Here is a 55,466-nt window from a genome sequence, read left to right on the forward strand (position 1 = left end):
TTTCGGTTGGAAATGGACGCAGGACCAGTTCTACGTCGGGGCCTGGGCCGACGAAGTGGTCGTCTTCCAGGGCATCCAGCAGGAGGTGGGCCCCGTTCAGTTCTTCAAGGTGGCCCAGCACACCGGCAAGGCCCTGTCCCGGCTCTCGCCGCCCGACCAGGCCCTGGTCAAGGACGGCATCGAGGTCGGCGACGTGGCCGAGGGCCTCACCAAGATCAACACGATGAAGTTCGCGGAACCCACCCCCACCGCGAGCGCGTCGCCATCTCCCACTCCCACAAGGACGAAACCTCAATAGATGAGCGAAGTGGCCGCAGCCCCCGTGCCCATGCCCGCCAAGCGACGCATGGCCCAGCTCGTCATGCTCGCGTTCGCGGTCGTGATCACGATGGGCGCCTACGCCAACGTCGGGCTGGCGATGGACGGGGCGATCCCCTCGGGCATGCTGACGTACGGCTTGAGCCTGGGCGGCCTGATGCTGGCCGCCTACCTCGTGCTCGCCAAGTTCGCGCCGTGGGCCGACCCGCTGATCCTGCCGCTGGTCACGCTGGTCAACGGTCTCGGCCTGGTGATGATCTTCAGGCTGTCGGAGACCGACTCCACGCTGCCGTCGGCCACGCTCGCCTCGCCCAACACCCAGCTGCTGTGGACGCTCATCGGCATCGTGCTGTTCAGCGTCACCCTGATCTTCCTGCGTGACCAGCGCGCCCTGCAGCGGCTCACCTATACCGCCGGCGCGCTGGGGCTGCTGCTGCTGGTCTCGCCGCTGATCCCGTTCCTCGGCCAGGAGATCAACGGCGCCCGCATCTGGATCGGCATCTCCGGGCTGGGTCAGATCCAGCCCGCCGAGTTCGCCAAGCTGGCGCTGGTCGTCTTCTTCGCCGGCTACCTCGTGGCCAAGCGCGACGTGCTCGCCCTGGCCGGGCGGCGGCTGCTCTTCATCGACCTGCCGCGCGCCCGCGACCTCGGCCCGGTGCTCATCACCTGGGGCGTCAGCCTGGGCATCCTGGTCCTGCAGAAGGACCTGGGCTCCTCGCTGCTGCTGTTCGGCACGTTCATCGCGATGCTCTACATCGCCACCCAGCGCATCTCCTGGGTGATCATCGGCATCCTGCTCTTCCTGGGCGGCGCGATCCTGGCCGGCATGGTCTTCGACCACGTCCAGCAGCGCTTCGAGGTCTACCTCGACCCCGCCAACGAGGAGCTCTACAGGGCGGTCGGCGGCAGCGAGCAGCTCATGCAGGGCCTGTTCGCCATGGGATCCGGCGGCATCCTCGGCACCGGGCTCGGCCAGGGCCACCCCGAGCTGATCCCGCTGGCCTTCTCCGACTTCATCTTCCCCGCCACCGGCGAGGAGCTGGGCCTGACGGGCCTGATGGCGATCCTCGTGATCTACGCGCTGATCGTGCAGCGCGGTCTGCGCACCTCGCTCGCCGCCCGCGACCCGTTCACCAAGCTGCTGTCCGCCGGCCTGTCGTTCCTGCTGGCCTGGCAGATCTTCATCATCGTCGGCGGTGTCACCAACCTCATCCCCCTGACCGGCCTGGTCACCCCCTTCATGTCCCAGGGTGGCTCGGCGCTGCTGTCCAACTGGATCCTCATCGCGCTGCTCGTGCGCATGTCCGACGCGGCGCGCAGGCCGCCGCCCCAGGCGATCCAGAACGAAGGAATGACGCAGGTGTTCCAGCGATGAACCGGACTATCAAGCGCGCCGCCGTGGCCTGCCTGGCCATGTTCGGCCTCCTGATGATCAACGTGAACGTCCTCCAGGGCGTCCGCGCGCAGAGTCTGAGCGACGACGCCCGCAACACCCGCAACTTCTACGAGCGGTACGCCGTGCAGCGCGGGCGCATCACCGCGGGCGGCAAGGTCATCGTGGCCCAGTCGAAGGAGACCAAGGGCGACTTCCGCTTCCTCAGGCAGTATCCCGAGGGCCGCCTGTACGCGCACGTGACCGGCTTCTTCTCGCCCGAGAGCGAGTCGGCCATCGAGCGCAGCGAGAACGACCTGCTCGACGGCTCCAGCGCCGACCTGCTGCTGCAGCGCGGCATCGACCTATTCACCGGCGAGCCGACCAGGGGCGCCAACGTCGACCTGACGATCAACCCCGAGGCGCAGAAGGCCGCCTACGACGCGCTGCGCGAGAGCGGCAAGCGCGGCGCCGTGGTGGCGATCGAGCCGAAGACCGGCGGCATCCTCGCCATGGTCTCGCTACCCACCTACGACCCGGCCGAGCTGTCGGGCACCAACAAGTCCGAGGTGTTCGGCCGCTACGACGAGCTGGCCAAGGACAAGAGCCAGCCGCTGCTCAACCGCACCATCGAGAACACCTACCCGCCGGGCTCGACGTTCAAGGTGGTGACCGCCGCCGCCTTCCTGGAGGACGACTCCAGCCGCGGCGCCGACACCACCGTGGACGCCCCGCAGGTGCTCGACCTGCCCAACACCACCGCCGACCTGCCCAACTACGGCGGCGCGGCGTGCGGCTCGGGCCAGGTCACGCTCCGCTTCGCGCTGGAGAGGTCCTGCAACACGCCGTTCGGCAAGATCGGCATCGACCTCGGCCACGAGGCGATGGGCGAGCAGCTGGAGAAGTTCGGCGCGGGCAAGCCGCTGGCCGTCCCGATGTCGGTGGCCAAGAGCGACTTCGGCCCCAAGGAGGACGCGGCGGCCGTCGCCCAGGCCTCCATCGGCCAGCGCAGCAACCAGATGACGCCGCTCCAGATGGCGATGATCGCGGCCGGCATCGCCAACGAGGGCGTGGTCATGAAGCCGTACCTCGTCAACAAGATCACCGACCCCAACGGCGACACGATCGACGAGGCCGACCCCGAGGAGTTCAGCGAGGCGGTCAGCTCCGAGACGGCGGGCGAGCTCACCGACATGATGATCAGCGTCGTGGCCAACGGCACCGCGAACCGCGCGCAGATTCCCGGCGTCCAAGTAGCTGGGAAGACCGGAACCGCCGAGACCGCTCAGGGCCAGCAGCCGCACGCCTGGTTCATCTCGTTCGCCCCCGCGGACGACCCGAAGATCGCGATCGCGGTGATGGTCGAGTCCGGCGCCGTGCGCGGCGGCGGGGAGGCGACGGGTGGCGGAACGGCCGCGCCCATCGCGAAAGCGGTGATGGAGGCGGTGCTGAAGTAATGGACGGTAACGTGCTGAATCATGCGGCTCGGTAACCGCTATCTCCTGATCTCCCGCATCGCCGCCGGCGGCATGGGGGAGGTTTGGCGTGCCCGCGACGAGCTGCTCGGGCGCGAGGTGGCCGTCAAGGTGCTCCACAGCCACATCCACGCCGACCCCGCGTTCCGCGGCCGGTTCCGCAACGAGGCGCGCATCACCGCCGGCCTCGCCGACCCCGGCATCGCGCAGATCTTCGACTACGGCGAGCAGGCCGACCGGGCCTATCTGGTGATGGAGCTGGTGCACGGCGAGCCGCTGTCGACCATCCTGGTCCGCAACGGCCCGCTCGGCGCCGAGGTCACCCTCGACGTGCTCCACCAGACGGCCAAGGCGCTGCACGCCGCCCACTCCTCCGGCGTGATCCACCGCGACATCAAGCCGGGCAACCTGCTGGTGACGCACGAGGGCACGATCAAGGTGACCGACTTCGGCATCGCCAGGGCCATGGAGGCGGCTCCGGTGACGCAGACCGGCACCGTGCTCGGCACCGCCCAGTACGTCAGCCCGGAGCAGGCCCAGGGTCTGCCGCTCACGCCATCGACAGACCTCTACTCCCTGGGCGTGGTGGCCTACGAATGCCTGTCGGGCCGGGCCCCGTTCCACGGCGACAGCGCGGTGGCGATCGCGCTGCGCCACCTCGGCGAGCAGCCGCCGGCGCTGGGCGTCGACGTGCCCGCCCCGGTGCGCGAGCTCGTGGCGGCGCTGCTGGCCAAAGATCCCGCGCAACGGCCCGGCTCCGCGCGGGAGCTGGCCGATCGCGCGTACGTGCTGCGCGAGTCGCTGTCGGCCGGCGGCGCCGACCTCGGCTCGCTGACCGACCCCTCGGGCTTCCCGATCCGTCCCCGCCAGGAAGACCGGACGGCGGACGGGCCCGCGGCCATGGGCGCCGAGCCGGTCACGGAGCTGCAGGAGACGCCGCCGCGGCGCCGGTTCGGGCGGGTGCTGACGACGGCGGCGGCGGCCGGGACCGTCGTGGCCGTGGGTTTCAGCGCGTGGGCGCTCACCCCCGCCCCTCAGACTCCGCCGCTCGTCGTTCCGGAGACGACGACGCCTCCGCTGCCTGCTTCCGACAAGCCCCGGCAGAAGCCCTCACGGACCAAAACCGAGACCCGTCGGCCTCCTGTGGTTACGGTCAAGTCGTCGAGGCCGGTAGCCTCGCCGTCGGCTACGGTAAGCAAGTCGGCTACGCCGACGACGCAGCCGACGCCGAGCCCGACCCCGACCAGGACCCGTACCCCGACCCCCACGCCGACCCCGACCCCCACCACGACGCCGACGACCCCGACACCTTCCGCCTCGCCGGACCCGGGTGACTCGAACCCGCCGAAGGAGGAGACGTGACGCGCCAACGGGTCGATGATGGACACCGGCGGCCGCCCCCCGAGCAGGCCGGCACCAAGATGAACGGTAAGGGACAGTGCAGGAAATGACTCAGCCTCGGCTTCTCGGAGGTCGCTACGAGCTCGACGGTGTCGTCGGGCGCGGCGGCATGGCCGAGGTGTATCGCGCCAGAGACATCCGGCTGGACCGGATCGTCGCGATCAAGACCCTTCGGTCGGACCTGGCCCGTGATCATACCTTCCAGGCCCGTTTCCGCCGTGAGGCCCAGTCTGCGGCGTCGCTGAACCACCCGGCCGTGGTCGCGGTCTACGACACCGGCGAGGACGTCACCGACGGCGCCCCCGTGCCCTACATCGTGATGGAGTACGTCGACGGCAGGACGCTGCGCGACCTGCTCCGCGCCGACCGGCGGCTGATCCCGGAACGCGCGACCGAGCTGGTCGACGGCATCCTGCGCGCGCTCGACTACAGCCACCGCGGCGGCATCGTGCACCGCGACATCAAGCCGGCCAACGTGATGATCACCACGGCCGGCGACGTCAAGGTGATGGACTTCGGCATCGCCCGCGCGATGGCCGACTCGGCCGCGACGATGACGCAGACGGCCCAGGTCATCGGCACCGCCCAGTACCTCTCGCCGGAGCAGGCACGCGGTGAGCGCGTCGACGCCCGCAGCGACATCTACTCAACCGGTTGCGTGCTCTACGAGCTGCTCACCGGCCAGCCGCCGTTCACCGGCGACTCCCCCGTCGCGATCGCCTACCAGCACGTCCGCGAGGAGCCGATCCCGCCGTCGCAGATCGACCCGGAGATCCCCCAGTGGGCCGACGCGATCGTGCTCAAGGCCATGGCCAAGGATCCGGCGCACCGCTACCAGAGCGCGGCCGAGATGCGGGCCGACATCCAGCGCGCCATGTCCGGCATGCCGGTCGACGCCCAGACGATGGCGATGAACGGCTACGGTCAGGGCACCCGCATGATGACGGCCACCCAGGCCGCCACCGGCCCGGCCACCCAGCACTCCAGCGCCGTCCCGCCCTACGAGTACGACGAGGGCGGCGGCCGGGGCGGGCGCCGCCGGGCGAACAACGGCGGCGGCAACGCGGTCAAGACCGCCCTGTGGATCATCATCCCGCTGCTGGTCATCGGTGCCTTCATCACCTTGGGCTACGTCATGTTCAGCGGCGGCGGCAGCCCGACGGCCCCGACCACGGTCAAGGTGCCGGGGCTGGAGGCGAAGACGCGTGAATACGCCGAGAGCCAGCTGAAGCAGCTCGGCCTCACGGCGGAGGTCACCGAGGAGTTCAGCGCCGAGTACGACAAGGACACGGTCATCGAGACCGATCCGGCCGAGGGCACCGAGGTGGAGAAGGGCGCCACGGTCAAGGTCGTGGTCTCCAAGGGCGCGGAGAAGGTGAAGGTCCCCGCCGACCTCATCGGCATGACCACCGAAGAGGCCAACGCCAGGCTGACCGAGCTGGGGCTCAGCAGCACGATCAAGACGCGCGCGTCCAGCCAGCCGGAGGGCAAGGTCTTCCGCACCGATCCCAAGGCCGGCGCCTCGGTCGCCAAGGGCGACACGGTGACCCTCTTCATCCCGAAGGAGGCCGTGGCCGTACCGAGCGTCCAGGGCATGACCGAGGAGGAGGCCCGCCGCACCCTGGAGGAAGCGGGCTTCAAGGTCAAGGTCGTCACCCAGCCGAGCGACCAGGCCCAGGGCACGGTCATCCAGCAGAACCCGGGTGAGGGCGCCAAGCTCCAGCCCAACATGACGGTCACGATCGTCGTGTCGCAGGGCCCGGCGGCCCCCACCCCGACCGAGCAGCCGTCGGACGACTTCCCGACCGACGACTTCCCGACGGACGACGTCCCGACCGACGACGGCGACGACGGCTTCCCGAGCCAGGACGAGCCCCCAGGCGACGTAGGCGACGGCCTAGGCTAAGAAAAGGGCCGCCATCCCACAAAGGATGGCGGCCCTTCACATTAAAAACCCCTCCGCCCCACCAAAAAAGGACCGACTCCAGTGCCCGACCTCCGTACAGGGAAGGTCTTGCGAGGAGCGCCGGTGTCTGGACTGAGGAGAGAGGGAGCGCAGCGACCGAACGACGAGGGAAGACACCGGATCTGAGCGACGAGCCGGCGATCCGAAGGATCGCCAATCAAACACAGCCAAATAGAAGCGCGCCCCCGCCGCTCGGGGGCAACGGCGGGGACGCTCATCTGTCTGTCGCTCTGAGGCTCCGGTTCGTTACAGCGTTTTCTCCAGCCAGTTTCCGAGCAGCCGGTGGCCGTGCTCGGAGAGCACCGACTCGGGGTGGAACTGGACGCCCTCGATGGGCGCGGCGCGGTGGCGCAGGCCCATGATGACGCCGTCGCCGGTGCGGGCGGTGACTTCGAGCTCCTCGGGGACGGTCTCGGGGAGCACGGCCAGCGAGTGGTAGCGGGTCATGCGGACGGGCGAGGGCAACGTCGCGAACACTCCCTTGCCGTCGTGGCTGATCGCGCTGGTGCCGCCGTGCACGAGGTCGGGGGCGCGGGCGACGGTGGCGCCGTAGGCGTGCGCGATGGCCTGGTGGCCGAGGCAGACGCCGAGCAGCGGCTGCCCGCGCCGGGCGGCGTGGCGGACGAGCGGGACGCTGACCCCGGCGGCTTCCGGTGTGCCGGGGCCGGGGCTGATCAGGACGCCGTCATAGCCCTCGGCGTCGTCCACCCGCACCTCGTCGCGGGGCCGCACGTCGCAGCTCGCGCCCAGCACCTTCAGGTATTGGACGATGGTGTGCACGAAACTGTCGTGGTTGTCCACGACCAGCACGCGGGTCATCGGCGCACCGTCACCTCGTCGAGCGTCACAGTGGGTTCCAGGAGCGGGAACACTGAGAACCAGAGTACGGCCATCGCCGTGGCGACCAGCAGGGCGGCCCACAACAGCCGCCGTCCTGGACCGCCGGGGAGCCTGCGCCACAGCCAGCCGTACATCGTCATGCCTTCCTGGGCTCGGTGTCCTTCAGCACCCCGTACACGATCAGCCGTTGCGCCGCCGAGTATTCGGGGTGGCAGGTCGTCAGCGTGATGTACGCCCGGATGGGCCGCAGGCCCGGCATGCCGGGCACCGGGGCGAGCACGTCCACCTCGCCGGGCTCGACGATGTCCTGCGAGGTGACCCGGTAGGTGTAGCGGGCCTCGCGGGCCTCGACCACGAGCTCGTCGCCGCGTTCGAGCTCGTCGACGCGGTTGAACGGGGCCGCGTACGTGGTGCGGTGGCCGGAGACGACGAAGTTGCCGACCTGGCCGGGCATGGCGGTGCCGGGGTAGTGGCCAGGGCCCTTCTTCAGGTGCTCGGCCCGTACGCCCTCGACCACCGCGTAGCGGAAGTCGTCGCCCAGCCTGGGGATGCGCAGCAGCGCCACGGCGTCGCCCAGCTCGACGGCGGGCGGCCGGGCGGCGTTCTCGGCGGCCAGCGCGCGCTGCAGCAACAGCTGCTGGCTCGCCGTGTAGGCGCCGGTGCCCCAGAGCAGATAGGCGCAGAAGAGCGCCAGAACCAGGCCGGCGGTGATGCTCAGCTCCCCCGTGGTCCGCAGCACGATCCGCACCCGACCAGGGTAAGCGGGACGACTCCGGCCGCCGGGGATCGCCATCCCGTGCGCGTGGCGACTATCCTGGGGCTCGCTACCACTACCCTTTACGCAGAGCCTGCGGACGATCCGGAAGCCCAGGCCCTCAGCAGGAGTCATCCAGTGCCCAAGCCCAAGACGCGCAAGAAGGCGGTTTACACCCCGCCGCAGAAGACCCAGCAGATCAAGGTCAGCCCTCGCTGGCTGGCGCCGACGATGGTCGCCGCGTGGATCATCGGCATCCTGTGGATCGCCACCTACTACGTGGCCCCGCGGGCGCCCTTCATCGGCGATCTGCAGAACTGGAACCTGCTGATCGGGTTTGTTTTCATCATCTTCGGTGTGGTTCTTTCCACCCGCTGGCGCTAGTTCTTTTCCACAGCTTTTCCACAGCTGGGGACGTCAGCCCAGGAACGCCATGGTGATCATGGGAATTCTGACGACCACGAGCACGGCGAGCAGCACGACGAACCCCGCGACCGCAGCCGCCTGCCACACGGCGCGGTTCTCCCGGGGCGCGTAGGCCAGCGCCGCCGACAGCGCTGCCCCGGTGACCAGGCCGCCGATGTGGCCGGTCCAGCTGATGCCGGGGACGATGAAGGTGATGGCCAGGTTGATCGCGATCAGCACGGCGATGCCGCGCACGTCCAGGTTCAGCCTGCGCCCCACCACGAACACCGCGCCGAACAGGCCGAAGATGGCTCCCGAGGCGCCGACGGTGAGGATGCGCGGGTTGTCCATCCACAGCCCGAGGACCGACCCGCCGAGCGCGCTCACCAGATAGAGCGCGACGAAGCGGACGTGTCCGAACGCCCGCTCCAGGTAGGGCCCGATCACGTAGAGGGCCCAGCTGTTGAACAGGATGTGGAACATCCCGCCGTGCACGAACGCGGCGGTGATCAGCCGGTAGTACTCGTCGCCCAGGGCCACGAAGAGGGAGTTCATGCCCAGGAGGCGCTGGATGTCCGGCACGAAGTACTGCGCGACGAAGACGAGCACGTTGGCCGCCAGGATGGTCCACGTCACGTAGGGAGCGCGGACCACCGCGCCGCCGAACGTCGACTTCGCCTGCCGGATCCCCCGGTTGCCCTCGGCCACGCACTCGGGACATTGGAACCCCACTGCCGCGTCGCGCATGCAGTCGGGGCAGATGGGCCGGTCGCACCGCTGGCAGCGGACCCACGTCTCCCTGTCGGGGTGCCGGTAGCACGTGGGGACCGTCTCCGCGGGCTGCTCGGGCTGCGAGGGCGGGAGGGGCGGCTGGCTGGTCATGCCCGCAGCCTAAAGCCTGCGGGCCACTCCCGCGTCCGCTGCTCGGACGGGGTGACGCCGCCTCCCGCGTGCCGCGCCGGCGCGGCCCGGCTTCCGGGAAGGGGGGCCTGGCAGAGCGCAGTAACCCGGAAGGCCGGACAGGCGGCCGCGCGTCAGGCCGGGACGCGGTCGATGGTGACCGACTCCAGGACGACTTCCTCGACCGGCTTGTCGTTGCGCCCGGTCTTGGTCTTGGAGATGGCGTCGACGACGTCCTGCCCCTCGACGACCTCTCCGAAGATCGTGTGGCGGCCGTTGAGGTGCGGCGTGGGCACGGTGGTGATGAAGAACTGCGACCCGTTGGTGCCCTTCCCCATCTTCTTGCCCGCGTTGGCCATGGCCAGCAGGTAGGGACGGTTGAAGTAGAGCTCGGGGTGGATCTCGTCGTCGAACTCGTAGCCCGGCCCGCCGAAGCCCTCACCGAGCGGGTCGCCGCCCTGGATCATGAAGTTGGGGATGACACGGTGGAAGATCGTGCCGTCGTAGTAGCGGTCGTTGCTCTTCTCGCCGGAGCCCGGGTGGGTCCACTCGCGGGAGCCTTCGGCCAGCTCCACGAAGTTTCGCACCGTCTTGGGGGCTCTGTTGGGAAAGAGCTCGACCTTGATCATGCCGCGATTGGTCTGCAGATTCGCAATCAGCTTCTCAGCCACGAGACAGCTGCCTTCCTCTATGCACAGGGTGGAATTGTGGTGTTTTGACAACCATGGCCCTAAGGCCTCCGCTGCCATCCTCCCACGGCGGGCCATGATTGAGCCGCTTTGTATCGGGAAGGTCACGCGCGGGGCCCCAACGACAGGGGAGGTAGTCGTGTCCCTGACACTGAGAAGACGACGCCGCGTGGTCATAGAAGTGCCCACCACGTGGCAGGGCCGGATGAAGGCCCAGGCCATGAAAACCGGCGCGCGCATGGCGCCGATGGCCGACCAGGCCAAGCTGGCCGCCAACAGGCGGGTCGACGACGCCCGGATGTGGGCTGCACCCAGGCTGAAGAAGGCCGCCCACCGGGTCGAGGACCAACTCGCACCGGCAGTCAGCTCGATGCTGAACGACGCCGCGATCCGGGTCAGCCCGGTCCGGCGGCAGCAGTCGCGGCGCTGGCCGACGGCCGTCCTGGTGACCGGTCTCGCCATCGGCGCGGCCGGCTTCATGTTCTACCGGCGTAACGCCCAGCAGTGGACCGAGCACATGAAGGACTCCGCGTCCGACGCGTCTCGCTGGGCACACGAGCGGTCCGACAGGGCCGTCCAGTCCACGGGCCCGGCCGGCGCGCCGGTGTCCGAGACGACGGATGAGGCATCTCACCGGATGCCATGATCCGCGATGAAGGCGCGCCCCCGGTTCCGGGGGCGCGCCTTTTCGTCTGTTCGTACGTGACATTCATCACCATATTTGGCCTTATAGGGTCATTCTCATGCTGTACGGCCGAGCCACCGAGATCGCCGCGATCCAGGGTGTGATCGACGCGGCGCCGGCCGGTGCGGGACAGGCCCTGCTGCTGCGGGGCGAGGCCGGCATCGGCAAGTCGGCCCTGCTCGATCTGGCCGCCACCCTGGCCGGGCCGCGGCTGACCGTCCTGCGCGCGTGGGGCGTCGAGGCCGAGGCCGACCTGGCGTTCGCCGCGCTGCACCAGCTGCTGCGGCCGGTGACCGGGCTGCTCGACGCGCTCCCGGCGCCGCAGCGCCAAGCCGTGGCCGGGGCGCTCGGGCTGGCGGCGCCGGCCGAGGACCGGTTCCTGGTGGCGGCCGGGGTCCTGTCGCTGCTGGCGGAGGCGGCGGGGGACGGCGGCGTGCTCTGCCTCGTGGACGACCTCCAGTGGCTGGACCGGGCGTCGGCCGACGCGCTGCTGTTCGCGGCCCGGCGCGTCCGCACCGAGCGGGTCGGGATGCTGCTGGCGGTCCGGGGTGACGGCGTCCACAAGGGCGTTCCCGAGCTGCGACTGCGCGGGCTGGACGACGAAAGCGCGGCCACGCTGGTGGACTCGCTGGCCCCGGCGGCGTCACCGGTCCGCGCCCGCCTGGTGTCGCTCACCGGCGGCAACCCTCTCGTCCTCGGCGAGACCCTGGCGTCCCTGAGCCCCGACCAGCTCGCCGGCCGCCTCCCCCTCCCCGACCCCCTGCCTGGCGGCGCCCAGCTCTTCGGCGACCAGGTGACCCGCCTCTCGGCCCCGGCCCGCCGCGTCCTCCTCGCGGCATCCCTGGAGCCGGACCTCACCCTGACCCTCCGCACCGCGTCCCTCCTGGACTCACCCGTACAGACCCAGCACGAGCAACCACCGACCGAGACGGAGACCGACGCAGATGCGCCGGCGCGCGCAACCGCCCCACCCGAGACGGAAACCGCCGTGAGAGCACGGCCGAACGAGACCACGCCGTCCGGGGCGGAGACCGACGTACGGGCATGGCCGAACGGGGATGGTCCGTCCGGGGAGGCACCCGCGAGGGCGCGTGTGACGGAAGCGTCGGCGCGGGCACCCGCACGGGAGCTGCCTGCGGCGATGAGCCTGCGCGAAGAGGTTGCTCTGGCGGGGCTCTATGAGGCGGAGAAGGCGGGGCTCGTGGTCGTGGACGGGGCGGCGGTCCGGTTCCGGCATCCTCTGGTGCGGTCGGCGGTGCACGTGGCGGCGGGCCCGGTGGAGGTACGGCGGGCGCACGCGGTGCTGGCCGAGCTGGTGGAAGGTGACAGGCGGGCCTGGCACCTGGCGGCCGCCACCATGGGACGGAACGAGCCGGTGGCCGCCGCGCTGGCCGCCGCGGCCGACGGAGCCCGAGCCAGGGGCGGGTACGGCGACGCGGCGACGGCACTGGGCCGTGCGGCGGAGCTGACCCCCGACCCCTGGACCCGCGCCCGCCGCTACACGGACGCGGCCACCGCAGCCTGGCTCGGCGGCCGTCCGGGCCAGGCCCAGACCTACCTCGCCGAGGCCCACGCCCTCACCCAGAACCACCCCACCCACACCCCCACAGAACCCCTCCACGAGACAACACCCGCACACCAGGAAGAAGGCTCACCCCTCACGCCCCCGAACCACCCAACGCCCCGTCCCGCACCAGAGACCGGCGACGAGAGACCACTCGCTCACGAGCGGGCAAGGGCGCCGGAGACGGAAGCCACATCCCCTCACACAGTGCACCGTCCCTCAGCGGACGCCCGGGACGAGTCGACCGCTGGCAGAACGCCCACCCGGGAACAAGAAGGGCCGCCGGCAGCCACCCCCTTGACCCGGTTCCCGACCGGCGGGAGAACACCCGCTCGGGGAGGAGGGCCGTCCGAAGCCACGCCCTTGACCCGTACCCCGGAGGAGACCCGCGCTGAGACCGCCCGGGGGAGGGCGCCCGTCCAGGAGGGGGAAGGGTCTGCGAAGGCGGAAGCCACATCCCCTCACAGAGCGAACCTTCCCCCAGCAGACGCCCAGGACGAGACGGTTGGGGGGAGGAGCGCTCCCAAGAGGTTCGGTGGGTTGCGGCGGGAGATCAGGCAGTTGCGGGGGCGGTTCGAGTTGAACTCGGGGGACGCCGCGGAGGCCGTGCGGATCCTCGCCGGGGACGACAGCATGGAGATGCTGGCCGACGCCGCCGAGGCGGCGAACTACGTGGGCGACATCCCGGCTCTCGTGGAGATCGGGCGCAGGGCGCTGGCGCATCCGCCGGGGTTCCTGCGGGACGTGGTGGCCGGGATCGGGGCGCGGCTCGACGACGGCGGCGGGGCGGAGCTGCTGCGGGGTGCGCTGGCGAGGACCGGGGAGCTGCGGGAGGCGGCCGAGTTCCTGTGGGCGTCGGCGGCGGCGAGCTATCTGGGCGAGGCGGACGTGTCGGCCGAGCTGGTCGGGCGGGCGGGCCGGGTGGCGCGCGTGTCCGGCATGGTCGGGCAGCTACCGGTGGTGCTGGAGTTCGTGTCCACGGGCGAACGGCTCAGGGGCAGGCTGGCCGAGAGCGAGGCCGTCGCCGAAGAAGGGCTGGCGCTGGCCAGGGAGGCCGGATACACCAACAGCGAAGCCGCCCACCTGGCGAACCTGGCCGTGGTGGCGGCGCTGCGCGGCCAGGAGGAGTCCTGCCGGGAGCACGCGCGCCGGGCCCTGGCGATCGCGGTGCCGCACCGGGTGGGGCTGCGCGCGGGCGTGGCCTCGTACGCGCTGGCGATGCTCGATCTGGGGCTGGGCAGGTACGACGCGGCGCATGCCCGGTTCACGGCCCTGGCGGCGGCGGGGCATCCGACGGTGGTGTGGCGGACAGCGCCGGACCGGGTGGAGGCGGCCGTGGCCGCGGGTGAGCCGGAGGCGGCCCGCGAGGCGCTGGACGGGCTGGAGCGGTGGGCGGCGAACGCCGGCACGCCCGAGTCGCGGGCGTCGCTGCTGCGTTGCCGGGCGCTGGTGGACGGGGACGCGGCGCTGTTCGAGGAGGCGGCGCGGCTGCACGGGGAGCCGTTCGAGGCGGCGCGCACGGCCCTGCTCCACGGCGAGCGGCTGCGCCGTACGCACCGGCCGGGGCAGGCGCGGGGGCGGCTGCGTTCGGCGCTGGAGACGTTCACCAGGTTGCGCGCGGAGCCGTGGGCCCGGCGCGCGAGCGGGGAGCTGCGCGCGGCCGGGGAGGCGGCGGGCGACGTGCCGGAGGCCGACCCGGCGGCGGCCCTGACGCCTCAGGAGCTGCGCATCGCGCGCCTGGTGGCCGAGGGGGCGTCGAGCAAGGACGTGGCGGCGCGGTTGTTCCTCAGCCCGCGCACGGTCGAGTATCACCTGTACAAGATCTATCCCAAGCTCGGCATCACCAGTCGTACTGAACTCGCCCGCCTTCTGTAGTGCCCAGTAGTCCTACGGAAGGCACCGGCGCCGGTCGGGGCCAAGCTTGGAGGCATGACAGAGAACCTGATCAACGTGGACGGCGTCGAGCTCTGGACGGAGGAGTTCGGCGACCCCGATCACCCGCCCGTTCTCCTGGTGATGGGGTCGATGTCGCAGGGCGTGCTGTGGCCGGAGGAGTTCGTCGGCAGGCTGGTCGCCGGCGGGCGCAGGGTCATCCGCTACGACCATCGCGACACCGGCAGATCGGGCACCGTCGACTTCGACGCGAACCCGTACACCTGGCTCGACATCAAGGACGACGTGCTGCGCGTGCTCGACGCGTACGGGCTGGAGAGCGCGCACCTGGTGGGCCACTCGGCGGGCGGGCTGCTCGGGCAGCTGGTGGCGGTGGAGCGGCCGGAGCGGGTGCGCACGCTCACCGTGATCGGCTCGTCGCCGCTGGGCGGGCACGAGGGCGAGGTGCTCATGCGGGCGCTCACCGGGCAGCCGCAGCCGGAGGGCAGCCTGCCGCCGCCCAGGCCGGAGTTCACGGCGTTCTACACCGAGGCGATCCAGAGCCCGCCGCCGGCCACCCGGGGCGAGCAGATCGACCGGATGATCGCCGAGGCGCGGGTGCTGAACGGGACGGCGCTGCCGTTCGACGAGGACGCCGAGCGGCGGCTGGCCGAGCGGGTCTTCGAGCGGGCCAGGGACCTGGCGGCGGTGGTCAACCACCGGCGGGCGGCCGCCGCTAACCCCGGCTTCGAGCCGGAGGGCATGCTCGGCCGGGTCGAGGCGCCGACGCTGGTCATCGAGGGCACGCACGAGCCCGCCAAGCCCGGCCACGGCGCGCTCATCGCCGCGGCCATCCCCGGCGCGGAGCTGCTCATGGTGCGGGACATGGGGCACATGCTGCCTGCTCAGGTCCGCGACGAGGTGGCGGACGCGATCCTGCGACACACGGCCGAGCCCACCGCATGAGCGCCGGGCCTGGCTAGGTGAGTGCGGAGATCGCGGCGAGGGCGTCGACGATCTGGCGGGAGTCGGGGGTGCTGTCCGGGTCGAGCAGCCATTGGATCATCAGCCCGTCGGAGATGGCGATCAGCACCGAGACCAGGACCTCGGGCGCGACCGGCAGCTCGACGCCCATCTCGGCGGAGGCCCGCCGCAGCATGCCGACCCCCGCCTCGCGGGCGTCGCCGTACGCGGCCGCGAGGCGCTCGCGCAGCGCCTGCTCGCGCAGCGCCGCGGGGTAGCCCTCGACGCAGCCCATCAACGTCGGCCGCATCTCGCCGAACACGTCGACCAGCGCGGCCATGGCGCGTTCGAGCAGCTCGCGGGGCGTGCCGAGGCCGCTGCTGAAGATGGCCTTCTCGACCCGCTCGGTCCACCCCTCGAAGCAGGCGATGATGGCCTCGTTGAGCAGGGCGTCCTTGCCTCCGAAGTGATAACCGATGGAGGCGAGGTTGGTGCCCGACGCCGCGACCAGGTCGCGCGCGGTCGTGCGGGCGTAGCCCTTCTCCTGCAGGCAGCTCACCGCACCGGCGAGCAACCGCTCGCGAACCTCTTTCCGTGACACGGCATCCATGCTATCGATATATACAAGCGTCTATGACATACGTACGTATCGGAGGACCTGTGATGCTCCCACCCGGACCGCGACTGCCCGCAGCCGCCCAGACCGCCTGGATCATGCTCGACCCCGCGGGCGCGTTCGACAGGCTGCACCGCGAGTACGGCCCGATCTTCACGGTGCGCTACTTCGGCTTCCCGCCCGAGGTGTACGTCACCACCGCCGAGCTGGCCGAACAGGTCTACCGCACCGACCAGGGCGGCGGCCTGGCCGGCGCCGCGCGGCGCGACTTCCTGGAGCCGATGGTCGGCGCCCACTCGGTGCTGACGCTGGACGGCGACGGCTGGTCACGCCACCGGAAGGCGCTCACCCCGCCGTTAAGAGCCAGGCAGGTGGCCGGCTACCACGACGAGATCGCGGCCATCGCCGCGGAGAAGATCGCGACCTGGCCGCTCGGCGTGCCGATCGCGCTGCGCGACCGCATGCAGGAGATCACCCTGGAAGTGATCATCAGGCTGGTCTTCGGCATCCGCGACGCGGAGCGCCTCGGCCGGCTGCACGCGCTGCTCCCCCGCCTGATCCGGCTCGGCGGCGCGACGTCGGTCGTCATGCTCCCGGCCCGCCTGCGCGAGCGCGCCAAGGGAGTGCCGTTCCTGCCGTACGCGCGCTTCCTGAAGGCGCGCGCGGGCGTCGACGCGATCCTGTACGAAGAGATCGCCCGCAGGCGGAGCGCCGGGGCGGACGGCACGGACGTGCTGAGCAGGCTGCTGGAGTCGGGCTTCGACGACCAGGAGATCCGCGACGAGCTGATCACCCTGCTGATCGCCGGTCACGAGACCACGGCGACCAGTCTGGCCTGGGCGTTCGAGCGGCTGCTCCGGCTGCCGCACGTCCTGGAGCGGCTGCCCGACGACGAGCCGTACCTCGACGCGGTGGTGAAGGAGGTGATGCGGGTCAGGCCCGCGGTCTACGAGGCTCCCCGGCTGCTCGACGCCCCGCTCCGGCTGGGTGAGTACGAGATACCGGCCGGATCGTACGCGGGACCGTTCATTCCGCTCGTGCACCGGGACCCGGCGGCATTCCCTTCACCGGAGGAGTTCAGGCCGGAACGCTTTCTCGATGGTCAGCAGAGCAGGGCCTGGATGCCGTTCGGCGGCGGCCGGCGCTTCTGCGTCGGCGCTCAGCTGGCCCTGCTGGAGATGCGGGTGATCATCAGGGAGGTGTTGCACCGCCTGGATCTCACGGCGCCGGATCCGGCGCCCGAGACCAGGCGGCTCACCAACGTCACCCTGAGTCCCGCACGACTCACCCGCGTTATTGCGCGCGCCCGGTCTCTTGATCGGACGACGTAGCGGGGTGCATGTCGTCACGTCGTTCGTCGGCGCCCAACTCCTCGCGGAGGCGGTCGTAGTCGATGTGATGGCTGGTGTACTTCAGCTGGCGAGCGACCTTCGTCTGCTTCGCCTTGGCTCTTCCTCGGCCCATGGCTCAACTCCCTAGTCCCCGCTGCCCATGCTATCCGACAACGTTACGACTTGAAGAATTATGCAACTGCGCTGGATTAGTCTGTCACTATGCACGTGGAGGTCAACCAGGCCAAGGCGGATTTGTTCCGGACTCTCGGCCACCCCGCTCGCATCAGAGTGTTGGAGCTACTCCAGGAAGGGCCACTTCCCGTCAGGGATCTCCTGGCCCAGATCGACATCGAGGCGTCGAGCCTCTCACAGCAGCTGGCGGTCCTGCGCAGAGCGGGCATCGTGACCGCCATCCGTGAAGGCAGCACCGTGGTCTACACACTGGCCACACCCGAGCTCGCCGACCTGCTGCGGATCGCCCGCCGCATCCTGACCGACATGCTCGCCGACCAGGGCCAGTTGCTCGCCGAGCTCCGGGCGGAGGTCCCCTGACCGGCCCGTGGGCCGGAGCCGCCACCCGGTAGGCTTCGGCCCATGGTCTCCGAGCTGTTCGATCCCAAGGCGTGGCAGGAAGTCGAGGGGTTCGACTTCACCGACATCACCTACCACAGGGCTGTCGACCAGGGCACGGTGCGCATCGCGTTCAACCGCCCGGAGGTGCGCAACGCCTTCCGCCCGCAGACCGTCGACGAGCTCTACCGCGCGTTCGACCATGCCCGGCAGACCACCGACGTCGGGTGCGTGCTGCTGACCGGCAACGGCCCCTCGCCGAAGGACGGCGGCTGGGCCTTCTGCTCCGGCGGCGACCAGCGCATCCGCGGCAAGGACGGCTACCAGTACGCCGACGGCTCGGCCGCGACCGGGCGGCTGCACATCCTCGAGGTGCAGCGGCTGATCCGGTTCATGCCCAAGGTGGTCGTCTGCGTGGTGCCCGGCTGGGCGGCGGGCGGCGGCCACAGCCTGCACGTGGTGGCCGATCTCACACTCGCCAGCGCCGAGCACGCCCGGTTCAAGCAGACCGACGCCGACGTGGCGAGCTTCGACGGCGGCTTCGGCTCCGCCTATCTCGCGCGCCAGGTGGGCCAGAAGTTCGCCCGCGAGATCTTCTTCCTCGGCGACACCTACAGCGCGGCCGACGCCCACCGGATGGGCATGGTCAACGCGGTGGTGCCGCACGAGGAGCTGGAGGCCACGGCGCTCGACTGGGCCCGCAAGATCAACGCCAAGTCGCCGACGGCGCAGCGGATGCTCAAGTTCTCCTTCAACCTGATCGACGACGGGCTGGTGGGCCAGCAGGTGTTCGCCGGTGAGGCGACCAGGCTGGCCTACATGACCGACGAGGCCGCCGAAGGGCGCGACTCGTTCCTGGAGAAGCGCGAACCCGACTGGTCGCCGTACCCCTATCACTACTGACGCCCGCTCCCCGCGCGAGGCCCTGACCTCCCGAAAACCGGTTGCCCGGGCGGCCAGACTGGTGGCATGGAGATCGTGGTGCCGCCGGCGTTGACCGAGTCGCATGTCAAGTGGGAGGGCGAGGCGGGGCGGGCCTGGTCGGCCGGGCTGCCCGCGCTGGCCAGGCGTTATCTGGAGGAGTGGGGGCTGCGCCTCGACGGCGCGTCCATGCACGGCGTGGTCTCCCTGGTGCTTCCCGTGGTGCGGGCCGACGGCACGCCCGCCGCGCTGAAGCTGCAGCCCGTCACCGACGAGAACGCGACCGAGCCCGTGGGGCTGCGCGCCTGGGCCGGCGACGGGTCGGTGCTGCTGCTGGAGCACGACCCGGCCACCGGGACGATGCTGCTGGAGCGGCTGGACGAGAGCCGGTCGCTGTCGGCGGTGCCGGACGACATGAAGGCGATGGAGATCCTCGCCGAGCTGCTGGCCCGGCTGGTGGCGCGGCCCGCTCCCGAGGGGATGCGGCGGCTCGGCGACATCGCCGGGCAGATGGTGGAGGACGTGCCCGCGGCACTGGCGAAGCTGCCCCGGGAGGAGGACCGGGCCTGGCTGCGCCGGTGCGCGGCGGCGGTCGCCGAGCTCGTCCCCGAGCCCGGCGACCGGCTGCTCCACTGGGATCTGCACTACGACAACGTGCTGGCCGCCGAGCGGGAGCCGTGGCTGGCGATCGACCCGAAGCCGCTGGCCGGCGACCCCGGGTTCGACCTGCTGCCGGCGCTGGACAACCGGTGGGGCGAGGTGGTGGCCTCCGGTGACGTGCGCGGGAGCGTGCTGCGGCGCTTCGACCTGCTGGTGGAGGCGCTGGAGCTGGACCCCGCGCGGGCGGCCGGCTGGACGCTGGGACGGGTGCTGCAGAACTCACTGTGGAGCGTCGAGGACGGCGAGGACCGCCTCGACGATGTCCAGCTGGCCATCGCCGAGGCGATGGTTCACCGCCAGTAGGCCCGGCGGCCGGGGGTCAGTCCGACAGGCCGCGCAGGAAGTCGCGGGTGAGGGCCGCGATCTGGGCGAGCCTGGTCTCCAGGGGGAAGTGGCCGGCGTCCAGCAGGTGGATGCGCGCGTCCGGCACGTCCCCGGTGAAGGCGCGCGCGCCGTCCGGGCCGAAGATCTCGTCGTTGCGGCCCCATACGGCCAGCACCGGCGGGCGGTGCGTCCGCAGGTACTCCTGCCACTGCGGATAGAGGGCGACGTTGCCCTCGTAGTCCAGGAAGAGCGCGAGCTGGATGTCGGCGCTGCCCGGCCGGTCCAGCAGCGCCTGGTCGAACAGCGCCTTGTCCGGGTTGACCAGCGTGGTGTCCGGCACGCCGTGCGTGTACTGCCACTGGGTGGCCTCCCAGGTGAAGTACGCCCGCAGCGCCGCCGTGCCGGCCTGCGGGTCTGCCCAGGCCTTCTTGAACGGGTCCCAGAACGGGGTCAGCCCTTCCTCGTACGCGTTGCCGTTCTGGGTGACAATGCCGATGATCCGCTCGGGATGCCGGACGGCGAGCCGGAAGCCGACGGGTGCGCCGTAGTCGTGCACGTAGAGCGCGTAACGCCGCACGCCGAGCGTGTCCAGCAGCCGGTCCACCACGTCGGCGAAGCGGTCGAAGGTGTAGCCGAACTCTCCGGCGGCGGGCGCCGAGCTGTGCCCGAAGCCGGGGTAGTCGGGCGCGATCAGGTGGAACTCGTCGCCCAGCTCGCCCATCAGCTCCTGGTAGGCGATGGACGAGGTCGGGAACCCGTGCAGCAGGACGAGCGTGGGCGCGGACGGGTCGCCCGCCTCCCGGTAGAAGACGTCGAGCCCGTCGATCCGGACGGTGTGGTAGCGGATGGTCACGGCGAACCTCTTAACCGTTGAAAGTCTTTTCGGTGGTTAAGTGATAGCATGATGATCTGCAACCGGTCAAATCGACTTCAGGGGTTAATCACTGTGAGACTGCGTCCGCTCAGGACCGAACCCGTGGGGCTGGACCTGGTCGACACCGTGTGGATCGACAACGCCACACTGGTCGACCAGTTCGACGATCTCGACGGCGTGCGGGCCTGGCTGGCGGATCACGATCTGCCCGGCGGCGGCGACGAGGCCCGCGACCCGCTGGTCCAGGCCCGCGACGCGATGCGCGCGCTGCTGGAGCGGGGCGAGGCGGCCCCGCTCAACGCGGTGCTGGCCCACGGCGCGCGCCGCCCCCAGCTGAGCGGCGCCGAGCCGTACGAGGTCGTCGTCCTGGACGATCCGGCCTGGCACGCGGCCTGGGTGGCGGCCGCCGACCTGGCCCGGGTGCTCGGCGAGCGCCCGGAGCGGGTGCGCAAGTGCGCCAACCCGCGCTGCGTGCTCTGGTTCTACGACGTGAGCAAGAACGGCGGCCGCCGCTGGTGTTCGATGGACGTGTGCGGCAACCGGGCCAAGGTGGGCCGGTTCAACCAGCGGCAGCGCGTCCGTTCCTAGGAGACCGTGATGACGATCTTGCCGGCGCCGTGGCGGGTCTCGATCTCGCGGTGCGCGTCCGCCGCACGCTCCAGCGGGTACGTCCCGCGTACCGGGAACTTGAGCCGGCCCTCGGCGTAGAGAGCGGCGTAGCGGGCCAGGCGCTCGGCGCTGCGCGTGCCCCGGGTGACCTTGATGCCCAGCTCGGCGGCCTTGTCGTGCTCGACCAGCGTGAGGATGCGGTCGCGGTCCTTGACCAGCTCCAGCGACACCTCCAGCGCGTCGCCGCCCGCGCCGTCGAGCGCGGCGTCCACCCCGCCGGGGGCGAGGGCGCGCACCCGGTCGGCCAGGCCCGCGCCGTAGGCGACCGGGATGGCGCCGAGGTCACGCAGGTAGGCGTGGTTCTCCTCGCGGGCGGTGCCGATCACGGTGGCGCCGCGCATCCCGGCGACCTGGACGGCCACCGTGCCGACCGCGCCCGCGGCGGCGTGCACGAGCAGCGTGTCGCCCTCGGTCACGGCGAGCCCGTCGAGGGCCAGCTCGGCCGTCTGCGCTCCGGCGGTCAGCGAGCCGGCCACCTCCCACGGCATCGAGGCCGGCTTGGGGGTCACGTCGCCCGCGTCGACCACCACGTACTCGGCGTAGCAGCGCAGCAGCGAGAACCCGAGCACCTCGGCGCCCGCCGTCACCCCGGTCACCCCCTCCCCCACCTGGTCCACCACTCCGGCGAACTCGTTGCCCGGGATCCGCGGCAGCTCGCCCGTCACCCCCGGCGGGGTCCAGCCGGCCCGCACGGCCGCGTCGAACGGCTGCACCCCGGCGGTCCTCACCCGTACACGCACCTGGCCGGGGCCGGCCTGCGGAGCCGGCAGCTCCATCACCCGCAGCACCTCGGGGCCGCCGAACTCGGCGAAGGCCGCGGCCCGCATGATCTCGTCGTTCATGCCGCCAGCCTGCTTCCTCAACCGAGGTTGAGGTCAAGCGGGCTAACCGCGCGCAACATATGCCTAACCATTCGGGAACTTTTCGCTTTACTCGTTCTTTATCTGTATATAGTCCGACATGACGAGCACCGGGGGACGGGGCATCGGGTATTGACTGACTTCTTGCGGGTTGCGCTGAGCTTCCCGACGGCCGTTTTCAGCTTCCTTCTGATCGTGGTCGTCGGGTACTGGATCGTCGTGATCACCGGGATTTCCGACCTTGAGGGCGACGCCCCCTGGCTCGGGTTCGGCGGGGTGCCGGCCGGCATCACGATCTCCCTGCTCGTCGCCCTGGCGTGGCTGCTCACGCTGATCGGCAGCCAGTTCGCCGCGGGCCCGCTGCTGTGGGCCGTGCCGGTGCTCGCCCTCGGCGGAGCCTGGCTCGCCACCCGCGTGCTGATCGCCCCCCTGCGGAGGCTGGTGCCGGACGGACCACAGCCCTCACGTGGGGATTTCGTCGGCCAGCGGTGCGTGATCCGCACCGGGCGGGCGACCCCCGACTTCGGCCAGGCCGAGGTCACCGCCGCGGACGGGTCCTCCGCCGTCGTCCAGGTCAGGACGACCGGCCAGGACCGGCTCACCCGCGGCCAGACAGCCCTGATCTTCGAGTACGACGCAGACGGCGAGTTCTTCTGGGTCATGCCTTACGAAAGTGAGCAGTGAATGGATGTGATCTCCACCGGCGTCGGCGTGTTCATCGCCGTCGTCCTTGTGATCCTCATCGGCCTGCTGATTCTCATCAGCCGCCTTTTCCGCAAGGTCGAGCAGGGCAAGGCGCTGATCATCTCGAAGGTCAACAAAGTCGACGTGACCTTCACCGGCGCGGTGGTGCTCCCTGTCGTGCACCGGGCGGAGACGATGGACATCTCGGTGAAGACCATCGAGATCGAACGCACCGGCCGTGAAGGGCTGATCTGCCGCGACAACATCCGGGCCGACATCAAGATCACATTCTTCGTACGGGTGAACAAGACCGCCGAGGACGTCATCAAGGTCGCCCAGGCCATCGGCACCGAGCGGGCCAGCGACGAGAAGACGCTGCAGGAGCTGTTCAACGCGAAGTTCTCCGAGGCGCTCAAGACCGCCGGCAAGCACCTGGACTTCGTCGACCTCTACACCAAGCGCGACGAGTTCCGTGACGAGATCGTCCGGCTCATCGGCACCGACCTCAACGGTTACAGCCTTGAGGACGCGGCCATCGACTACCTGGAGCAGACCGCGCTGCACCAGCTCGACAAGAGCAACATCCTCGACGCGCAGGGCATTCGCAAGATCACCGAGCTGACGGCGATCGAGCACGTGCGCACCAACGAGTTCCAGCGCACCGAGGAGAAGGAGATCACCCGCCAGAACGTGGAGGCCCGCGAGGCCATCCTCGAACTGGAGCGCCGCCAGGCCGACGCCGAGATCAAGCAGAAGCGCGAGATCGAGACGATGAAGGCCCGCGAGGAGGCGGAGACCTACCGGGTGCAGGCGGAGGAGCGGCTGCGCGCCCAGAGCGCCGCCATCAAGACCGACGAGCAGCTCGGCGTGCAGCAGGAGAACCGCAACCGCGAGGTGGCCGTCGCGGAGAAGAACCGCGAGCGCGTCATCGCCATCGAGTCCGAGCGCATCGAGAAGGACCGCCTGCTGGAGGTCATAGCCCGCGAGCGGGAGACCGAGCTGTCGCGCATCGCGAAGGACAAGGAGGTCGAGACCGAGAAGCGGTCGATCGCCGAGGTCATCCGCGAGCGCATCGCCGTGGACAAGACGGTGGCCGAGCAGGAGGAGTCGATCAAGCGGCTGCGCGTGGTCGAGGAGGCCGAGCGGACCCGCCAGTCCGTCATCATCGCCGCCGAGGCCGAGGCGCAGGAGAACCTGGTCAAGGACATCAAGGCGGCCGAGGCCGCCGAGGCCGCGTCGAAGTTCAGGGCCCGCGAGGAGCTGGTGCTGGCCGAGGCCAGGCAGCAGGCGGCCGAGCTGGACGCCCGGGCCAAGATGCGGCTCGCCGAGGGTCTGCAGGCCGAGGCGGCCGCGTCCGGCCTGGCCGAGGTCCAGGTCAAGGAGCGCGACGCCGAGGCGATCGAGAAGGTCGGCAGGGCCGAGGCGCTGGTGCTGAACGAGCGGCTGCAGGCCGAGGCCGAGGGCGCCAGGGCGATGGCGCTGGTCGAGGGCGAGCGGCTCAAGGCGCAGGCGGCGGGCGAGCAGGCGATGGCGCTGGCCAACGCCGCGGCCGTGGGCGAGAAGCTCAAGGCCGAGGCCGAGGGTCTCACCGAGAAGGCCGCCGCGATGGCCGCGCTGGACGAGGCCAGCCGGGCGCACGAGGAGTACCGCCTGCGCCTGGAGGCCGACACGGAAGTGCGGCTCAAGCAGATCGACGTCACCCGCCAGGTGGCCGAGTCGCAGGCGAGCGTGCTGGCCGCGGGCCTGGCCAAGGCCAACATCGACATCGTCGGCGGCGAGACGATGTTCTTCGACAAGGTGGTGGGTTCGATCACCGCCGCCAAGACGGTCGACGGCTTCATGGAGCACTCCGAGGTGGCGGGTTCGCTCGCGGCTCCGTACCTGAACGGGAGCGCCAGCCTGATCGAGGACCTCAGGGGCGCGGTCGGCGGGGTGAGCACCGAGGACCTGAAGAACCTGACCGTCTCTGCGCTGCTCCTGCGGCTCATCCAGCGGGGCGGGCCGGAGTCGGGGCCGCTCGGCGAGCTGCTGGACACGGCCCGGCGGCTGGGCGTGGCCGACCAGCCGGTGGCCGCGCTGGCAGCGGCGAAGGTCTGACGCGTGACGGAGCAGGTCGACCTGGAGGCGGGCACCTACGAGGTGCTGCGGAACCGGCTCGGCGCCCAGGCCAGGGCGCTGGCCGCGGCCGCCGAGGCGGTCAACGCGGCGCGGCTGGAGGTGTTCGGCGGGGCGGAGCTGCGGCTGCTGGGCACGGAGCGGATCCGCACCGAGAACAACTGCGTCCCCAGGGACATCGTGTCCCTGGGTGAGGTGATGCTGTTCGGCTACAACGTCTTCATCGGGCTCAAGCCGGAGACGTCGGTGTCGGACGTGTTCGCGGTGCACCGCTTCGCCCGGGAGGGCGACGGGTTCCGGTTCGAGCAGGGCAAGCTGGAGGCGCTGGACGACCCGGCGTTCAGGAAGGACTTCGCCGAGCTCTACCGCTACTACAAGGAGACCCGGCTGAAGCAGCTCCGGCGGGTCGAGGGCAAGCTGCTGGCGGTGTTCAGGACAGGGCCGGCCGACATCCGGGTGCTGCGCTGGGCAGTCAGCCCCACCGGAGTCACGAAATATCTGGACAACAGGGGGGAGCGCGACCACGTCTTCCCGCCGTCCCACGACTTCGAGTGGACCCCGGCCACCCGCGACGACCACGTGCTCGGCCGGCACCCGCACATCGACATCCAGGGCGAGGTGTTCGTCGAGACGCTCGGCGGCGACCTCACCATCAAGATCGAGAACAACACGGAGACCGGCGAGGGCATCTACGCCGAGCCGGTCGCCGAGCCGCTGCAGAGCCTGGCGGACGCCGACGTCGAGCACGCCCGCGTCGGCCCGCTCATCCTCATGCGGATCAGGCCGTACAAGGAGGACACCTGGCGGCACCTGGTCTTCAACACCCGCACCAAGGCCGTGACCAGGCTCGACGGCATCGGCCAGGCCTGCCAGCGGCTGCCCGAGGACCAGGGCCTGATCTTCCCCGGCGGCTACTACCTGACCACCGGCGCCAGCAAGACGTTCGACACCGACGTGGCGGACCTGGAGTTCGAGCGGGTCGTGCGCGCGCCCAACGGCGAGGACGCGCTCTACGTCTTCCACGCCAGGGACGACGGCCGCTCGCTGCTGCTGCCGTACAACGTGATCAGGAAGGAGGTGGCCAACCCCATCGTCTGCCACGGTTACTCGCTGTTCGACGACGGCACGATGGTGGTCTTCCGCGCCACTTCCGAGGAGCCGACGCGGGTGCACCCGATGCAGGTGTGGCAGACGCCGTACGTCTCCGACACCTTCGCGGCCGCGCAGCCCGCCGGCACCGGCCCGCTGGAGCGGATCGGCAACGTCGAGCTGGTCCGGGGCATCTCCGACTGCCTGTCGGTCACCCGCATGGTGGAGGAGATGGCGCCGTCGGCCGCCACGTTCGAGGCGCTGATCGCCACCTGCACGCGCTCCTTCGACAGCTACCACTGGCTGGCCGAGCACGGCCTGAGCGAGCCGCTCGCCGACGTCCGCGCCACCGCCGAGCAGGTGCTCGACGAGTACGAGCACGTCGAGCAGCTCACCGCCCAGTCCGCCGCCACGCTCGCCGAGGCCGACGAGGAGGTCACCCAGCTCGTCAGGCGGGCCGGGGCGGACGCGCCCGGCACCGCCGACGGGTGGGTGAGCCTGCTGGCCACGCTCCGCCGGGCCCAGGGCCACCTGGTGACGCTCCGCGAGGTGCGCTACATCGACACCGGCCGGCTGGACGAGCTGGCCGGGACCTTGGCCGGCGAGCTGGACGAGGCGGGCAGGCGGGCCGTGGCCTTCCTGGAAGGGGAGGACGCGTTCACCGGCTACCACGCGGCCGTCGAGGCGCTGGCCGCCGACGCGGCGGCGATCGCGACCGCCGCCGAGGCCGAGCCCGTCGCCGGCCGGCTCGCCGAGCAGTCCGAGGGCCTGGAAGTGGTGACCGAGGTGGTCGGCTCCCTGGACATCGCCGACGCCACCGTGCGCACCGCCATCCTGGGCCGCATCGCCGAGGTGCTCGGCGGGGTCAACCGGGCGCGGGCGGTGCTCGACGGCCGCCGCCGCGAGCTGCTGAGCAGTGAGGGCAGGGCCGCGTTCGCCGCCGAGTTCGCGCTGCTCGGCCAGGCCATCACCGGTGCGCTGGCGATGGCCGACACCCCCGACAGGTGCGACGAGCAGCTCGGCCGGCTCATGCTGCAGATCGAGAACCTGGAGTCGCGCTTCGGCGAGATCGACGACTTCGCCGAGCAGCTCGGCGGCAAGCGCGACGACGTGTACGAGGCGTTCTCGTCGCGCAAGCAGGCCCAGCTCGACGCCCTCGCCCGGCGCGCGGACCGGCTGTTCGCCTCCGCCGACCGCATCCTGGCCAGCGTCACCCGCAGGATCGCCACGCTCGGCTCCCCCGACGAGATCAACACGTACTTCGCCACCGACCAGATGGTGACCAAGCTCCGCTCGGTGGCGGCCGAGCTGCGCGGGCTCGGCGACTCCGTACGGGCCGAGGAGCTGGACGGGCGGGTCAAGGCGGCGCAGCAGGAGGCCGGGCGGGCGCTGCGCGACCGGCTCGACCTGTTCGCGGACGGCGGCGAGACGATCAGGCTGGGCCGTCACCGGTTCGCGGTGAACACCCAGCCCGTCGATCTCACGCTGGTGCCTCATGACCAGGAGATGCAGCTGGCCATCACCGGCACCGACTTCCGGTCGCCGGCGCCGGCCTCGTTCGCCGACACCCGGCCCTTCTGGGAGCAGCTGCTGGTGTCGGAGACGCCCGAGGTCTACCGGGCCGAGTACCTGGCGGCCTCGCTGCTCGACCGGGTCACGCCGGGCGACGACCTGGACCGCCTGGTCCGGGAGGCCGCCGCGGCCCGCTACGACGAGGGCTACGAGCGGGGCGTGCACGACCACGACGCCGCCGCGATCCTCGACGCGCTGATCCGGCTGCGCGACGGCGCGGGCCTGCTGCGCTACCCGCCCGAGGCGCGGGCCGCGGCCCAGCTCTTCTGGGCGCACGGCGTGGACGAGGTTTCACGTAAAACATTGGCCACCAGGGCCGTGTCGCTGGTGCGGGCCCGCGAGGTGTTCGGCCCCGGGCCCGCGCTCGCCACGCTCTCCGCCGAGCTGGGCGCGCTGATCGCCGCCTTCCTGGCGACGGCCGGCCTGCCCGACACCGACGCCGCGCTCGCCGGTGAGTATCTGGTGGAGGAGCTGGCCGGCAAGCCCGCCGGGTTCGTCACCGGCAAGGCGGCCCGCGACCTGCTGGAGGGGTTCCACCACACGCTCGGGCCGCTCCGGACACGCGAGTTCGAGTCCGACCTCAAGGCGGTCGCCCTGCCGGAGCAGGTGCAGCTCGCCCGTGCCTGGCTCGGCGCGTACGCGCAGGGGCCGGAGCTGGCCGAGGCCGTCGCCGTGCAGCTGTGCGACCTGCCCAGGCACGACTCCGGCGCCACCGTCACCGCCACCGTGGAGAACCTGCTCGGCTCGCACCCGCGGATCGCCGGCAGGAAGCTGGAGATCCGGCTGGACGAGCTGCTGGCCAGGACCAGGCGATTCGCGGCCGAGCGGGTGCCGGGCTTTCGCGCGTACCAGAAGCGGCGCACCGAGCTGGTCGCCGCCGAGCGGGAGCGGCTGCGGCTGGAGGAGTACAAGCCCAAGGTGATGAGCGCGTTCGTGCGCAACCGGCTGCTCGACGAGGTGTACCTGCCGCTGATCGGCGACAACCTGGCCAAGCAGCTCGGCTCGACGGGCGAGGGCAAGCGCACCGACCAGATGGGCCTGCTGCTGCTCATCTCGCCGCCCGGCTACGGCAAGACGACGCTGATGGAGTACGTGGCCAGCCGGCTCGGGCTGCTGTTCGTCAAGGTGAACGGGCCCGCGCTGGGGCACGACGTGACCTCGCTGGACCCGGCCGAGGCGCCCAACGCGACCGCCAGGCAGGAGGTGGAGAAGATCTCGTTCGCGCTGGAGGCGGGCAACAACACGCTGCTGTACCTGGACGACATCCAGCACACCTCGCCCGAGCTGCTGCAGAAGTTCATCTCGCTCTGTGACGCGCAGCGGCGCATCGAGGGCGTCTGGAACGGCCGCACCCGCACCTACGACCTGCGCGGCAAGCGGTTCGCCGTGTGCATGGCCGGCAACCCGTACACCGAGTCGGGGCAGCGTTTCCGGATCCCGGACATGCTCGCCAACCGGGCCGACGTGTGGAACCTGGGCGACGTGCTGTCGGGCCGGGACGACCTGTTCGCGCTCAGCTACGTCGACAACGCGCTCACGTCCAACCCGGTGCTCGCGCCGCTGTCAGCCCGCGACCGGTCGGACGTGGAGCTGCTGGTGCGGCTGGCCAGGGGCAACGCCTCGGTCCGGCCCGACCAGCTGAAGCACCCGTACACGAAGCCCGAGCTGGACCAGCTGCTCAGCGTGCTGCGCAAGCTGGTGCGGGTGCAGGAGGTGGTGCTGGCCAACAACCGGGCCTACATCGCCTCCGCCGCCCAGGCCGACTCCTCGCGCACCGAGCCGCCGTACCGGCTGCAGGGCTCGTACCGGAACATGAACAAGCTGGCCGAGCGGATCGTCCCGGCGATGAACGACGACGAGCTGGAGGCGCTCGTCGACGACCACTACCTGGGCGAGGCGCAGACGCTCACCGCGGACGCGGAGGCGAACCTGCTCAAGCTGGCGGAGCTGCGCGGCCGCCTCAGCCCTGAGCAGGCGGCCCGCTGGGCCGAGATCAAGGCCGCCTACCTGCGGGACAAGGCGCTGGGCGGCGACGCCGACGACCCGATGGGCCGGGCCGTCGGCGCGCTGGGCCTGCTGGCCGACCAGGTCCGCGACGTGGGCTCGGCGATCAGGAACCGCTGACGGGTCAGGTTTCCTGCCGGGTCAGGGCGGCGGTGGCGTCGCGCTGGATCGCCGTGGCCCGGCCGAGGAAGTCGAGGATGAGCTCCAGCTGCTCGTCGGTGTAGCGCTCGTACAGGCCGGCCAGGCCGGTCACCAGCGGCGCGAACAGCTCGTCGAAGCCGGCCAGCCGCTCCCAGTCGACCTCCACGATGACGCGGCGCCGGTCCTTGGGGTGGCGGGCCCGCCGCGCCAGCCCTTTGGCCTCCAGCCGGTCGATCAGGTTGCTGACGGTGGCGGGGGCCAGGCCGGTGTGCCGGCAGATCTCCCCCGCCGTCAGCGGACCGAGGCGTTGCAGCAGGTCGACGGTCTTCTCTTCGCTCATGCCGAGGCCCAGCCGCTCGCCCATGGCCGTGTGGTACATGACGGCGGCGTTGCTGTTCTCCCGCCCGGCCGTGGTCAGGGCGTCGAGCAATTTCTTTCGGCGATCCGAAACATCTCTGGCCATACGACCCCGCCTCGGCATATATTTCGTTCGGACGAACGAAAGGTTATCACGATGAAGGCTCTCATCACAGGGTGCGGGATCGGCGGCCCCGCCATCGCCATGGCGCTGCGCGAGGTGGGCATCGACGCCGAGATCCACGAGGCGTACGACGCCGGCGCCGAGGGCGTGGGCGCGTTCCTCAACGTCGCCTCCAACGGGATGGCCGCGCTGCGCGTGCTCGGGCTGCACCACGAGGTGGCGCGCGCCGGCATCCCCACCCCTGACATGGTCATGTGGAGTGGCACGGGCAAGCGCCTGGGCCGGGTGCCCAACGGGATGGCGCTGGACGACGGCACGGTGAGCCACACGATCCTGCGCTCGGACCTGTACCGGATCCTGCGGGACGCCGCCGCCGCACGCGGCGTCCCGATCGCCTACGGCAAGCGCATGGTCTCCTTCGACGACACCGGCTCCCAGGTGGTGGCCCGGTACGAGGACGGCACGAGCGCGACCGGCGACCTGCTGATCGCGGCCGACGGCGTGCACTCGCGCACCCGGCGGCTGCTCGACCCCGAGGCGCCCGAACCGCGCTACACCGGCCTGTACAACTGCGGCGGCATCATCAAGGACCCGAACATCACCGGCGAACCCGGCGTCTACCACATGATGTTCGGCAGGCGCGCGTTCTTCGGCTACACGGTGACCGGCGACGGCGAGACGTGGTGGTTCGCGAACCTGCCTCGCGCCCTCGGCGACGAGCCGGCGGACTGGCGGCCGGTGCTGGAGGAGGCGTTCGCGGACGACGCCGGCATCGCCGCCGGTCTGGTCCGGCGCGCCGATCTGGGCCAGGTGCTCCCCATCCACGACCTGCCGCCGGTGCCCGTGTGGCACCGCGGCAGGGTGGTGCTCACCGGCGACGCCGCGCACGCCACCTCGCCCAGTTCGGGGCAGGGCGCGTCGCAGGCCGTCGAGGACGCCGTGGTGCTCGCCCGCTGCCTGCGCGACGCCGCCGGCCACCGGGAGGCGTTCGGCCGGTACGAGAGCGAGCGGCGCGAGCGGGCCGAGCGGGTGGTCGCCTACGCCAGGAGGATCAGCAGCAGCAAGGCCGCCGGGCCGGTCGGCCGCATCTTCAGGGACGCGCTGCTGCCGATCATCCTGAGGCGTCAGGCGAACCAGGAGTCACTCGCCTGGATGTACCGTCACCAGGTCAGCCTGTGACACCGACTCCGCGCTCGCGGGAAGCAGCGGCAGCCGCACGTCGGGGGTGGGGATGAGACCGCGGGCGTGCAGCACGCCCTTGATCACCGTCGGGTTCGGCTCGGCGAACAGCGCGGCCGACAGCCGGGCCAGCCGGTGACCCAGCGCCCTGGCCCTGGTCACGTCGCCCGCATGCCAGGCCGTGACCAGCTCCGCGAAGGCGTCCGTGGCCAGGTGCGCGGAGGCCAGGATGCCGCCGGACGCGCCGAGGGCGAGCAGCGGCGAGATGAACGCGTCGTCCCCGCCCAGCACGTCGAACCCGTCCGGCAGGTCCCCGAGCAGGTCCACCGCGTCCTGGTCGACGCCCCCCGCCGCGTACTTGACGGCGGCCACGCGCGGATGGGCGCCGAGCCGCCGCAGGGTCGCCGCGCTCACGGCCTGCCCGGTCCGGTAGGGGATGTGGTAGATGACCAGCGGCACCGGCGTCTCCTCGGCCAGCGCCTCGAAGTGCGCGATCACCCCGCGCTCCGACGGCCGCAGGAAGTACGGCACGGTGACGAGCGCCGCGTCCACCCCGCCGGGCAGCTCCTTCAGCGCCTGTCCGACCGAGCGGGTGTCGTTGCCGGCGACCCCGACGGTCAGCGGCACGCCGCGCTCCCGGCAGGCGGCCGCGCAGGTCTCGATCACCCGGCTCCGCTCGTCCGGTGTCAGGGCCGCGACCTCTCCCGTCGTGCCCAGCGCGACCAGCCCCGAGGCGCCCTGGCCGAGCACGTGGTCGGCCAGCTTGCCGAGCGCGTCGAACGCCACCTCGCCGTCCGGTCCGTACGGAGTGATCAGCGGTACATGGATGCCTGTGAACATGTCTCCAGCCTGGCCCGGAAGGACACGTAAGGTCCAGCGACGTTTTCTAAGCTGCATCGTAAGATGAGCTGATGCTCGACCCTCGCAAGCTCCACCTCCTGCGCGAACTGTCCCGGCGCGGCACCATCGCGGCCGTCGCCGAGGCCGCCGCTTTCACCCCGTCGGCGGTCTCCCAGCAACTCAGCGCGCTGGAGCGGGAGGCGGGCGTGCCGCTGCTCCAACGCACCGGCCGCACCGTGACGCTCACCCCGGCGGGCCGCCTGCTCGTCGAGCACGCCCAGGCGGTGCTCGAACAGCTCGAACGCGCCTCCGCCGCCCTGGCCGCCGTGCGCGGCGGACCGTCCGGCCCGCTGCGCGTCGGCGCGTTCCCCACCGCGGCCCGCGTCCTGCTGCCGCCCGCGCTCGCCACGCTCGCCGCCGCCCACCCAGGGCTGGTGCCGATGATCTCCGAGATCGACCCCGCCGACGTCTCCGCCGCCCTGCGCGCCGGGGAGCTCGACGTCGCGCTCGTGCACGAATACGACTTCGTGCCGCCGGTCACCGACGACGCCCTGGAGACCGAGCCGCTCTTCGCCGAGCCCATGTACCTCACCGACCGGCCCGCCATCGCCGCGGCCGCCGGCGACCCGTGGATCGCCGGCACGCCCGGCACCCTGTGCCACACGATGACGATCAGGGCCTGCCAGGCGGCCGGGTTCGAGCCGGACGTGCGCCACCACATCGACGACTTCGACACCGTGCTGTCGTTCGCGGCGGCCGGGCAGGGCGTGGCGCTGGTGCCCCGCCTCGCGGCGCTCTCCCCGCCGTCCGGGGTGCGGCTCACCCCGCTCCCCCTGCACCGCCGCACGCTGGCGGCCTTCAGGCGGGGGTACGGCGAGCATCCGGCGATCCAGGCGGCCATCGCCGCCTTCCACGAGGCCCTCGCCGGCCTCAGTCTCTGAGCACGGCGTCCACCACGGCCGCGGTGCCGGGCCGGTCGAAGACGTCGTAGTCGCCGGCCGTGACCGCCACCACCAGGTCCCGCGACGGGATCACGAGCAGCCGCTGGCCCCCGTTTCCTGAGGCGCTCACGGCCGGCGTCGCGCCCGTCTCCACGTACCAGTGATAGCCGTAGTGGCGGTCCCCGTCGATCGGCACCCGCGGCCGGAGCGCCTCCCGTAGCCAGCCCTCCGGCACCACGCCGTCGCCCCCGCGCAGCACCATCACGCCGATCGCCGCCAGGTCACGGGGCGTCAGGCGCAGCCCCGCCGCCGCCAGCGGCACCCCGTCCGCCCCCTTCGTCCACTCGAACGCGCCGATGCCCAGCGGCTCGAACAACACCTGCCTCGCGTACTCGTCGAGCGGCCTGCCGGTGCCCCGGGCGATGATCCCGCCCAGCAGCGCCGTCGCCCCGCCGCAGTAGGACCACCGCGTGCCCGGCTCCTCGACGATCGGCCGCTCCAGGACGTAGCGGTAGCGGTCGGGGGCCTCCTCCATCGCGATCTCGCTGTTCGCGGCGCTCGTGTACGGCACGCTCTCGTCCCATTCGAGGCCGAGGGTCATGGTGAGCGCGTGCTCGACGGTGAGAGCCGCGTCCGCCAGGTCCCGATGCGCGGGGAACTGGTCGAGGAGCCGCTCGCCCGGATCCGGCACCAGGCCGCTCTCCAGCGCGATCCCGTACAGCAGCGCCACCACGCTCTTGGTGATGGACCGCACGTCGTGCGGCGTGCCGGCTCCGAACGTGACATGCCCCAGCGGGTCGCCCAGCCGGAAGTCCTGCCCCGCGCCGTACCGCTCCAGCACCCGCTCGCCGCGCTGGACCACCACGATCCCGTGCAGCCCGGGCGCCTCACCGGCGTTCAGTACGGCGTCCAGCCGATCCACCATGCCCGTCATGGCCTCCATCCTGGTCTAATTCCTGACACCGTGTCAGGCTCGATCGCGTGGGTAGCTGGAGAACGCGCGCGGGCGCCAGCACCCAGGGCAGGTGACATGCACAAGACAGACCCCTTTCCCTTCGAACTTTCGGTGACGGTCAGCGAACGGACCCCGGCGGCCATCGAAGCGGCCGCCTATCCCCTGGCGGAACGGTTCTTCGGCAGCGACGCGGAGGTCCACGTCGTCAGCGCCAAGGTCCAACCGGACCCGGACCACCACGACCGCTTCACAGCCACCGTCGTCTTCCGCCGGACCATCACCTAGCGGCGTCCCGTACGCCCTGGGCCGCGGTGCGGCAGAACGCTCACGTACTGTTCGGCAGAACGCCCACAGGAGTACCGGCAGAACGACCACGCACTACTGATGACCTGCACGGCCACCGACGTCTTCGACCAACTGAACGCCTGACGCTGCCCGTACCAAAGGGCTCGCCCAACCAGGCGCTCCGCGCCCCTCGCAAGCTCGGCGTGCTTCCCGGGCCTTCGGCCCTCATTGTGCGAGGGCAAGCCCTCGCGCTGTTGTCCGGGGAAGACGGCGGCAGTGCGCTTTCACAGTCACCGGCAGAACGCTCACCAACCCATCGGCAGACCGACCACGTGACCTCCGGCAGAACGCTCACGCGTCGGAGTTGGTCACGATGGTCCAGTTGGATGGGACGCGTACCCCGAATAGCTCACGTGACTCGCGCGTCTTGCCCAATCACCCTCCGTAAGGCATGATGGGGGCTGCCACACGGTCACGTCCACGGACGTGGTGTATGAATCGATCTCCGAGTGATCCTGTTTTTGCAGGTTAAGCGGTAAGTGTCTGCGGGAGCAGATTTTGGGCCGGTGTGTCGCTGGTTATCAGCCGGACGCGGGCTTTGGCGAGGATGTCCAGGCCCATGTAGCGGCGGGCTTCGGTCCATTCGTCGGTCTGCTCGGCCAGCACCGCGCCGACCAGCCGGATGATGGAGGCCCGGTCGGGGAAGATGCCGACCACGTCGGTGCGGCGGCGGATCTCCTTGTTCAGCCGCTCCTGCGGATTGTTGGACCAGATTTGCCGCCAGGTCTCGCGCGGGAAGGCGGCGAAGGCCAGCAGGTCCTCGCGGGCGGCGTCCAGATGCTCACACGCGGCCGGGTACTTGGCCTCCAGGGCGTCGATGACCCAGGCATGCTGGCCGCGCACCTGTTCGGCGGTGGGCTGGTCGAAGATGGTGCGCACCAGCGTGGCCACCCACGGCTGCGCCGACTTGGGCACGCAGGTCAGCAGATTGCGCAGGTAGTGGGTGCGGCAGCGCTGCCAGCACGCGCCCGGCAGGGCGGCGCCGATGGCCTCGACCAGGCCGCGGTGGGCGTCGGAGATGACCAGCTGGACGCCGGACAGGCCGCGCGCGACCAGGCCGCGCAGGAACGCCAGCCAGCCGGCACCGTCTTCGGCCGAGGTGACGTCCAGGCCGAGGACCTCGCGCTGGCCGTTGGCGTTGACGCCGGTGGCGACCAGCGCGTGCACGTTGATCGTGCGGCCGCCCTCGCGCACCTTCTGGGTCAGCGCGTCCAGCCAGACGAAGGTGTACGGGCCGGCGTCCAGCGCCCGCGTCCGGAACGCCTCAACCTGCTCATCCAGCACCTTGGCCATCTGCGAGACCTGGCTCTTGGAGATGTGCTTGATGCCCAGCTGCTCGACCAGCTTGTCCACCCGCCGGGTGGAGACGCCGAGCAGATAGGACGTGGCGACCACGCTGATCAGCGCCTGTTCGGCCCGCCGGCGCCGCTCCAGCAGCCAGTCCGGGTAGTAGGAGCCGGAACGCAGCTTCGGGATCGCCAGCTCGATCGTTCCTGCGCGGGTGTCCCACTCACGCGCCCGGTAGCCGTTGCGGGAGTTGGTCCGCTCCTCGCTGCGCTGGCCGTAGGCGGCCCCGCACAGGCTGTCGGCCTCGGCCGACATCAACGCTTCGGCCATGGTCTTCACCATGGATCGCAACATGTCAGGGTCGTCGGTCTCGATCTGCCTCGCGAGCCACTGAGCAGGCGTCACACTGTTGTCTGCGGCCATCGACTGGTTCTCCTTCGATCTTGATCTAGCTACTCGAAGGATCACTCGGTGGCCGTCTTCATTTCACGACGCCACGCCTGTGACCAGGCCAAACTCGTACACCACTCCCGTGGACGCAACCCTGCCACACCCCCTGGGGTGCGGAAGTGAGGCCGGGCCTCCCGATGGAATCGGGCGTCCGGCCTTTGCGTTTCCCGCTTCATCCGACGCATACCAGGCGTGTCTTCGGCGCGAGCATCTCATAGCAGCCTGTTCGGTCGTCCAGCCACCACGTCGTAGCGCCCACTACGGCGTCTGCCGCCCACAGAAGCGGCTCGCTGACGGCTGGCTGCCAGCTGACCACCAAGTCGTGGGGAAGGGTTCGCGCGCGACGCATACCCGTCAGGAGGCCCCGATCGAGGTGATCCTGTTCGGCGGAACGAGCTTCGATGACAACCTCGGAGCACCCCGCCAGGCTGACTTCGCCGAGAAGCCGTTCGAGACATCGGCGGCGCGCGCGTTCGGTGCGAACGGCGCGATCGTGGATGTAGATCGTGACGATTCCGTGGATGGGCATCTCTGTGAGCCGCTGGGCTATGGCGAACTGCCGCTTGACGGGCTCGTCACGCCAATGCAGGCGAGGGCTCTTGCCGACCCGGAGCGATTCAAGTGCGACACGGATGTCATCCTGGTCGACGGAATCGATGTCGTCGCCAGGGCGCCGGGGAAGACTCTCATCAACAGCTCACCGAACGCGCCAGTCCTCCTTGCGGGGCGGGTAGGCGAAGGTCTGGGTGTCGGCCCAGTCCTCGCCGACGTTGCGGTAGGCGTGATCAGCCTCGCCGGCCGTGTGCTCGCGGCCGATGTCGACCTCGTCACTGATCGACCAGACGCCGTCCACCAGCTGCTCAACGGTGTAGTAGAACTCGTTGAAGCCCGATGAGGACACCGAGGTGTTGACGATGGTGAGCGAGCTCCGCCCGGTGGTCAGCTCCGGTGGCAGCTCGACGACCTGGTCCCGCCACTTGTAGGTGCTCTCGCCGAGCAGTGGCCGCCATTCCGCCGCCGGCCGGCCGTTCACCGTGATGGTGGCGTGCTGCAGGGCGACGCCCACGTCCAGGCGGCGGATCAGCCGTACGGCGGTGTGGGCGGGGTCGACGGTCACGGTGAACCGGCTCCACCCGCCGCGGGGGAACGCGCGGCCGTCGTCGGTGACGAGGTGGCCGGGGTCCATGGTGCGGACGGGCAGGTCTTCGGGCACGCCGTGGCGGGACCTGACCGACAGGGCGATGACGGCGCCCGAGACCACGACCGCCACGAGCGCGGCGAGCAGGACGGCCCGCTGCCGGCTTCCTCCGGACCCGCGAACCGTCACCGCCTCGGCGGTCCCCTGATCCGCGAGCGGCGCGCCGGCGGGAGGTTCGCGGTCCTCCCCGATGGCCATCCGGGTGATCCGCACCCGCTCCCACGCCCGTTCCCATGCCGGGATCTGCTGCTCGGGCACCCGGCAGGCGCGGAGGAACGCCAGCATCACCGCCTTCTTGGGGAAACGCCGCCCGGCCAGCATGTCGGCGCACGTCGCCCGGGGAAGCCGGGCCCCGCCCGCCCGGTCGGCCCGCGACTCCAGCTCCCGCAGCGACACGTCGGCCCTGGCGAACTGCTCGGCCAGCACCCTCACCAGCTCCGCGTGTGAGCCCACCCGTTCCAGCGCCTGATCGACAGACCGAAGATCTGGGCCGTCTTTGGGGTTCTCGTTCATCGTCGCGCAGAACCTTGCCCTCTCCCGACCAAGGGATGTCCACCAAGTGACTCCAAGTGTACGAGCAATTACCGAGAGCGTCCGGCGCCGACCGCCGGACGTCCCGGCGTGATCGAGTCCGGCCGAGTCCGTCCGACGCGCTGTTGGACACCCCCGCCGCCCGGCTTACCTGAGTGCCGAGGCGCCGACCGGCGCCTGACACCACGACACCGGGAGAACGACATGACACTCCACACCGAGGAAGACAAGAAGGCGGCACTGCGGGAGAACCCGGCCGTGACCGAGGTCCTGGCGCAGTTCGGCGACGGCGCCGAAGCCCTGCTGGACGAGCTGGCGGCCGGGCTCAGCGCCGAGCAGATCGAGGCGATACCCCCGTCACCCGCCGTACCGCGGGACGACGTGGCCATCGCGGCGCTGAACTGCTGGAAGGCCCGGGCCGTGTACGCGGTCTACCAGCTGTTCGGCATGGCGGTCTGCACCATCGTCGGCGGCTACACGGGCGGGCTGGCCGCCATCGCGTGCCGCTTGATCAAGGCCGCCGCCGGCAAGGCGATCGACTGGAACCGCCTCTGCTGACGCGCCGACCCCCGCCCGCACCCGCGCCACGCGGGCGGGGGCCTGTCCGGCGGCTTGCCGCGCAGGCCCGCGTCACATTTTCTGGAAGGATGCCCACGAAGAGTGACGTCTTCGGTACGGTGCCGTACCAAGCGGCGCTTCCGGGGATAAGCCTCATCGGGAGCAGATCGCCATAGGTCAATCCGGTAGCGGACGTTAACGTAGAGCCCAGGTTCATCGTGGAGGAGGGTGACGCGCCTTGTACACAACGGTGCTGGCCGCCGCTCTCTCCGGTGCCTCGGTGGGCCAGTTGAGACATTGGCGACGCCGGCCTCCGGTGTTCTCACCGGAGTATTCGACGCCTCACAAGGTCCTCTACTCCTTCAGGGACGTGGTTGCGCTCCGGTCCATCGTGTACCTCCGCGAGAACGACGTCACGTCACTGCAGGGCATTCGCAAGTCGATCAAGAACTTGCGCGCACTGGGCAGGAGCGACCACCTGTCGGAGTACAAACTGGTGCGAAGCGGAAGCACCATCATCCTCGTGGACGGCGACGATGCCATAGACCTGCTGCGCCGTCCAGGCAACACCATGCTGGCTCGCATGGTGGATGTCTTCGGAGAGTTCGATGGGCGGATGGGGCGTGTCCTGCCGTTCCAGCAACCCGTGCCCGGAGTGGTCGTCGACCCAGAGATCCGCAGCGGCTTCCCCGTGGTCAGAGGCACCCGAGTCGGCTATGACCAGGTTGCGGGACTCATGGCCGACGACGTCCCCGCCGAGGACATCGTGCGGTTCTTTCCCTCGGTCAACGCCGAAGCCGCACGTGCCGCTCAACGGTTCGCGGCGTACGTCAATCAGTACGCCGTCCCCAGGTCGAGCGACCGAGTCGGTTGATGAAGATCCTTCTCGACGAGAACGTTCCAGAACCGCTGTCCGAACCGCTGACCTGGCTCTTACGCGGTCACCCGATGTCGCATGTCAACAAGCGATGGAAGAGCATCAAAGACCAACAGCTTTACGACAAGGCGAAGCGGTGCGGGTACGACATCGTCATCTCCAACGACAGCCAGCAACTCTACGACTCCGAGATCTGCAGAGCGATCCAGCGATCCAGCAGGCATGTGGTGTTCGTGGAGACCAGCAGCGGCGGTTTGCGGTCTCTCTCCGCCGCTGCCGGCGCGCTGATGCACTGCATCCGTGACATCGTCACCGAATTGGAGAAGGCGGAGACACAACGAATCATCATCGTGCCGATGCTTCATGGGGAGCCGAAGTACAAGCCGTATGATCCGCGCAAGGAAGCTCCCTCCCCCATGTGGCCGCGGAAGCAGCACGGTGACCACAAGCCCAGTCGGGGAAGTCGCTGACAGCACGCCCTCGATGCTCACAGCCCAAACTCACTCTTGCCGACCTCGGTGACAGGCCGCGTCACTGCTGGACGAGACAACCAGGGTGAAGCGTGCAACGACATTCCCCGCGTCCGGTCAGCGGCGCGGCGAAGCGGGGAGTGCGAGGGCTTGCCCTCGCACACGGAGGCCCGGGAAGCACGCCGAGTTCGCGAGGGGCGCGAAGCGCCTGGACTGGCGAGCCCTTCGGGCGGGGGCCGCGGCGCGATATTGCGGTGCGGACGAGCCGGGATCCGGCCAGACTCAAGCATCATGATGAAGCGCATCAATCCCGACGAACTACATAAGACCCCTGGCTACCACCACGTCACCATCGTGGAAGCCGGCCGAACGGCGTTCCTCGCGGGCCAGTGCCCGCTCGACCAGACCGGCGCCATCGTCGGCCCCGGAGACCTGGACGCCCAAATCGACCAGGTCGCGGCCAACGCCCTGGCCGCCCTCGCCGCGGCCGGCGCCCGGCCTGAGCACGTCGTACGATCCGTGATCTACGTGGTCAGCGGTGACAGCTCCGTGCTCGGCTCCGCCTGGCGGCGTCTCAACGACTCGGTGATCGCACCGGCCTTCACCACCGCCAGCACCCTCCTCGGCGTCGCCCAGCTCGGCTTCTCAGGGCAGCTCGTCGAGGTGGACCTCACGGCGGCACTGCCCAACTGATCAAGACGGGGAGGCGGTGGAGAGCGGGGCGGCGATGTCTTCGAGGCCGCGCCGTTCCGCCTTCACTCCGAAGATCATCTCCACGATCCCCGCCAGGATCATGAGGATGGCCCCGATGGCGAAGGCCAGCGCCGTGTCCCCCGGCACCCCGCTCGACACCAGCTTGGCGAAGATGAGCGGCCCGGCGATGCCGCCCGCCGCCGTGCCGATGGCGAAGAAGAACGCGATGGCCATCGCCCTGGTCTCCATCGGGAAGATCTCGCTCACCGTCAGATAGGCCGAGCTGGCACCCGCCGAGGCCACGAAGAGCACCGCCGACCAGCAGGCCGTGAGCGTCACAGCGGTCAGCATCCCCTCGTTGAACAGCCACGCGGTCCCCAGCAGCAGCACCCCCGACCCCACATAGGTCGCCGAGATCATCGGAACCCGGCCGACGGTGTCGAAGAGCCTGCCCAGCAGCAGCGGCCCGAGGAAGTTGCCGACCGCGATGACGGCGAAGTAGTAGCCGGTGTGCGTGTCGATCTCGTAGAACGTCGACAGGATCTGCGCGTACCCGAAGGTGATCGCGTTGTAGAGGAACGCCTGCCCGATGAAGAGCGACAGCCCCAGGACGGTCCGCGTGGGGTAGAGGGCGACCATGGTGTGCGCGATCCGGATGAACCCGATCGACTTGCGCGTGTGGATGGTGATGGCCTGCCGGGGTTCGGGCAGGGCGGCGCCGACCTCCTTCTCGACCTCGCGCTCGACCCCCTGGACGATCTTCTCCGCTTCGTCGCCGCGCCCGTGGATGAAGAGCCAGCGCGGGCTCTCCGGTACGTGCCTGCGCACGAGCAGGATGGCCAGCCCGAGCACCACGCCCAGCCCGAAGGCGACCCGCCAGCCGATGTTGACGGGCAGGTTGTTGAGCAGCGGCACGGTCAGCAGGGCGCCTCCGGCGGCGCCGAGCCAGTAGCTGCCGTTGATGAGGATGTCGATCCGGCCGCGGTGCCTGCTGGGGATGAGCTCGTCGATCGCGGAGTTGATGGCCGCGTACTCGCCCCCGATCCCGAACCCGGTCAGGAAGCGGAACAGGAAGAACCACCACACGCTGAACGAGAACGCGGTGGCCAGCGTGGCCGCCAGGTAGACGAGCAGCGTGATGATGAACAGTTTCTTCCTGCCGAACCTGTCGGTCAGCCATCCGAAGAACAGCGCACCCGAGCAGGCTCCGGCGACGTAGAGCGCGGCGGCGAGGCCGGCGACCTGTTCCTGGGAGATGTCCAGGCCGCTGCCGGGCTTGGCGAGCTGGGCGGACAGGTTGCCGACGATGGTGACTTCGAGCCCGTCGAGGATCCAGACGGTGCCGAGGCCGATGACGATCATCCAGTGCCAGCGGGACCAGGGCAGCCGGTCCAGGCGCGCCGGAACCTTGGTGGTGATCGTGCCGGTCTCGACATCGCTCATGAGCACCTCGGGTTACCCGGCGACCGGCGCTCAAACCTTCAGCGCCTCCACCATGCGGGTCCTCGCCCACGGCCCGCCGTACCAGTACCGCCGGCCCAGGTCGCGGCTGTGCACGTCGCGCGCGCCGAGCCCGCGCAGGGCGGCCTCGTACGCGGGCACGTGCCTGACGTCCGCGACGAGCAGCAGCCCGCCGGGGCGCAGCACCCGGTACGCCTCGCGCAGGGCCTGCTCGCGCCCGGCGGCGCCGGGGACGCGGTGCAGGGCGAGCGCGGACACGACGACGTCGAACCGCTCGTCGCCGAACGGCAGCTCGTGCAGGTCGGCGGTGACCAGGTCGACGCGTTCCGAGACGCCTTCGGCCTCGGCGTTGGCCCTGGTGAGCGGCTCGCCGGTGGAGCGCCACGGGTCCACGCCGGTGGCCCGGCCTGACGACAGCCGCCGGGCGGCGAGCAGGAGCACGGCGCCGCGCCCGCAGCCGAGGTCCAGCACGTCCTCGCCGCCTTCGAGCCGGTCCAGCTCCTCGCCCCACACGGCGAACCTGCCGCGCCGGGTGGTGTAGAGGTGGCTGGCGGCGCTGGCGAGCGTGTAGACGGCACCGCTGGTGAAGACCACACCGGTGACGAGGATCCCGGTGACGAACGAGAAGGCGGCCAGCGCGACCAGCAGGACCGTCCCGAGTATGAGGCCGGTCAACGCCCAGGGTGCGTCCAAACCGTACTTTCCGCGTCCATCACCCACATGGACGTTATAACGCAAAGAATCTCTTGACCCCATGTTTGGTGTTTCGTGTCATCAGGTGAGGTCAATCGGCCGCAAAGCTCATTAGCGTTGGAGAGATCTGCGGACACCAGGGGGTTTGACCAGGCATGAGAGGTAGGAAGCGCGGCTTCGGACTCGGTTCCAGCCTCGGGCTGACCCTGGGGTCCGCTCTGTTGTGGGGCGTCGCTCATCTGGCGACGCAGCGGCATCGCACCGCATTCGTGCTCATGTCGGTGCAGATCGTACTGATCGCCGCGATTCTTACGGTGCTCACCGCGTTCAGCACCCAGTTGCTGTCGCTGGCCGTCCAGCCGGGGTGGATGACCGGGCTGGCGCTCATCCTGGCCGCCGTCGCGATCGCCTGGACGGCCGTGATCATCTGGTCGTACATGCTGGTACGGCCCGCCGCGTCGGGCATGCCGGGCCGCGCCCTGGCCGCCGGCCTGGCCGTCTCCCTGTGCGCGCTGGTGCTGGCCCCGACCGCGTACGCGGCGCGGATGGCGTACGTGTCGCGCGACCTGGTGCACCACCTGTTCGCCGGCAACATGGGCCCGGTCGTGGCCGACGACCCGTGGAGCGGCACGCAGCGGGTGAACTTCCTGCTCATCGGGGCCGACTCGGCGCCGAACCGGCCCGGGGTGCGCACCGACAGCATGACCGTGGCCAGCGTGGACACCGCGACCGGCGCGACCACGCTGCTCGGCCTGCCGCGCAACCTGGAGGAGGTGCCGATGCCCGCGGGCCCCGCCCGCGCCAGGTTCCCCTACGGCTTCACCGGCGACGGCCTGGACTCCCCCGGCCTGCTCAACGAGGTCTTCCAGTACGCCGAGAACCATCCGGAGGTGGTGCCGGGCGTGCCGGACGGGCAGCGCGGCCCGGCCCTGCTGAAGGAGACGGTCGGCGGCGTGCTCGGCATCCCGGTCCGCTACTACGCCATGGTCGACATGAAGGGCTTCGCCGAGATGATCGACGCCGTGGGCGGTGTGCGGATCACCATCGAGGAGCCGATCGTGTACGGCAAGTACCGCGAGGGCCTGCTACCGGCGGGCACCCGCCGGCTGAGCGGCGAGGAGGCGCTCTGGTACGGCCGCTCCCGCACCGACAGCGACGACTACGTGCGCATGGGCCGCCAGAAGTGCCTGATCAACGCGGTGGCCAGGCAGGCCGACCCGGTCACGCTGCTCAACAGCTTCGACGGCCTGGCCACGGCCACCAAGCGGGCGATCTCCACGGACGTCCCGCAGGACCTCCTCCCCGCCCTGGTCGAGCTGGCGCAGAAGGTCCGCGACAACCCGATCAAGAGTCTCAACTTCGTCCCCCCGCTGATCAACACCGCCTACCCGGACTGGCGGTTCATCAGGCACAAGGTCAACGAGGCGCTCTCCCCGGTGGCGCGCACGCCCGCGCCCGCCGCCCAGGCGGCCCGCCCGACCGCGTCCCCCGAGGGCCCGGTGACCCTCGACAAGACCTGCGGCTGACGGTCAGGCCAGGGGCGCTCCCGGCGGCGCGCCCGCGCCGGCCGTCTTCGTCTCGCCCGCGGCCGCGCGCGGCACGGGGTAGGCGACGTGCAAGCGCAGCAGGGAACGGTCGCCGGACCGTTCGACGACGACCTCGTCGCAGAGCCTGCGGATGATCCAGAGACCGTAACCCCGCGACGCCGCCGGAGGCGGGTCGGCGCCCTGCCGGTAGAGGTCGCCGGCCGTCAGCGTGCCCGCCGAGTCGGCCACGTCGATCCAGATGCCCCGGTCGTCGGCCCAGGCGTCCAGCCTGCCGGACCCGCCGCCGTGTTCGAGCACGTTGTCGGCCGCCTCGTTGACGGCGATCACCAGGTCGTCCAGCCGCGAGCCGGACAGCCCTTCCGCGCTGGCGAAGGCGCGCACGTGGTCACGAAGCAGGCCAAGGTCAGCGGTGATGGGGCAGCTCAGCGCTGTCTCCTCGCCCATGCTCAACTCCCGGCATGATTCGGCCCGGCTGCTTGCTGCCCGCTCCTCGTGGACGCATACATCGAGCGATCCTGACCTGGCCTCTTGCGCGTGCGGGCGCGCTCACACCGGGATCCCCCCGGCATCCGGACCACAGCGGAAGTTACACCGTCTGCACCGGCTTTTCCGAGCATTACGCCATATCGCGGTCATATCGACACTCTTTCCGCATGTCACCGGCCCGACATGACGCTCGATCGCCACTCCCGGCACCGGCTCCTGTGGCATGATGAGGACGCGACAGTGGAAACGGTTTTCATAATCGTGATCAGGAGGGACAAACCGTGAGAGTGGCCTTCGTCGGCAAGGGCGGCAGTGGCAAGACCACGCTGTCGGCGCTGTTCGCGAGACACGTGGCGAGCCGGGGAGCCCCGGTGGTCGCCGTCGACGCCGACATCAACCAGCACCTGGCGCTGGTGCTGGGCCTCGACCGGCCGCCCGAGCCACTGGGCGCCCACCTCGGCGAGATCAAGGATCTGCTGCGCGGCGACAACCCGCGCATCCCGTCGGCCGACGCCATGGTCAAGACCACCCCGCCCGGCCGCGGCTCCCGGCTCCTGCGCTTCCACGAGCTCGCCGCCTACGAGCACGCGGTCACCACCTCCGAGGGCATCAGGCTCATGGCCACCGGCCCGTTCGAGGAGGACGACCTGGGCGTCGCCTGCTACCACTCCAAGGTCGGCGCGGTCGAGCTGCTGCTCAACCACCTGGTCGACGGTCCCGGCGAGTACGTGGTGGTCGACATGACGGCCGGTTCCGACTCGTTCGCCTCCGGCCTGTTCACCCGCTTCGACCTGACCTTCCTGGTCGCCGAGCCGACCCGCCAGGGCGTGGGCGTCTACCGGCAGTACCGCGACTACGCCGCCGACTACGGCGTGGCGCTGGCCGTCGTCGGCAACAAGGTGCACGGCCCGTCCGACGTCGACTTCCTGCGCGAGCACGTCGGCTCCGGCCTGCTCACCTGGATGGAACACTCCGGGGCCGTGCGCGCGATGGAGCAGGGCCGCCCGTTCGCCCTCGACGACCTGGAGCCGGCCAACTCCGACGCGCTCGCCGTGCTGCTCAAGCACCTCGACGAGCAGGAGAAGGACTGGGCGCGGTTCGGCAGGCAGGCGGCCGAGTTCCACCTGCGCAACGCCAGAGCGTGGGCCAACGCCAAGACCGGCGTCGACCTCACCGGTCAGATCGACCCCGGCTTCGTCTACGGGCCCTGACCACACGACTGTCCCCCTCCAGCCATCTGGAGCGTTTCCAGATGCTCACCTAGCGTCAAAAGGCGATGTTCTTCTGAAAGGAGACAGCATGTCGCTGACCGTTCCGAACGATCTGCTCGACCGGGCCCGTGCGGGCGACGTCGACGACGCGGCCTTCGTGGCCTGCGTGCGCGACTCCCTGCCCTACGCCTGGTCGGTGATCAGCGAGCTGGTCGAGCAGCGAGACAAGACCGGAGCCGAGTTCGCCGACAACCAGGTGCCGCCGCCGGACGAGCAGGCGCGCGGGGAGCTCCTGCGCTGCCTGGCCAGCGATGCCATGCGCGGTGCCCTGGAGCGTCACTTCGGCGTTCGCCTCGCCTTCCAGAACTGCCACCGGGTGGCCGTGTTCGCGCCGTCCGCCGGCGAGGCGCTGCGCGAGTTCGTCACGCCCCGTGCGCAGATCCTCAACCAGAAGCCGGAGCTCGTCGACTGCTAGCTCCGCGCGCCTCCGGTGGGCGACCGCCTACCGGAGGCGCGGCAGCACCTCAGCGCCCAGCCGCCGGACGTTCTCCACCACCCGATCCTTGTCTCCCGCGCCCTCCACCATGAGCAGGAACCTCTCGACGCCGGTCGCCTCGGCCGTGCGGGTCAGCCGTTCCACGCAGAGCTCCGGTGAACCGACCGGGTGGATGCGGGTGAGGAGGTCCACGTACGCGCCGACGTCCCTGGGCGGGCGCGGCCGGCCGTCCACCGGCACGTAACCGGCGAGCCCCGGCTCCAGCCAGGCGGGCATCGCCCGCTTCAGCTCCCCGACCGCCTCCGGCGTGCTGTCGGCGACGTGCGCCACCGCCGCCGCCACGTGCCCCGGACCCGCCCCGGCGTGGCCCGTGCCCTCGGCTCGCCGAGCGTAGTCGCTGACCATGGCGGCCTTCTCCGCGTCCCCGACGTGCATGCCGAGCAGCATCGGCAGGCCCCGGTCGGCCGCCAGCGCGGCCGTCGCCCCGGACGTGCAGGCCACGACAGGCCGCATCCGGGCCGCGGGCACCAGGTTCACCTCGCGGAAGGCGAAGAACTCTCCGCCGGCCTTGACCGGCCCGCCCGACAGCGCGGCGGTGAGCAGGTCCAGCGCCTCGGGGAAGCCGCGCTCGAACCGCGCCGGCCCGGTGCCGAACACCTCCAGGTCCACCCACGGCCCGCCCCTGCCGACGCCCAGCGTGAACCGGCCGCCCGACAGGTGGTGGAGCATCGCCGCCTGCTCGGCCAGCGCGATCGGGTGCTGCGTGGACAGCACGCTCACCGCGGTGCCGAGGCCGATGCGCGAGGTCCTGCCGGTCGCCACCGCCGCCAGCGTGGTGGGCGACGGGCAGACGCCGTAGGACATGAAGTGGTGTTCGGCGATCCACGCCTCGTCGAACCCGGCCCGCTCCGCGGCCACGATCAGGTCGACGGTGTCGGCCAGGACCTGCCCTGGCTCGCGACCGGGGAAGCCGGCCGCGATGAGGAAGATGCCGATGCGCACCTCTCCGATGATGTCAGCCGAAGAGGCTGACCTGCCCCTCCCCCACGGCTGGATCCCGGTGTCGCTTCAGGTGCCGCCACGCGGGCAGGTCGTCGAGGTACGACCAGGAAAGCCGGTGATGCGGTGTCGGCCCGAGCCGGGCCAGCGCCTCCTGGTGGAGCGGCGACGGGTAGCCGGCGCTCTCCGCGAACCCGTACTCCGCGAACCCGATCGCCGCCATGTGAGCGTCCCTGCGGACCTTGGCCAGCACCGACGCGGCGGCCACCGACACGCTGGCCGCGTCGCCCCTGACCTCCAGCCGCACCCGCCAGGGCGGGCCGATGTAGTCGTGCTTGCCGTCGAGGATCACCGCGTCGGGCCTGACCGGCAGCGCCTCCAGCGCCCGTCTGGCCGCCCTGCGCAGCGCCTCGGTCATGCCCAGCTCGTCGATCTCCAGGTGGGACGCCTCGCCGAAGCCGACGCCCGCCGCCCACGGCTCCAGCTCGGCCGCCACCGCCTCGCGCCTGGCCGCGGTGAGCCGCTTGGAGTCGGTCAGCGCGGCCGGCGGCTCCCCGTCGCCCGCGACCACGGCGCAGACGGTGACCGGGCCCGCCCAGGCGCCCCGGCCCACCTCGTCCACGCCCGCGACCGTGCGGATGCTCGGCTGGGACAGCAGCAGGTGCTCGATGTCGTACGAGGGCGGCATGGCCCCAGAGGCTACCGGGCCGCGAGCCGTACGGCGGCGAGGTCGGCGGCGATGAGCCGGGCCGCGACGTGGATCGCGCGCAGCGTGACCGAGACCGAGGGCCGGTTCACGCTGGAGGCGCGGGCGACGGCGAGCACCTCGCGGGCCACCGGGTTGCCGGGAAAGTCGCGCACCGACAGCCCGCGCACCCCGGCGGCCAGCGCCAGCGCGGGCACGGCGGCGATGCCGATGCCCTTGGCCACCAGCGACAGGATCGTGCCGAGGCCCTCGAACTCCCACGGGACCGGCTTGGTGCCGCCCACGTCCATCAGCAGCCGGTCCATCGCCAGCCTGGACGGCTCGCCGTCGGGGGTGGCCATCCACGGCTCGTCGCGCAGTTCGCGCAGGTCGAGCGGCACTTCCGGGTCGGCGAGCCGGTGCTTGCGCGGCACCACGAGCACGAGCGGGTCGGACAGCAGCGGGAAGACGCGCAGGTTGTCGCTGTCGGCGGCTCGCCCGTACCAGTCGTCGACCAGGGCGATGTCCACCTCACCCGATTGCACCTCGCGCATTCCCCGTCCGGACCGGCTCTGCCGCAGGCGGAGCGTGAGTTCGGTGTGGCGGCGGAGGGAGCGGGCGAGCGCCGGGGCGAATGCCACCGCCGCTGTGGGGAAGGCGGTGACCACGACGCGCCCGGCGGGACTCCCCGCGTGGGCCGACAGGTCTGATTCCGCCTCTTCGACCATGGAAAGGATGCGTTCCGCGTGGGCCACGAGCCGCCGTCCGGCGTCGGTGAGTTCAGCGCTTCTGGCTGTCCGGTCGATGAGGGCGGTGCCCGCCTCGCGTTCCAGCGCCGCCAGCTGCTGGGAGACCGCGGAGGGGCTGTAGCCGAGGGATTCGGCGGTCCCGGCGATGCTGCCCCGCCGGGCGAACTCGCAGATCAACATCAAACGCCGCAGATCAAGCATCAGACTTCCTTATGCCTACCCACAACAAGCCTCGCTTGTACTGATGCCTTCATCCAACCACCCTGGGAACGTGACAAACATGGCTGTGACTCTGTCTGCCACCCTGGCGGCGAACGAGGACATCGAGCGAAGACGACGCGCCGGGGAACGCGTGCTGAACCTGGCCTTCGGTGAGGCCGGTCTGCCCGTCCACCCGGCGCTGCGCGAGCAGCTGGCCGCCGCATCCCATCGCAACGGCTACGGGCCGGTCGCGGGGGCGGCCGGACTCCGCGGCGCGGCAGCGGGCTACTGGACTCGACGGGGGCTCATCACCGACCCCGAGCAGGTCGTCTGCGGGCCCGGCAGCAAGTCGCTGCTGTACGGGCTGCTGCTGGCGATCGGCGGTGACGTCGTCCTGACGATGCCCAGCTGGGTCAGCTACGCGGCGCAGGCCGATCTGGTCGGCTCCAGCCCGATCCTGCTGCCCCCGCCGCCGGGCGAGGGCGGCGTGCCGGATCCCGACCTGGTGGCCGAGGCCGTGCGCGGCGCCCGCGCGCGGGGCAGGACCGTACGCTCCGTGCTGGTGACGCTGCCGGACAACCCGACGGGGATGCTCGCGCCGAGGCGGACCATCAGCCGGCTGGTGGAGGTCGCCCGCGAGCTGGACCTCTACATCATCTCCGACGAGATCTACCGCGACCTGCTGCACGATCCCGGCCAGGAGTACACCTCGCCCGCCGACCTCGCGCCCGAGCGCACCCTGATCACCACCGGGCTCAGCAAGAGCCTGGCGCTGGGCGGCTGGCGGATCGGCGTGGCCAGGCTCCCCGACGGCGCCGACGACCTGCGCGGACGGTTGCTCGCCGTGGCCAGCGAGATATGGTCAGCGCCGGCCGCGCCGGTGCAGGAGGCCGCCGTCTACGCCTTCACCGATCCGCCCGAGCTGACCGAGCGCATCACGCGCAGCGGGCGCCTGCACGGCACCGTGGCGCACGCCGTCCGCGACCGGTTCCTGGCGATCGGCGCGTCCGTGCCGGCCCCGCAGGGCGGTTTCTACCTCTACCCCGACCTGGGCCACCTGGGCCTCGGCGGCTCGGCGGAGATCACCCGGCTCCTGCTCGACACGCACGGCATCGGCGTGCTGCCCGGCCACGCGTTCGGCGACGACCCGGCCGCCGCGCGGGTCCGCGTCGCGGTCAGCCTCCTGTACGGGGAGACGCACGAGGAGCGCATGGCCGCGCTGGACAGCTCCGACCCGCTCCGGCTGCCGTGGATCAAGGCCAGCCTGGACCATCTGGCCCTGGGCCTGGCGGAGCTGTCGCTGACGCGCCCCGCCCTGGTTTCCTGACCTCCTTCAGACATGCGGAGGCCCCGCCCTGTCCCCCCAGGGCGGGGCCTCCGACGTCTCGGCTGATATGCGCTCCCGATGCGGCCGCCCCCGCGGGCCACACCGTCCTTGTCTGAAGGGTCGCCCGTGGGGCTCAACGGGGAATCAAAGCCGGATCAACGCGAGAATGAAGGAATGGGTTCCTTTCTAGGTGCCGGCTGAGGTTGGATCTATCATTTGGTACCAATTCGTTCCATTGCTGTGGGGACAGGCGGCATGGCTGGTCAGGGAGTCGAGGGCGGGCTGCGGTTCGCCGTGCTGGGTCCCGTCCGTGCCTGGCGCCACGGGCAGGAGCTCGACCTGGGCACCCCGCTGCAGCGCTCCATCCTCGGCATGCTGCTGCTCAAGGAAGGGCGGGCGGTCACCCCCACCGAGATGATCGACGCCATCTGGGGCGAGGAATCACCGCCGCGCGCGCTGGGCGCGCTGCGCACCTACGTCTCCCGGCTGCGTACGGTGCTGGAACCTGACCGGCCCGCCCGCTCGCGCCCGGAGCTGCTGACCTCCGTCGGCAAGGGCTACGCGCTGCGGCTGGCGGCCGACGCCCTGGACCTGACCAGGTTCGAGCGCGGCATCGCGGCGGCCGAGTCCGCCCGCAAGAGCGGCCGCCCGCGCGAGGCCGCCGAGAAGATGAGGGCCGCGCTCGCGCTGTTCGAGGGTGAGCCGCTGGCCGGAGCCGTCGGCCCGTACGCCGAGCACCAGCGCGACCGCCTGATCGAGCGGCGGCTCGGCGTGGTCGAGGCGCTCATGGACGTGGACCTGGAGCTGGGCGACCACGCGGCGGTGGTGGCCGAGCTGATCGCGCTCACCGCCGACCACCCGCTGCGCGAGCGGCTGCGCGCCCAGCTGATGCTGGCCTACTACCGGTGCGGACGGCAGGGCGACGCGCTCAACGTGTTCACCGAGACGCGCGAGGCGCTGATCGACGAGCTGGGCGTCGAGCCGGGGCCGGAGCTGACCGCCCTGCACCAGCGCATCCTGGCCGCCGACCCGACCCTGGCCGCCCCGGCCGCGCCCGCCCACGGGGCCGCCGCCGAGGGCGGGCAGGACGCGCCCGAGCCCGACGAGGAGCCGGCGCCCGAACTCCCCAGGCCCGCCCAGCTCCCGGCCGCCGTCAACGACTTCACCGGGCGCAAGGAGATCGCCGGGCGGCTGCGCTCGCTGCTGTCGGCCCAGTCGTCGGCCGAGGGCGTGCCGGTCGTGGCGATCTGCGGGATAGGCGGCGTGGGCAAGACCACGCTGGCGGTGCACGTGGCGCACGCCACCGGCGACCTGTTCCCCGGCGGCCAGCTCTACGCCGACCTGCGCGGCTACACCGACGAGGCGGCCGACCCCACGTCGGTTCTGGGCTCGTTCCTGCGCGCGCTGGGCATCCCGGCCGACGTGATCCCCGAGAGCCCGGCCGACCGGTCGGCGCTCTACCGGTCGATCCTGGCCGACCGGCGCATCCTCGTGCTGCTCGACAACGCCCGCGACGCCTCCCAGGTCAGCCCGCTGCTGCCGGGCTCACCGGGCTGCGCGGCGATCGTGACCAGCCGGTCCAAGCTCGCCGACCTGCCCTCGGCCAGGCTCGTCGACCTGGACGTGATGGAGCCCGACGAGGCGCTGTCGCTGTTCGCCGCGGTGGCCGGGCCCGAGCGGGTCGCGGCCGAGCACGGCGCCGCCATGGACGTGGTCGCCGCCTGCGGGTTCCTGCCGCTGGCGGTGCGGATCGTCGCGGCCAGGCTGGCCGCCCGCCCGTCGTGGACGGTCGCCTCGCTGGTGCCCCGGCTGGCCGACGAGCAGCGCCGGCTGGACGAGATGCGGGTCGGCAACCTGGCCGTGGAGGCCACGTTCGCGCTCGGGTACGGCCAGCTCGACCAGACGCAGCAGCGCGCCTTCCGGCTGCTGTCGCTGCCCAACGGGCCGGACATCTCGATCGGGGCGGCGGCCGCGCTGCTGTCGATGACCGCGATCGAGGCGGAGGACGTGCTGGAGTCGCTGGTCGACGCGAGCCTGGTGGAGGCGCCCGCGCCCGGCCGCTACCGGTTCCACGACCTGCTCAAGCTGTTCGCCCGGCGGGAGCTGGACAGGGCCGAGCGGCAGCAGGCGCGCACGCTCGCGCTGCGCCGCCTGCTCGGCTTCTACCTGGCCTCGACCCAGTCGGCGCACCGGCTGGCCTACGAGGGCAGCATGATCTCCGACAACCTGGTGGTGGTCGGCAGCGGGCGCACGTTCGGCGCCGCCGACGAGGCCGTCGCCTGGCTGATCGTCGAGGGCGACGCGCTGTTCGCCACCATCAACCAGGCCGCCGCCTCCGCCCGCGCGGGCGAGCAGCTGCTGCCCGCCGGCGACCTGCTGGTGGCCATGGAGCCGCTGCTGGAGTCCGGCACCCACACCCGCGAGTTCGACCACGGCACCCGCGCCGTGCTGGCCACCGCGCTCCGGCTCGGCGACCGGGGCAGCGAGCTGCGTGCCCGGTACGTGCTCGGCCGGGTGCTGTTCGCCGGCAACCGGCTGCCGGAGGCCGAGGAGCAGTTCACCCGGGTCCACGAGCTGTCGGCGACCCGCGGGGAGAAGATCGTCACCGGCGAGGTGCTCAACGCGCTGGCGGTCGTGGTGGGCCGGCAGCGCCGCCACACCGAGGCGCTGGCCTGGTTCGAGGCGGCGATGCGCTGGTACCGGGAGAACGGCGTGCCTGCGGGCGAGGCGCTGGTGCTCAGCTACTCGGCCCGCGACCATCTCGGCCTGGGCCGGCCCGAGGACGCCATCGCGGCGGCGGAGAAGGGCCTGGCCATCTTCACCGAGATCGGCAGCGGCGCCGGCACCGCCAGGGCCCGCTACCACCTCGGCATCGTGCTGTCCCGGGTCGGCCGGCTGACCGAGGCCGTCCACCACCACGCCGAGTGCCTGGCCTTCTTCCGGGCCGGCAAGCAGCGGGTGTGGGAGCAGCGGGTGTGCTCGCGGCTGGCGGAGACGTTCATCGCCGCCGAACGCTACGAGGACGCGGTGCGCCACGCCGAGCAGGCGCTGGTCGTCTCCCGCGAGATCGGTCATCCGTACGGGGAGGCGCTGTCGCTCACGGTGCTGGGCCGCGCGCTCAAAGGGCTGGGCAGCGCGGCCAGGAGCGCCGAGTGCCTACGTGGGGCCCTCGCCATCTTCACCCGGCTCGGCGCTCCCGAGGCCGGCGACGTCAGGAGCCTGCTCGACAGCGTCCCCGTCGCCGGGAAGGCCGGCGGGAAGGTCGTCGAGTCCTGAGTACAGCTCGTCGTCCAGACGTGTCATCCACACATGGTTAAACAAGGCTGTCCTTTGGGAGTCACGAACCCCCGTGGTCCGTACAGGTGGATCGGCGGCCCGGCCGGCCGCCTGACCACCGCGCGTCGCTAGGGGGCCCGGTCATCCGGATGCTCCGCGCGGCGGCTAGCCGCCTCACAACGGCGACCGGCCGGACCCGACACGGTCCTCGAACCCCCCAGGGCCGCGTCGTGGTCAGAAGTTTCCACGGCGCCGGTCAACAGCCGATCAACGCCGGATCGCAGCCCTCCGGCGGAGCGGTCAGAGGAGGAAGTAGCCCTCGGCGATGAGGGGGCGGATGGCCTCGGTCTGCGGGGCGCCGCCGTCGCCGACCAGTTCGGCGATGACGTTGAGCAGGGGCCCGAGCGCCAGCTCGCCGTCGCACACGCCGGCCAGCGCCGCCTCGACCGTGCCGACCTCGCGGGTGCGGCGCAGCCCGGTGGTCTGGCGCAGCACGATGCGCATCGGGTCCTCCGCGCCGGGCAGCCCGACGCGCTCGTCCAGCAGGCCGTCGGCGGTGCGCAGCCGGACCGACGGCAGGTCGCGCACGCGGTGGGCGGCCGCGATCGCGTCGAGCACGCCGTCCACGTAGTCGCCGACCGGCAGCGCCACCTGGTGGGTGAGCTGCTCGACGCGGACCACCGGGTCGAGGGTGCCGGAGTTGCGCATGCTGATCCAGCCGAAGCCGACCGCCTCGACCTTGTGCTCCTCGAACCAGGCCAGCCACCGGTCGTAGCGCTCGGTGTAACCGGGGGTGCCCTGCTCGGCGGCGTCGCGCAGCCACAGCTCGACGTACTCGGCCGGGTCCTGCACGTCGCGCTGCACCACCCAGGCGTCGCAGCCGCCCTCGCGCAGCCAGCCGCCCACCCGCTCGCGCCAGTCTTCCCCCTCCACGTGCAGCCAGCTGGCCAGGAAGTGCGCCTGACCGCCGGGGCTGAGATGGCGCGGCGTCTCCCGTACGAGATCGCGGCAGAACGCGTCGCCGCCGGCGCCGGTCTCGCGGTAGGTCAGCGTGCCGCCCGGAGAGATCACGAACGGCGGGTTGGCCACGATCAGGTCGTAGTGCTCGTCCGCGACCGGCTCGAACAGCGAGCCGACGCGGGCGTCCACGCCGGACACGCCCGAGAGCCGCCAGCTCAGCCGGGCCAGCTCGATCGCCCGCGGGTTGACGTCGGTGGCCGTCACGTGAGAGGCCCGGCCGTCGAGCGACACCACCTGCACGCCGCAGCCGGTGCCGAGGTCGAGCGCCCGGTCGGCGGGGCGGCGGGTGACGAGCTGGGCGAGGTTGGCGGACGCGCCGCCCGCGCCGACCACGTGGTCGGGGCGGAGCGCCGGGTCGCCGGGGCGCACCTTGCGGTCGGAGACCACGTAGCCGTCGCTCTCCCAGGGCTGCAGGTGCACGTCGGCGCGGACCGTGTCGCCGTCGGCGCTGACCAGCCCGGACTCCAGGACCACCGCCGGCAGGCTCGCGGCCTCGACGGGAACGCCGAGCCACCAGAGCCGGATCAGCGCGCCGAGCGGGTCGCCGTCGGCGGTGGCGCGCAGGGCCGGGACCAGCTCTTCGCGGGCGAGCGCGGAGGCCGCGACGTCGCCCAGCCGGTCGCGCACGCCGTCCTCTGTGTAACCGGTCTCCAGGAGATGATCGCGCAGTCGTTCCACGACACCATCCTTTCACCGTGAACCAACACGCATGATCCGATACTGTCAGTGATCATACTGTTACGAGATACCGCAGCATTCTCCAAGCGAGGCACAAGTGTGGCGGGGTATCTCTTGGATGCTCTCCCCCGCCGTTCGAAGAGGAGCGGATCCCGTGCTCATCCCCTGTCTGGCCTGCGAGGCGCGTTTCGTGCC

52 protein-coding genes (2 of these 52 running past the window's edge) are annotated in these 55,466 nt (G+C 71.1%); 30 read left to right on the forward strand and 22 right to left on the reverse strand.

Annotation, left to right across the window (positions count from 1 at the left end):
* From ACZ6YG_RS34950 to pknB, 5 genes are all read left to right on the forward strand, one after another.
* On the forward strand, window positions 1-298 hold the end of the coding sequence (locus tag ACZ6YG_RS34950; RefSeq protein WP_148036052.1) for a Stp1/IreP family PP2C-type Ser/Thr phosphatase. It extends 971 nt beyond the left edge of the window; 298 of the gene's 1,269 nt are visible here — the last part of the coding sequence; the start codon falls outside the window, past its left edge; it ends in the stop codon at window positions 296-298.
* Window positions 299-1,693: an FtsW/RodA/SpoVE family cell cycle protein gene (locus tag ACZ6YG_RS34955; protein ID WP_222709256.1), complete on the forward strand. Its 1,395-nt coding sequence runs from the start codon at window positions 299-301 to the stop codon at window positions 1,691-1,693.
* Complete coding sequence (locus ACZ6YG_RS34960; protein ID WP_466020359.1) at window positions 1,690-3,147, forward strand: peptidoglycan D,D-transpeptidase FtsI family protein; 1,458 nt, start codon at window positions 1,690-1,692, stop codon at window positions 3,145-3,147. The genes ACZ6YG_RS34955 and ACZ6YG_RS34960 overlap by 4 nt, the downstream gene beginning before the upstream one ends.
* Window positions 3,148-3,168: 21 nt before the next feature.
* Entirely contained in the window at window positions 3,169-4,527 is a 1,359-nt protein-coding gene (locus ACZ6YG_RS34965) for a serine/threonine-protein kinase (RefSeq protein WP_466020360.1), read from the forward strand.
* 85 nt (window positions 4,528-4,612) lie between these two features.
* The gene (gene pknB, locus ACZ6YG_RS34970) at window positions 4,613-6,472 is read left to right on the forward strand and encodes a Stk1 family PASTA domain-containing Ser/Thr kinase (RefSeq protein ID WP_148036049.1); all 1,860 of its coding nucleotides are present in this window, start codon (window positions 4,613-4,615) and stop codon (window positions 6,470-6,472) included.
* A gap of 306 nt (window positions 6,473-6,778) precedes the next feature.
* Here the strand turns inward: pknB and ACZ6YG_RS34975 are convergent, their stop codons facing one another.
* The 3 genes from ACZ6YG_RS34975 to ACZ6YG_RS34985 are packed head-to-tail and all read right to left on the reverse strand — an operon-like array spanning window position 6,779 to window position 8,120.
* Window positions 6,779-7,351 carry an anthranilate synthase component II gene (locus ACZ6YG_RS34975; protein WP_466020361.1) on the reverse strand — a complete coding sequence of 191 codons (573 nt, stop codon included), beginning with the start codon at window positions 7,349-7,351 and terminating at the stop codon, window positions 6,779-6,781.
* A complete protein-coding gene (locus tag ACZ6YG_RS34980; protein ID WP_187281666.1) occupies window positions 7,348-7,512 on the reverse strand; it encodes a hypothetical protein in 165 nt (54 codons plus the stop codon). Before ACZ6YG_RS34980 ends, ACZ6YG_RS34975 begins: the two co-directional genes overlap by 4 nt.
* Complete coding sequence (locus tag ACZ6YG_RS34985) at window positions 7,509-8,120, reverse strand: class E sortase (protein WP_466020362.1); 612 nt, start codon at window positions 8,118-8,120, stop codon at window positions 7,509-7,511. The genes ACZ6YG_RS34980 and ACZ6YG_RS34985 overlap by 4 nt, the downstream gene beginning before the upstream one ends.
* 144 nt (window positions 8,121-8,264) lie before the next feature.
* Here ACZ6YG_RS34985 and ACZ6YG_RS34990 point away from each other — a divergent pair, with 144 nt between their 5' ends.
* Window positions 8,265-8,510 carry a cell division protein CrgA gene (locus tag ACZ6YG_RS34990; protein WP_271276249.1) on the forward strand — a complete coding sequence of 82 codons (246 nt, stop codon included), beginning with the start codon at window positions 8,265-8,267 and terminating at the stop codon, window positions 8,508-8,510.
* A gap of 33 nt (window positions 8,511-8,543) precedes the next feature.
* Here the strand turns inward: ACZ6YG_RS34990 and ACZ6YG_RS34995 are convergent, their stop codons facing one another.
* Complete coding sequence (locus tag ACZ6YG_RS34995) at window positions 8,544-9,413, reverse strand: rhomboid family intramembrane serine protease (protein WP_466020363.1); 870 nt, start codon at window positions 9,411-9,413, stop codon at window positions 8,544-8,546.
* Between the two features lie 152 nt (window positions 9,414-9,565).
* Window positions 9,566-10,102: a peptidylprolyl isomerase gene (locus tag ACZ6YG_RS35000; RefSeq protein ID WP_364233786.1), complete on the reverse strand. Its 537-nt coding sequence runs from the start codon at window positions 10,100-10,102 to the stop codon at window positions 9,566-9,568.
* A 157-nt stretch (window positions 10,103-10,259) separates the two neighbouring features.
* Here ACZ6YG_RS35000 and ACZ6YG_RS35005 point away from each other — a divergent pair, with 157 nt between their 5' ends.
* The 3 genes from ACZ6YG_RS35005 to ACZ6YG_RS35015 all read left to right on the forward strand — a co-directional run bounded on the left by ACZ6YG_RS35005 (window position 10,260) and on the right by ACZ6YG_RS35015 (window position 15,207).
* A complete protein-coding gene (locus ACZ6YG_RS35005) occupies window positions 10,260-10,766 on the forward strand; it encodes a hypothetical protein (protein ID WP_148036044.1) in 507 nt (168 codons plus the stop codon).
* Window positions 10,767-10,863: 97 nt separating this feature from the next.
* A complete protein-coding gene (locus ACZ6YG_RS35010; protein WP_466020364.1) occupies window positions 10,864-14,244 on the forward strand; it encodes a helix-turn-helix transcriptional regulator in 3,381 nt (1,126 codons plus the stop codon).
* A gap of 54 nt (window positions 14,245-14,298) precedes the next feature.
* Window positions 14,299-15,207 carry an alpha/beta fold hydrolase gene (locus tag ACZ6YG_RS35015; RefSeq protein ID WP_148036043.1) on the forward strand — a complete coding sequence of 303 codons (909 nt, stop codon included), beginning with the start codon at window positions 14,299-14,301 and terminating at the stop codon, window positions 15,205-15,207.
* 13 nt (window positions 15,208-15,220) lie between these two features.
* On the opposite strand, the gene ACZ6YG_RS35020 is transcribed toward ACZ6YG_RS35015, so the two are convergent.
* The gene (locus ACZ6YG_RS35020; protein WP_271277287.1) at window positions 15,221-15,805 is read right to left on the reverse strand and encodes a TetR/AcrR family transcriptional regulator; all 585 of its coding nucleotides are present in this window, start codon (window positions 15,803-15,805) and stop codon (window positions 15,221-15,223) included.
* Window positions 15,806-15,867: 62 nt separating this feature from the next.
* Here ACZ6YG_RS35020 and ACZ6YG_RS35025 point away from each other — a divergent pair, with 62 nt between their 5' ends.
* Window positions 15,868-17,151, forward strand: coding sequence for a cytochrome P450 (locus ACZ6YG_RS35025; protein ID WP_219549912.1), 1,284 nt, complete (start codon window positions 15,868-15,870; stop codon window positions 17,149-17,151).
* Here ACZ6YG_RS35025 and ACZ6YG_RS35030 read toward each other — a convergent pair.
* Window positions 17,114-17,284, reverse strand: a complete 171-nt coding sequence (locus ACZ6YG_RS35030) for a DUF3073 domain-containing protein (protein ID WP_148036040.1) — start codon at window positions 17,282-17,284, stop codon at window positions 17,114-17,116. The two genes, ACZ6YG_RS35025 and ACZ6YG_RS35030, sit on opposite strands and share 38 nt — an antisense overlap.
* A gap of 89 nt (window positions 17,285-17,373) precedes the next feature.
* Between ACZ6YG_RS35030 and ACZ6YG_RS35035 the strand changes: the two genes are divergently transcribed.
* The 3 genes from ACZ6YG_RS35035 (at window position 17,374) to ACZ6YG_RS35045 (ending at window position 19,608) form a co-directional block, all read left to right on the forward strand.
* Window positions 17,374-17,706 carry an ArsR/SmtB family transcription factor gene (locus ACZ6YG_RS35035; RefSeq protein ID WP_148036039.1) on the forward strand — a complete coding sequence of 111 codons (333 nt, stop codon included), beginning with the start codon at window positions 17,374-17,376 and terminating at the stop codon, window positions 17,704-17,706.
* A 42-nt stretch (window positions 17,707-17,748) separates the two neighbouring features.
* On the forward strand, window positions 17,749-18,627 hold the full coding sequence (locus tag ACZ6YG_RS35040) for a 1,4-dihydroxy-2-naphthoyl-CoA synthase (RefSeq protein WP_466020365.1): 879 nt from the start codon (window positions 17,749-17,751) through the stop codon (window positions 18,625-18,627).
* Between the two features lie 66 nt (window positions 18,628-18,693).
* Window positions 18,694-19,608, forward strand: coding sequence for an aminoglycoside phosphotransferase family protein (locus ACZ6YG_RS35045; protein ID WP_466020366.1), 915 nt, complete (start codon window positions 18,694-18,696; stop codon window positions 19,606-19,608).
* Window positions 19,609-19,624: 16 nt separating this feature from the next.
* Here ACZ6YG_RS35045 and ACZ6YG_RS35050 read toward each other — a convergent pair whose 3' ends face one another.
* Window positions 19,625-20,482 carry an alpha/beta fold hydrolase gene (locus tag ACZ6YG_RS35050; RefSeq protein WP_466020367.1) on the reverse strand — a complete coding sequence of 286 codons (858 nt, stop codon included), beginning with the start codon at window positions 20,480-20,482 and terminating at the stop codon, window positions 19,625-19,627.
* Between the two features lie 93 nt (window positions 20,483-20,575).
* Here ACZ6YG_RS35050 and ACZ6YG_RS35055 point away from each other — a divergent pair, with 93 nt between their 5' ends.
* Entirely contained in the window at window positions 20,576-21,091 is a 516-nt protein-coding gene (locus ACZ6YG_RS35055) for a CGNR zinc finger domain-containing protein (RefSeq protein ID WP_466020368.1), read from the forward strand.
* Here the strand turns inward: ACZ6YG_RS35055 and ACZ6YG_RS35060 are convergent.
* Window positions 21,088-21,999: an NADP-dependent oxidoreductase gene (locus ACZ6YG_RS35060; RefSeq protein ID WP_466020428.1), complete on the reverse strand. Its 912-nt coding sequence runs from the start codon at window positions 21,997-21,999 to the stop codon at window positions 21,088-21,090. The genes ACZ6YG_RS35055 and ACZ6YG_RS35060 overlap by 4 nt on opposite strands.
* Window positions 22,000-22,176: 177 nt before the next feature.
* Here ACZ6YG_RS35060 and ACZ6YG_RS35065 point away from each other — a divergent pair, with 177 nt between their 5' ends.
* Genes ACZ6YG_RS35065 through ACZ6YG_RS35075 form a run of 3 tightly spaced genes read left to right on the forward strand, consistent with a single transcriptional unit; the run spans window position 22,177 to window position 29,616 of the window.
* Window positions 22,177-22,716 carry a hypothetical protein gene (locus ACZ6YG_RS35065; RefSeq protein WP_271277291.1) on the forward strand — a complete coding sequence of 180 codons (540 nt, stop codon included), beginning with the start codon at window positions 22,177-22,179 and terminating at the stop codon, window positions 22,714-22,716.
* A complete protein-coding gene (locus ACZ6YG_RS35070; protein ID WP_466020369.1) occupies window positions 22,717-24,813 on the forward strand; it encodes a flotillin family protein in 2,097 nt (698 codons plus the stop codon). It abuts the gene before it with no gap.
* Between the two features lie 3 nt (window positions 24,814-24,816).
* The gene (locus ACZ6YG_RS35075) at window positions 24,817-29,616 is read left to right on the forward strand and encodes a DNA repair ATPase (RefSeq protein WP_466020370.1); all 4,800 of its coding nucleotides are present in this window, start codon (window positions 24,817-24,819) and stop codon (window positions 29,614-29,616) included.
* A 4-nt stretch (window positions 29,617-29,620) separates the two neighbouring features.
* Here ACZ6YG_RS35075 and ACZ6YG_RS35080 read toward each other — a convergent pair whose 3' ends face one another.
* Window positions 29,621-30,067 (reverse strand): MarR family winged helix-turn-helix transcriptional regulator, encoded by a 447-nt coding sequence (locus ACZ6YG_RS35080; RefSeq protein WP_466020371.1) that lies wholly within the window; start codon window positions 30,065-30,067, stop codon window positions 29,621-29,623.
* 84 nt (window positions 30,068-30,151) lie between these two features.
* On the opposite strand from ACZ6YG_RS35080, the gene ACZ6YG_RS35085 reads away from it, so the two are divergent.
* Window positions 30,152-31,297 carry an FAD-dependent monooxygenase gene (locus ACZ6YG_RS35085; protein WP_148036031.1) on the forward strand — a complete coding sequence of 382 codons (1,146 nt, stop codon included), beginning with the start codon at window positions 30,152-30,154 and terminating at the stop codon, window positions 31,295-31,297.
* Here the strand turns inward: ACZ6YG_RS35085 and dapA are convergent.
* On the reverse strand, window positions 31,259-32,137 hold the full coding sequence (gene dapA / locus ACZ6YG_RS35090) for a 4-hydroxy-tetrahydrodipicolinate synthase (protein WP_466020372.1): 879 nt from the start codon (window positions 32,135-32,137) through the stop codon (window positions 31,259-31,261). The two genes, ACZ6YG_RS35085 and dapA, sit on opposite strands and share 39 nt — an antisense overlap.
* Window positions 32,138-32,208: 71 nt before the next feature.
* Here dapA and ACZ6YG_RS35095 point away from each other — a divergent pair, with 71 nt between their 5' ends.
* A complete protein-coding gene (locus ACZ6YG_RS35095) occupies window positions 32,209-33,078 on the forward strand; it encodes a LysR family transcriptional regulator (RefSeq protein ID WP_148036029.1) in 870 nt (289 codons plus the stop codon).
* Here the strand turns inward: ACZ6YG_RS35095 and ACZ6YG_RS35100 are convergent.
* A complete protein-coding gene (locus ACZ6YG_RS35100; RefSeq protein ID WP_466020373.1) occupies window positions 33,068-34,012 on the reverse strand; it encodes a serine hydrolase domain-containing protein in 945 nt (314 codons plus the stop codon). The genes ACZ6YG_RS35095 and ACZ6YG_RS35100 overlap by 11 nt on opposite strands.
* A gap of 96 nt (window positions 34,013-34,108) precedes the next feature.
* Between ACZ6YG_RS35100 and ACZ6YG_RS35105 the strand changes: the two genes are divergently transcribed.
* Window positions 34,109-34,318: a hypothetical protein gene (locus tag ACZ6YG_RS35105; RefSeq protein ID WP_148036027.1), complete on the forward strand. Its 210-nt coding sequence runs from the start codon at window positions 34,109-34,111 to the stop codon at window positions 34,316-34,318.
* A gap of 528 nt (window positions 34,319-34,846) precedes the next feature.
* On the opposite strand, the gene ACZ6YG_RS35110 is transcribed toward ACZ6YG_RS35105, so the two are convergent.
* From ACZ6YG_RS35110 to ACZ6YG_RS35120, 3 genes are all read right to left on the reverse strand, one after another.
* The gene (locus ACZ6YG_RS35110; RefSeq protein WP_466020374.1) at window positions 34,847-36,088 is read right to left on the reverse strand and encodes an IS256 family transposase; all 1,242 of its coding nucleotides are present in this window, start codon (window positions 36,086-36,088) and stop codon (window positions 34,847-34,849) included.
* Between the two features lie 199 nt (window positions 36,089-36,287).
* Window positions 36,288-36,644 (reverse strand): hypothetical protein, encoded by a 357-nt coding sequence (locus tag ACZ6YG_RS35115; RefSeq protein ID WP_466020375.1) that lies wholly within the window; start codon window positions 36,642-36,644, stop codon window positions 36,288-36,290.
* Window positions 36,645-36,812: 168 nt separating this feature from the next.
* Complete coding sequence (locus tag ACZ6YG_RS35120) at window positions 36,813-37,766, reverse strand: hypothetical protein (RefSeq protein ID WP_466020376.1); 954 nt, start codon at window positions 37,764-37,766, stop codon at window positions 36,813-36,815.
* Between the two features lie 282 nt (window positions 37,767-38,048).
* Here ACZ6YG_RS35120 and ACZ6YG_RS35125 point away from each other — a divergent pair, with 282 nt between their 5' ends.
* The 4 genes from ACZ6YG_RS35125 to ACZ6YG_RS35140 all read left to right on the forward strand — a co-directional run bounded on the left by ACZ6YG_RS35125 (window position 38,049) and on the right by ACZ6YG_RS35140 (window position 40,442).
* Window positions 38,049-38,402: a hypothetical protein gene (locus ACZ6YG_RS35125; protein WP_148036025.1), complete on the forward strand. Its 354-nt coding sequence runs from the start codon at window positions 38,049-38,051 to the stop codon at window positions 38,400-38,402.
* Between the two features lie 238 nt (window positions 38,403-38,640).
* On the forward strand, window positions 38,641-39,276 hold the full coding sequence (locus ACZ6YG_RS35130; RefSeq protein WP_466020377.1) for a DUF433 domain-containing protein: 636 nt from the start codon (window positions 38,641-38,643) through the stop codon (window positions 39,274-39,276).
* Window positions 39,276-39,749 carry a hypothetical protein gene (locus tag ACZ6YG_RS35135; RefSeq protein ID WP_148036023.1) on the forward strand — a complete coding sequence of 158 codons (474 nt, stop codon included), beginning with the start codon at window positions 39,276-39,278 and terminating at the stop codon, window positions 39,747-39,749. The genes ACZ6YG_RS35130 and ACZ6YG_RS35135 overlap by 1 nt, the downstream gene beginning before the upstream one ends.
* 291 nt (window positions 39,750-40,040) lie before the next feature.
* On the forward strand, window positions 40,041-40,442 hold the full coding sequence (locus ACZ6YG_RS35140; protein ID WP_219549882.1) for a RidA family protein: 402 nt from the start codon (window positions 40,041-40,043) through the stop codon (window positions 40,440-40,442).
* Here the strand turns inward: ACZ6YG_RS35140 and ACZ6YG_RS35145 are convergent, their stop codons facing one another.
* Both ACZ6YG_RS35145 and ACZ6YG_RS35150 read right to left on the reverse strand, forming a co-directional pair.
* A complete protein-coding gene (locus ACZ6YG_RS35145) occupies window positions 40,443-41,885 on the reverse strand; it encodes an MFS transporter (protein ID WP_219549880.1) in 1,443 nt (480 codons plus the stop codon).
* 30 nt (window positions 41,886-41,915) lie between these two features.
* A complete protein-coding gene (locus ACZ6YG_RS35150) occupies window positions 41,916-42,596 on the reverse strand; it encodes a class I SAM-dependent methyltransferase (protein ID WP_466020378.1) in 681 nt (226 codons plus the stop codon).
* 275 nt (window positions 42,597-42,871) lie between these two features.
* On the opposite strand from ACZ6YG_RS35150, the gene ACZ6YG_RS35155 reads away from it, so the two are divergent.
* Window positions 42,872-44,122 carry an LCP family protein gene (locus ACZ6YG_RS35155; RefSeq protein WP_466020379.1) on the forward strand — a complete coding sequence of 417 codons (1,251 nt, stop codon included), beginning with the start codon at window positions 42,872-42,874 and terminating at the stop codon, window positions 44,120-44,122.
* Between the two features lie 3 nt (window positions 44,123-44,125).
* Here the strand turns inward: ACZ6YG_RS35155 and ACZ6YG_RS35160 are convergent, their stop codons facing one another.
* Window positions 44,126-44,587, reverse strand: a complete 462-nt coding sequence (locus tag ACZ6YG_RS35160; RefSeq protein WP_466020380.1) for an ATP-binding protein — start codon at window positions 44,585-44,587, stop codon at window positions 44,126-44,128.
* Between the two features lie 323 nt (window positions 44,588-44,910).
* On the opposite strand from ACZ6YG_RS35160, the gene ACZ6YG_RS35165 reads away from it, so the two are divergent.
* Together ACZ6YG_RS35165 and ACZ6YG_RS35170 are read left to right on the forward strand one after the other, a co-directional pair.
* Window positions 44,911-45,840: an ATP-binding protein gene (locus ACZ6YG_RS35165; RefSeq protein WP_466020381.1), complete on the forward strand. Its 930-nt coding sequence runs from the start codon at window positions 44,911-44,913 to the stop codon at window positions 45,838-45,840.
* Window positions 45,841-45,928: 88 nt separating this feature from the next.
* On the forward strand, window positions 45,929-46,315 hold the full coding sequence (locus ACZ6YG_RS35170) for an SCO5389 family protein (RefSeq protein ID WP_148036017.1): 387 nt from the start codon (window positions 45,929-45,931) through the stop codon (window positions 46,313-46,315).
* Between the two features lie 27 nt (window positions 46,316-46,342).
* Here ACZ6YG_RS35170 and ACZ6YG_RS35175 read toward each other — a convergent pair whose 3' ends face one another.
* Genes ACZ6YG_RS35175 through ACZ6YG_RS35185 form a run of 3 tightly spaced genes read right to left on the reverse strand, consistent with a single transcriptional unit; the run spans window position 46,343 to window position 48,970 of the window.
* Window positions 46,343-47,338, reverse strand: a complete 996-nt coding sequence (locus ACZ6YG_RS35175; RefSeq protein WP_466020382.1) for an LLM class flavin-dependent oxidoreductase — start codon at window positions 47,336-47,338, stop codon at window positions 46,343-46,345.
* Between the two features lie 13 nt (window positions 47,339-47,351).
* Window positions 47,352-48,023: a ribonuclease HII gene (locus ACZ6YG_RS35180; protein WP_219549870.1), complete on the reverse strand. Its 672-nt coding sequence runs from the start codon at window positions 48,021-48,023 to the stop codon at window positions 47,352-47,354.
* Window positions 48,024-48,034: 11 nt separating this feature from the next.
* Window positions 48,035-48,970 (reverse strand): LysR family transcriptional regulator, encoded by a 936-nt coding sequence (locus ACZ6YG_RS35185; RefSeq protein WP_364233828.1) that lies wholly within the window; start codon window positions 48,968-48,970, stop codon window positions 48,035-48,037.
* A gap of 79 nt (window positions 48,971-49,049) precedes the next feature.
* Here ACZ6YG_RS35185 and ACZ6YG_RS35190 point away from each other — a divergent pair, with 79 nt between their 5' ends.
* Window positions 49,050-50,297, forward strand: coding sequence for a pyridoxal phosphate-dependent aminotransferase (locus ACZ6YG_RS35190; RefSeq protein ID WP_466020383.1), 1,248 nt, complete (start codon window positions 49,050-49,052; stop codon window positions 50,295-50,297).
* A gap of 255 nt (window positions 50,298-50,552) precedes the next feature.
* Entirely contained in the window at window positions 50,553-53,573 is a 3,021-nt protein-coding gene (locus tag ACZ6YG_RS35195) for an AfsR/SARP family transcriptional regulator (protein WP_466020384.1), read from the forward strand.
* 300 nt (window positions 53,574-53,873) lie between these two features.
* Here ACZ6YG_RS35195 and ACZ6YG_RS35200 read toward each other — a convergent pair whose 3' ends face one another.
* Window positions 53,874-55,271, reverse strand: coding sequence for a DUF7059 domain-containing protein (locus ACZ6YG_RS35200; protein ID WP_466020385.1), 1,398 nt, complete (start codon window positions 55,269-55,271; stop codon window positions 53,874-53,876).
* 154 nt (window positions 55,272-55,425) lie between these two features.
* Here ACZ6YG_RS35200 and ACZ6YG_RS35205 point away from each other — a divergent pair, with 154 nt between their 5' ends.
* A protein-coding gene (locus ACZ6YG_RS35205; RefSeq protein ID WP_261808992.1) for a hypothetical protein crosses the window boundary here: on the forward strand, window positions 55,426-55,466 show its 5' end (the start). Its footprint extends 262 nt past the window's final position; 41 of the gene's 303 nt are visible here — the first part of the coding sequence; the start codon lies at window positions 55,426-55,428; its stop codon lies off the right edge, out of view.

The organism is Nonomuraea sp. NPDC054003, assembly GCF_055585125.1.

Bases quoted from the DNA above. Each gene is read 5' to 3' on its own strand.
- ACZ6YG_RS35085 (WP_148036031.1), top strand. From the start codon at position 30,152: ATGAAGGCTCTCATCACAGGGTGCGGGATCGGCGGCCCCGCCATCGCC.
- ACZ6YG_RS35140 (WP_219549882.1), top strand. From the start codon at position 40,041: ATGATGAAGCGCATCAATCCCGACGAACTACATAAGACCCCTGGCTAC.
- pknB (WP_148036049.1), top strand. From the start codon at position 4,613: ATGACTCAGCCTCGGCTTCTCGGAGGTCGCTACGAGCTCGACGGTGTC.
- ACZ6YG_RS35025 (WP_219549912.1), top strand. From the start codon at position 15,868: ATGCTCCCACCCGGACCGCGACTGCCCGCAGCCGCCCAGACCGCCTGG.
- ACZ6YG_RS35105 (WP_148036027.1), top strand. From the start codon at position 34,109: ATGCACAAGACAGACCCCTTTCCCTTCGAACTTTCGGTGACGGTCAGC.
- ACZ6YG_RS35035 (WP_148036039.1), top strand. From the start codon at position 17,374: ATGCACGTGGAGGTCAACCAGGCCAAGGCGGATTTGTTCCGGACTCTC.
- dapA (WP_466020372.1), bottom strand. From the start codon at position 32,137: ATGTTCACAGGCATCCATGTACCGCTGATCACTCCGTACGGACCGGAC.
- ACZ6YG_RS35155 (WP_466020379.1), top strand. From the start codon at position 42,872: ATGTCGGTGCAGATCGTACTGATCGCCGCGATTCTTACGGTGCTCACC.
- ACZ6YG_RS34995 (WP_466020363.1), bottom strand. From the start codon at position 9,413: ATGACCAGCCAGCCGCCCCTCCCGCCCTCGCAGCCCGAGCAGCCCGCG.
- ACZ6YG_RS35160 (WP_466020380.1), bottom strand. From the start codon at position 44,587: ATGGGCGAGGAGACAGCGCTGAGCTGCCCCATCACCGCTGACCTTGGC.
- ACZ6YG_RS34965 (WP_466020360.1), top strand. From the start codon at position 3,169: ATGCGGCTCGGTAACCGCTATCTCCTGATCTCCCGCATCGCCGCCGGC.
- ACZ6YG_RS35195 (WP_466020384.1), top strand. From the start codon at position 50,553: ATGGCTGGTCAGGGAGTCGAGGGCGGGCTGCGGTTCGCCGTGCTGGGT.
- ACZ6YG_RS35115 (WP_466020375.1), bottom strand. From the start codon at position 36,644: ATGCCCATCCACGGAATCGTCACGATCTACATCCACGATCGCGCCGTT.
- ACZ6YG_RS35070 (WP_466020369.1), top strand. From the start codon at position 22,717: ATGGATGTGATCTCCACCGGCGTCGGCGTGTTCATCGCCGTCGTCCTT.
- ACZ6YG_RS35110 (WP_466020374.1), bottom strand. From the start codon at position 36,088: ATGGCCGCAGACAACAGTGTGACGCCTGCTCAGTGGCTCGCGAGGCAG.
- ACZ6YG_RS35030 (WP_148036040.1), bottom strand. From the start codon at position 17,284: ATGGGCCGAGGAAGAGCCAAGGCGAAGCAGACGAAGGTCGCTCGCCAG.
- ACZ6YG_RS35125 (WP_148036025.1), top strand. From the start codon at position 38,049: ATGACACTCCACACCGAGGAAGACAAGAAGGCGGCACTGCGGGAGAAC.
- ACZ6YG_RS34980 (WP_187281666.1), bottom strand. From the start codon at position 7,512: ATGACGATGTACGGCTGGCTGTGGCGCAGGCTCCCCGGCGGTCCAGGA.
- ACZ6YG_RS35180 (WP_219549870.1), bottom strand. From the start codon at position 48,023: ATGCCGCCCTCGTACGACATCGAGCACCTGCTGCTGTCCCAGCCGAGC.
- ACZ6YG_RS34955 (WP_222709256.1), top strand. From the start codon at position 299: ATGAGCGAAGTGGCCGCAGCCCCCGTGCCCATGCCCGCCAAGCGACGC.
- ACZ6YG_RS34960 (WP_466020359.1), top strand. From the start codon at position 1,690: ATGAACCGGACTATCAAGCGCGCCGCCGTGGCCTGCCTGGCCATGTTC.
- ACZ6YG_RS35185 (WP_364233828.1), bottom strand. From the start codon at position 48,970: ATGCTTGATCTGCGGCGTTTGATGTTGATCTGCGAGTTCGCCCGGCGG.
- ACZ6YG_RS35170 (WP_148036017.1), top strand. From the start codon at position 45,929: ATGTCGCTGACCGTTCCGAACGATCTGCTCGACCGGGCCCGTGCGGGC.
- ACZ6YG_RS35100 (WP_466020373.1), bottom strand. From the start codon at position 34,012: ATGACGGGCATGGTGGATCGGCTGGACGCCGTACTGAACGCCGGTGAG.
- ACZ6YG_RS35095 (WP_148036029.1), top strand. From the start codon at position 32,209: ATGCTCGACCCTCGCAAGCTCCACCTCCTGCGCGAACTGTCCCGGCGC.
- ACZ6YG_RS35015 (WP_148036043.1), top strand. From the start codon at position 14,299: ATGACAGAGAACCTGATCAACGTGGACGGCGTCGAGCTCTGGACGGAG.
- ACZ6YG_RS35045 (WP_466020366.1), top strand. From the start codon at position 18,694: ATGGAGATCGTGGTGCCGCCGGCGTTGACCGAGTCGCATGTCAAGTGG.
- ACZ6YG_RS35145 (WP_219549880.1), bottom strand. From the start codon at position 41,885: ATGAGCGATGTCGAGACCGGCACGATCACCACCAAGGTTCCGGCGCGC.
- ACZ6YG_RS35060 (WP_466020428.1), bottom strand. From the start codon at position 21,999: ATGCGGGCCGCGGCCTTCGCCGAGTTCGGCGGCCCCGAGGTGCTGCGG.
- ACZ6YG_RS35135 (WP_148036023.1), top strand. From the start codon at position 39,276: ATGAAGATCCTTCTCGACGAGAACGTTCCAGAACCGCTGTCCGAACCG.
- ACZ6YG_RS35040 (WP_466020365.1), top strand. From the start codon at position 17,749: ATGGTCTCCGAGCTGTTCGATCCCAAGGCGTGGCAGGAAGTCGAGGGG.
- ACZ6YG_RS35190 (WP_466020383.1), top strand. From the start codon at position 49,050: ATGGCTGTGACTCTGTCTGCCACCCTGGCGGCGAACGAGGACATCGAG.
- ACZ6YG_RS34975 (WP_466020361.1), bottom strand. From the start codon at position 7,351: ATGACCCGCGTGCTGGTCGTGGACAACCACGACAGTTTCGTGCACACC.
- ACZ6YG_RS35010 (WP_466020364.1), top strand. From the start codon at position 10,864: ATGCTGTACGGCCGAGCCACCGAGATCGCCGCGATCCAGGGTGTGATC.